47 protein-coding genes and 2 pseudogenes (2 of these 49 only partly in view) are annotated in these 57,671 nt (G+C 33.6%); 47 read left to right on the top strand and 2 right to left on the bottom strand.

Going from position 1 to position 57,671, the window contains the following annotated elements; all coding sequences use genetic code 11:
• The 36 genes and pseudogenes from ylqF to dpaB form a co-directional block, all read left to right on the top strand.
• Window positions 1-306 carry the final stretch of a ribosome biogenesis GTPase YlqF gene (gene ylqF, locus V5E38_RS05275; RefSeq protein WP_097975497.1) on the top strand. The gene continues 594 nt to the left of window position 1, outside the view, so only the last 306 of its 900 coding nucleotides appear in the window; the start codon falls outside the window, past its left edge; it ends in the stop codon at window positions 304-306.
• A gap of 72 nt (window positions 307-378) precedes the next feature.
• Complete coding sequence (rnhB, locus tag V5E38_RS05280) at window positions 379-1,143, top strand: ribonuclease HII (protein ID WP_499212450.1); 765 nt, start codon at window positions 379-381, stop codon at window positions 1,141-1,143.
• Between the two features lie 373 nt (window positions 1,144-1,516).
• The gene (sucC, locus tag V5E38_RS05285; RefSeq protein WP_098234358.1) at window positions 1,517-2,677 is read left to right on the top strand and encodes an ADP-forming succinate--CoA ligase subunit beta; all 1,161 of its coding nucleotides are present in this window, start codon (window positions 1,517-1,519) and stop codon (window positions 2,675-2,677) included.
• Between the two features lie 16 nt (window positions 2,678-2,693).
• Window positions 2,694-3,608, top strand: a complete 915-nt coding sequence (gene sucD, locus V5E38_RS05290; RefSeq protein WP_097975492.1) for a succinate--CoA ligase subunit alpha — start codon at window positions 2,694-2,696, stop codon at window positions 3,606-3,608.
• 59 nt (window positions 3,609-3,667) lie between these two features.
• Entirely contained in the window at window positions 3,668-4,531 is an 864-nt protein-coding gene (dprA, locus tag V5E38_RS05295) for a DNA-processing protein DprA (protein ID WP_499212451.1), read from the top strand.
• A gap of 258 nt (window positions 4,532-4,789) precedes the next feature.
• Window positions 4,790-6,865 carry a type I DNA topoisomerase gene (gene topA, locus V5E38_RS05300; protein ID WP_097975489.1) on the top strand — a complete coding sequence of 692 codons (2,076 nt, stop codon included), beginning with the start codon at window positions 4,790-4,792 and terminating at the stop codon, window positions 6,863-6,865.
• A gap of 204 nt (window positions 6,866-7,069) precedes the next feature.
• Complete coding sequence (gene trmFO, locus V5E38_RS05305; RefSeq protein ID WP_499212452.1) at window positions 7,070-8,374, top strand: methylenetetrahydrofolate--tRNA-(uracil(54)-C(5))-methyltransferase (FADH(2)-oxidizing) TrmFO; 1,305 nt, start codon at window positions 7,070-7,072, stop codon at window positions 8,372-8,374.
• Between the two features lie 64 nt (window positions 8,375-8,438).
• On the top strand, window positions 8,439-9,338 hold the full coding sequence (xerC, locus tag V5E38_RS05310) for a tyrosine recombinase XerC (RefSeq protein ID WP_499212453.1): 900 nt from the start codon (window positions 8,439-8,441) through the stop codon (window positions 9,336-9,338).
• Window positions 9,339-9,385: 47 nt separating this feature from the next.
• Window positions 9,386-9,931 (top strand): ATP-dependent protease subunit HslV, encoded by a 546-nt coding sequence (gene hslV, locus V5E38_RS05315; RefSeq protein WP_056470870.1) that lies wholly within the window; start codon window positions 9,386-9,388, stop codon window positions 9,929-9,931.
• Window positions 9,932-9,942: 11 nt separating this feature from the next.
• Complete coding sequence (gene hslU / locus V5E38_RS05320) at window positions 9,943-11,334, top strand: ATP-dependent protease ATPase subunit HslU (protein WP_499212454.1); 1,392 nt, start codon at window positions 9,943-9,945, stop codon at window positions 11,332-11,334.
• Between the two features lie 87 nt (window positions 11,335-11,421).
• A complete protein-coding gene (gene codY, locus V5E38_RS05325) occupies window positions 11,422-12,201 on the top strand; it encodes a GTP-sensing pleiotropic transcriptional regulator CodY (protein WP_056470865.1) in 780 nt (259 codons plus the stop codon).
• A gap of 1,177 nt (window positions 12,202-13,378) precedes the next feature.
• Window positions 13,379-14,149, top strand: a complete 771-nt coding sequence (locus tag V5E38_RS05330) for a FliA/WhiG family RNA polymerase sigma factor (protein ID WP_499212455.1) — start codon at window positions 13,379-13,381, stop codon at window positions 14,147-14,149.
• Window positions 14,150-14,724: 575 nt separating this feature from the next.
• Window positions 14,725-15,423: a 30S ribosomal protein S2 gene (gene rpsB / locus V5E38_RS05335; RefSeq protein ID WP_056470859.1), complete on the top strand. Its 699-nt coding sequence runs from the start codon at window positions 14,725-14,727 to the stop codon at window positions 15,421-15,423.
• Window positions 15,424-15,551: 128 nt separating this feature from the next.
• A complete protein-coding gene (gene tsf, locus V5E38_RS05340) occupies window positions 15,552-16,436 on the top strand; it encodes a translation elongation factor Ts (protein ID WP_056470857.1) in 885 nt (294 codons plus the stop codon).
• 90 nt (window positions 16,437-16,526) lie between these two features.
• Window positions 16,527-17,249 (top strand): UMP kinase, encoded by a 723-nt coding sequence (pyrH, locus tag V5E38_RS05345; protein WP_097975483.1) that lies wholly within the window; start codon window positions 16,527-16,529, stop codon window positions 17,247-17,249.
• A gap of 2 nt (window positions 17,250-17,251) precedes the next feature.
• A complete protein-coding gene (frr, locus tag V5E38_RS05350; protein ID WP_097975482.1) occupies window positions 17,252-17,809 on the top strand; it encodes a ribosome recycling factor in 558 nt (185 codons plus the stop codon).
• A gap of 188 nt (window positions 17,810-17,997) precedes the next feature.
• Entirely contained in the window at window positions 17,998-18,777 is a 780-nt protein-coding gene (uppS, locus tag V5E38_RS05355; RefSeq protein ID WP_097975480.1) for an undecaprenyl pyrophosphate synthase, read from the top strand.
• Between the two features lie 17 nt (window positions 18,778-18,794).
• A complete protein-coding gene (locus tag V5E38_RS05360; RefSeq protein WP_097975478.1) occupies window positions 18,795-19,583 on the top strand; it encodes a phosphatidate cytidylyltransferase in 789 nt (262 codons plus the stop codon).
• Between the two features lie 33 nt (window positions 19,584-19,616).
• Entirely contained in the window at window positions 19,617-20,768 is a 1,152-nt protein-coding gene (dxr, locus tag V5E38_RS05365; protein ID WP_499212456.1) for a 1-deoxy-D-xylulose-5-phosphate reductoisomerase, read from the top strand.
• Between the two features lie 13 nt (window positions 20,769-20,781).
• Window positions 20,782-22,038 (top strand): M50 family metallopeptidase, encoded by a 1,257-nt coding sequence (gene rseP / locus V5E38_RS05370; protein ID WP_499212457.1) that lies wholly within the window; start codon window positions 20,782-20,784, stop codon window positions 22,036-22,038.
• Between the two features lie 262 nt (window positions 22,039-22,300).
• Window positions 22,301-23,998 (top strand): proline--tRNA ligase, encoded by a 1,698-nt coding sequence (locus tag V5E38_RS05375; protein WP_499212458.1) that lies wholly within the window; start codon window positions 22,301-22,303, stop codon window positions 23,996-23,998.
• A 312-nt stretch (window positions 23,999-24,310) separates the two neighbouring features.
• Window positions 24,311-28,621, top strand: a complete 4,311-nt coding sequence (locus tag V5E38_RS05380; protein WP_499212459.1) for a PolC-type DNA polymerase III — start codon at window positions 24,311-24,313, stop codon at window positions 28,619-28,621.
• Window positions 28,622-28,865: 244 nt separating this feature from the next.
• Complete coding sequence (gene rimP / locus V5E38_RS05385; protein ID WP_097975469.1) at window positions 28,866-29,339, top strand: ribosome maturation factor RimP; 474 nt, start codon at window positions 28,866-28,868, stop codon at window positions 29,337-29,339.
• Window positions 29,340-29,355: 16 nt separating this feature from the next.
• A complete protein-coding gene (gene nusA, locus V5E38_RS05390; RefSeq protein ID WP_056470828.1) occupies window positions 29,356-30,480 on the top strand; it encodes a transcription termination factor NusA in 1,125 nt (374 codons plus the stop codon).
• 8 nt (window positions 30,481-30,488) lie between these two features.
• Window positions 30,489-30,758: an RNase P modulator RnpM gene (gene rnpM, locus V5E38_RS05395; RefSeq protein WP_056470825.1), complete on the top strand. Its 270-nt coding sequence runs from the start codon at window positions 30,489-30,491 to the stop codon at window positions 30,756-30,758.
• Window positions 30,755-31,054 (top strand): YlxQ family RNA-binding protein, encoded by a 300-nt coding sequence (locus tag V5E38_RS05400; RefSeq protein WP_097975467.1) that lies wholly within the window; start codon window positions 30,755-30,757, stop codon window positions 31,052-31,054. Before rnpM ends, V5E38_RS05400 begins: the two co-directional genes overlap by 4 nt.
• 23 nt (window positions 31,055-31,077) lie before the next feature.
• The gene (gene infB, locus V5E38_RS05405; RefSeq protein WP_499212460.1) at window positions 31,078-33,258 is read left to right on the top strand and encodes a translation initiation factor IF-2; all 2,181 of its coding nucleotides are present in this window, start codon (window positions 31,078-31,080) and stop codon (window positions 33,256-33,258) included.
• Window positions 33,259-33,547: 289 nt separating this feature from the next.
• Window positions 33,548-33,895: a 30S ribosome-binding factor RbfA gene (rbfA, locus tag V5E38_RS05410; protein ID WP_025568543.1), complete on the top strand. Its 348-nt coding sequence runs from the start codon at window positions 33,548-33,550 to the stop codon at window positions 33,893-33,895.
• 72 nt (window positions 33,896-33,967) lie between these two features.
• Entirely contained in the window at window positions 33,968-34,879 is a 912-nt protein-coding gene (gene truB / locus V5E38_RS05415; protein WP_499212461.1) for a tRNA pseudouridine synthase B, read from the top strand.
• Window positions 34,880-34,951: 72 nt separating this feature from the next.
• Complete coding sequence (ribF, locus tag V5E38_RS05420) at window positions 34,952-35,893, top strand: bifunctional riboflavin kinase/FAD synthetase (RefSeq protein ID WP_097975461.1); 942 nt, start codon at window positions 34,952-34,954, stop codon at window positions 35,891-35,893.
• A gap of 139 nt (window positions 35,894-36,032) precedes the next feature.
• Window positions 36,033-36,302: a 30S ribosomal protein S15 gene (gene rpsO, locus V5E38_RS05425; RefSeq protein ID WP_025568545.1), complete on the top strand. Its 270-nt coding sequence runs from the start codon at window positions 36,033-36,035 to the stop codon at window positions 36,300-36,302.
• A 231-nt stretch (window positions 36,303-36,533) separates the two neighbouring features.
• Window positions 36,534-38,648, top strand: coding sequence for a polyribonucleotide nucleotidyltransferase (gene pnp / locus V5E38_RS05430; RefSeq protein ID WP_499212462.1), 2,115 nt, complete (start codon window positions 36,534-36,536; stop codon window positions 38,646-38,648).
• Window positions 38,649-39,057: 409 nt separating this feature from the next.
• Window positions 39,058-40,038, top strand: a complete 981-nt coding sequence (locus tag V5E38_RS05435; protein WP_499212463.1) for a polysaccharide deacetylase family protein — start codon at window positions 39,058-39,060, stop codon at window positions 40,036-40,038.
• Window positions 40,039-40,139: 101 nt separating this feature from the next.
• Entirely contained in the window at window positions 40,140-41,381 is a 1,242-nt protein-coding gene (locus V5E38_RS05440) for a M16 family metallopeptidase (protein WP_097975455.1), read from the top strand.
• Between the two features lie 234 nt (window positions 41,382-41,615).
• Window positions 41,616-42,518, top strand: a complete 903-nt coding sequence (dpaA, locus tag V5E38_RS05445; RefSeq protein WP_097975454.1) for a dipicolinic acid synthetase subunit A — start codon at window positions 41,616-41,618, stop codon at window positions 42,516-42,518.
• A pseudogene (gene dpaB / locus V5E38_RS05450) lies at window positions 42,515-42,940 on the top strand (dipicolinate synthase subunit B); the annotation flags it as partial. The gene dpaA and the pseudogene dpaB, both read left to right, overlap by 4 nt.
• 35 nt (window positions 42,941-42,975) lie before the next feature.
• On the opposite strand, the gene V5E38_RS05455 reads toward dpaB, so the two are convergent.
• Window positions 42,976-44,472 carry a recombinase family protein gene (locus tag V5E38_RS05455; protein ID WP_499212464.1) on the bottom strand — a complete coding sequence of 499 codons (1,497 nt, stop codon included), beginning with the start codon at window positions 44,470-44,472 and terminating at the stop codon, window positions 42,976-42,978.
• 121 nt (window positions 44,473-44,593) lie between these two features.
• Here V5E38_RS05455 and V5E38_RS05460 point away from each other — a divergent pair, with 121 nt between their 5' ends.
• The 6 genes and pseudogenes from V5E38_RS05460 to dapA all read left to right on the top strand — a co-directional run bounded on the left by V5E38_RS05460 (window position 44,594) and on the right by dapA (window position 49,333).
• Window positions 44,594-44,770 carry a hypothetical protein gene (locus tag V5E38_RS05460; RefSeq protein WP_387324557.1) on the top strand — a complete coding sequence of 59 codons (177 nt, stop codon included), beginning with the start codon at window positions 44,594-44,596 and terminating at the stop codon, window positions 44,768-44,770.
• 303 nt (window positions 44,771-45,073) lie between these two features.
• Window positions 45,074-45,610: a hypothetical protein gene (locus V5E38_RS05465; protein ID WP_499212465.1), complete on the top strand. Its 537-nt coding sequence runs from the start codon at window positions 45,074-45,076 to the stop codon at window positions 45,608-45,610.
• Window positions 45,611-45,755: 145 nt separating this feature from the next.
• Window positions 45,756-45,938: pseudogene (spoVFB, locus tag V5E38_RS05470) on the top strand (dipicolinate synthase subunit B); the annotation flags it as partial.
• A 182-nt stretch (window positions 45,939-46,120) separates the two neighbouring features.
• Window positions 46,121-47,164 (top strand): aspartate-semialdehyde dehydrogenase, encoded by a 1,044-nt coding sequence (gene asd / locus V5E38_RS05475; protein ID WP_097975448.1) that lies wholly within the window; start codon window positions 46,121-46,123, stop codon window positions 47,162-47,164.
• Window positions 47,165-47,189: 25 nt separating this feature from the next.
• A complete protein-coding gene (dapG, locus tag V5E38_RS05480) occupies window positions 47,190-48,419 on the top strand; it encodes an aspartate kinase (RefSeq protein ID WP_499212466.1) in 1,230 nt (409 codons plus the stop codon).
• 20 nt (window positions 48,420-48,439) lie between these two features.
• Window positions 48,440-49,333: a 4-hydroxy-tetrahydrodipicolinate synthase family protein gene (dapA, locus tag V5E38_RS05485; RefSeq protein ID WP_499212467.1), complete on the top strand. Its 894-nt coding sequence runs from the start codon at window positions 48,440-48,442 to the stop codon at window positions 49,331-49,333.
• A 99-nt stretch (window positions 49,334-49,432) separates the two neighbouring features.
• On the opposite strand, the gene V5E38_RS05490 is transcribed toward dapA, so the two are convergent.
• Window positions 49,433-51,106 (bottom strand): multicopper oxidase family protein, encoded by a 1,674-nt coding sequence (locus V5E38_RS05490; protein WP_499212468.1) that lies wholly within the window; start codon window positions 51,104-51,106, stop codon window positions 49,433-49,435.
• A gap of 514 nt (window positions 51,107-51,620) precedes the next feature.
• Between V5E38_RS05490 and V5E38_RS05495 the strand changes: the two genes are divergently transcribed.
• From V5E38_RS05495 to V5E38_RS05515, 5 genes are all read left to right on the top strand, one after another.
• The gene (locus V5E38_RS05495; protein ID WP_499212469.1) at window positions 51,621-52,229 is read left to right on the top strand and encodes a hypothetical protein; all 609 of its coding nucleotides are present in this window, start codon (window positions 51,621-51,623) and stop codon (window positions 52,227-52,229) included.
• A 312-nt stretch (window positions 52,230-52,541) separates the two neighbouring features.
• Complete coding sequence (locus tag V5E38_RS05500) at window positions 52,542-54,212, top strand: ribonuclease J (protein WP_499212470.1); 1,671 nt, start codon at window positions 52,542-52,544, stop codon at window positions 54,210-54,212.
• 167 nt (window positions 54,213-54,379) lie between these two features.
• Entirely contained in the window at window positions 54,380-55,063 is a 684-nt protein-coding gene (locus V5E38_RS05505; protein WP_286131700.1) for a ClpP family protease, read from the top strand.
• Complete coding sequence (locus V5E38_RS05510) at window positions 55,060-55,272, top strand: YlzJ-like family protein (RefSeq protein WP_025568559.1); 213 nt, start codon at window positions 55,060-55,062, stop codon at window positions 55,270-55,272. Before V5E38_RS05505 ends, V5E38_RS05510 begins: the two co-directional genes overlap by 4 nt.
• 123 nt (window positions 55,273-55,395) lie before the next feature.
• Window positions 55,396-57,671: the 5' portion of a DNA translocase FtsK gene (locus V5E38_RS05515; RefSeq protein WP_499212471.1), read on the top strand. 115 nt of this gene lie beyond the right edge of the window; 2,276 of the gene's 2,391 nt are visible here — the first part of the coding sequence; its start codon is at window positions 55,396-55,398; the stop codon falls past the right edge of the window.

Below are 57,671 nucleotides of genomic sequence, written 5' to 3' on the forward strand. Positions count from 1 at the left end.
ATTATTAACCTACAAGAAGTAATGATTTATGCGATTAAATATTTAAGAGAGTTTTATCCAAATGTATTAAAAGAAAGATATGACATGAATGAGGAAGTTTTATTTTCTGAAGAAGTCGTTGATATTTTTGATCATATTGGTAAGAAACGTGGATTACTTATGTCAGGCGGAATTATAGATTATGATAAAACATCTGATTTATTTTTACGTGAGCTAAGAGCTGGGAAATTAGGAAGATTAACTTTCGAAAATCCATCAATGCTTGAGGTAACTGATGAAATATTAGAAGAAAGTGCGCAAGAATAAGCGTACTTTCTTCTTTTTTAATGAAATTTTAATGTCAAAACTTAAACGTATGTATAAAAGGAGTTCTAAAGTATGTCTCTGAAAATAGATGAAATAAAAAATATACTAAGTGAATTAACTGACCCAACGAATGAACTCTTAAAAGAATTTGAAAATGATCAAAGAATTGGTGTGCAAAAGCTAGTAGCTAAATGGTATAAAGAACAAGAAAAAAGAGATTTAGCTAGGGAGAAATTCCTTAAAATGATGGAATATGAACAAAATCTTTATAGCCAAAATATAAAGTTAATTGCAGGAGTAGATGAAGTTGGTAGAGGTCCATTAGCTGGTCCTGTTGTAGCAGCGGCAGTAATTTTAGCGGAAAATACTGAGCTAATTGGATTAGATGATTCCAAAAAATTATCGAAAGAAAAACGACAGTATTTCGTAAAGCGGATCAAGGAAGAAGCAATTTCTTATGGGGTTGGTATGGCCAGTTCAACAGAAATAGATGAAATCAATATTTATGAAGCGACTAAATTAGCGATGAGACGTGCGATCGAACAACTGACTCATTCACCTGAACATTTATTAATTGATGCAATGAAACTTCCGCTAGATATTTCTCAAACATCAATCATTAAAGGCGATGCAACAAGTATCAGTATAGCAGCTGCATCTGTACTTGCAAAAGAAACCAGAGATTCTTTAATGTGCGAACTTAGTTTAAAGCATCCAAATTATGGATTTGAAAAGCATATGGGATATGGAACAAAGGAACATTTAAAAGCGATCGACGAGCATGGAATTATTAATGAACATAGAAGATCCTTTGCACCAATCAAAGAAAAAGTTTGATTGTAAAAATAATTGGTAATTAGATTACATCAATATACTGAAGTGGTTTAAAATAGAATAGATTAACGACGTTTAAAATTACATAAAATTTTAAGTTTGTATTAAATTAGATGACTGAATCGAAATGATGTAAACCAAAATCAAAAATGATACTAACTGTCGTTAATTTATTTTTTAAAGGATAATGATACATTATTGGAAAAATAATATTGTAATATGATAAACTACATTAACTATTGTATATGAAAGGGTTTTCTATATAAAAACATAGAATATTAAATTCTTTTCTACTAAAGTATTTACAGTATATTCTGTAAGAGATACAATAGGGATGTGTTTTAATTTGTCTTGTTCTAAAAGGGGAGGATGGATCATGAATATCCATGAGTATCAAGGGAAAGAAATCCTACGAAGCTATGGCGTAAAAGTACCAAATGGTAAAGTTGCATTCACAGTTGAAGAAGCAGTAGAAGCAGCGAAAGAATTAGGTACAGCTGTATGCGTAGTAAAAGCTCAAATTCACGCTGGTGGCCGCGGTAAAGCGGGTGGCGTAAAAGTAGCGAAAAATTTAGATGAAGTAAATACATATGCTAGTGAAATTCTAGGTAAAGTATTAGTTACTCATCAAACTGGACCAGAAGGTAAGGAAGTAAAGCGCTTACTTATCGAAGAAGGCTGCGATATTAAAAAAGAATATTATGTTGGTTTAGTTTTAGACCGCGCTACTTCACAAGTTGTATTAATGGCTTCTGAAGAAGGTGGAACTGAAATTGAAGAAGTAGCTGAAAAAACACCTGAAAAAATCTTTAAAGAGTATATTGATCCAGCAGTAGGTCTACAAGGCTTCCAAGCTCGTCGTATTGCGTTCAATATCAACATTCCAAGCAACTTAGTAAACAAAGCTGTTAAGTTCATGATGGGCTTATATGCTGCGTTTATCGAAAAAGATTGCTCAATCGCTGAAATTAACCCATTAGTAGTTACAGGTGATGGAGAAGTAATGGCATTAGATGCAAAGTTAAACTTTGACTCAAATGCTTTATATCGTCATGCAGACATTTTAGCTTACCGTGACTTAGAAGAAGAAGATCCAAAAGAAATCGAAGCTTCTAAGTATGACTTAAACTATATTTCTTTATACGGAAATATCGGATGTATGGTTAATGGTGCTGGTCTAGCAATGGCTACAATGGATATCATTAAACACTACGGTGGAGATCCGGCTAACTTCCTTGATGTGGGGGGCGGTGCTACAGCTGAGAAAGTTACTGAAGCGTTTAAAATCATCCTTTCTGACCAAAATGTTAAAGGGATTTTCGTTAATATCTTCGGTGGCATCATGAAGTGTGATGTTATTGCTGAAGGTGTAATCGAAGCAACTAAACAAGTTGGTTTACACTTACCATTAGTAGTTCGTTTAGAAGGAACGAATGTTGAATTAGGTAAGAAGATTCTTAATGAGTCTGGCTTAAACATTGTTGCAGCAGATTCAATGGCTGATGGCGCTGAAAAAATCGTTGCACTTGTAGGCTAAGAGAGGGAGGATAAAAATGAGCGTATTCATTAATAAAGATACTAAAGTCATTGTACAAGGTATTACTGGTTCACAAGGCTTATTCCATACAACTCAAATGTTAGAGTATGGTACTAAAATCGTTGGTGGTGTAACTCCTGGTAAAGGTGGAACTGACATTGCTGGCGTACCTGTATTCAATACAGTTAAAGATGCAGTTGAAACTACTGGTGCTAATGCATCTGTAATCTATGTACCACCAGCATTTGCTGCTGATGCAATCATGGAAGCAGTTGATGCAGAATTAGATATCGCGATTTGTATTACAGAAGGTATTCCAGTACTTGATATGGTTAAAGTTAAAAAGTACATGGAAGGCAAAAAGACTAGATTAGTTGGTCCTAACTGCCCTGGTGTAATCACTCCAGATGAGTGTAAAATTGGTATCATGCCTGGTTACATTCATAAAAAAGGTCATGTAGGAATCGTATCACGTTCTGGTACATTAACTTATGAGGCTGTACATCAATTAACTCAAGCTGGTATTGGTCAATCTACAGCTGTAGGTATTGGTGGAGACCCTGTAAATGGAACAAACTTCATCGATGTATTAAAAGCATTCAATGAAGATCCAGAAACTTATGCAGTTATTATGATTGGTGAAATCGGCGGAACTGCAGAAGAAGAAGCTGCTGAGTGGGTACAAGCTAATATGGCGAAACCAGTAGTAGGATTCATTGGCGGTCAAACAGCTCCAGAAGGTAAACGTATGGGACATGCTGGTGCAATCATCGCAGGCGGTAAAGGTACTGCTAAAGAGAAAATGGCTACAATGGAAAGCTGTGGCATTAAAGTTGCACTTACTCCAGCAGTAATGGGCGAAACTTTAATTGGTGCATTAAAAGAGCGTGGCTTATATGAACAATGTAAGACACATGAAGCTTTAGTATAAGAATGATAAAACAAGTAGCCTCCGATAGGAGGCTACTTTCTTATAAAAAAGGAGGATGTATGGAAAAAATTCGACTAATTCATTTGCATCATTTTTTATTTGAAAACTATCAAGCAATCAAGAAGATTCTTCTCTATGATCCACATTTAGAAAACCTCTATCGATATTCACCTTCTACATTTAAAACTACATTTCAAATGACTTCGAAAGCCGCTGGAAAATTATATGATCAACTTCATTCAACGTCCATTTTTGATATTTTAAAGGAAAGCTATAAAAAAAATATTAAAATTATTACAATTTATGATGATGTATATCCAGAATTGTTAAGAGAAATATGTGACCCTCCGTTTGTTTTATATTTAAAAGGTAATCAAAATATCCTTAATAAACAATTTATGTTGAGTATAATTGGAGCTAGAAAACCAACTGCATTTGCGAAAATTATTTGTGATTCATTAATATTAGGTCTAATTAGAGAAAATTGTGTTATTGTTAGTGGAATGGCATCTGGATGTGATTCAATCGCACATAATTCAGCTATTTTTCACAACGGAACAACGATTGCAGTTGTCGGATGTGGGTTAGACTATATTTATCCGAAAGAAAACAGTAATTTATTTAATGAAATATCATTAAATCATTTAGTTATAAGCGAATATCCATATTATATTAGACCAGAAAAAAGATACTTTCCTAGAAGAAATAGAATTATAGCTGGTTTATCTAAAGGTTTAATCGTTTTAGAGGCTAAAGAGAAGAGCGGGACGATGATTACTGCAAATTTTGCAATTCAATATAATAGAGAGGTATTTGCAGTGCCAGGTCCGATTATAATGGAAGAATATAAAGGAAATCATCGATTAATTCAGGATGGAGCGAAATTAATTACATGTACAAATGATATTTTAGAGGAATTTTAGGAATATACTAAAAAATAAAAAAATATGTTTATATTACAAAATATTGACAATACTAATGCGACTTGTGTTATTTTATATCTAAATAAAATTTGACTAATGTATAGAATAAACTATACAATTTGAAATTGTATGAAGGAAAATCAAAAATATAAATTGAACTCTTCTTATTATGAATCTATTTGAGAATACATAAGAATAAAAGAATGAAATAAGGAATACAGAGAGTAATGAATAGGAAACTCTCGGGAGGCTTAAAAGATGGCAGAAAATTTAGTTATAGTGGAGTCCCCTTCAAAGGCTAAAACAATAGAAAAGTACTTAGGTAAAAAATTCAAAGTAATCGCATCAATGGGACATGTTCGAGATCTACCTAAAAGTCAGATGGGGATTGAAATAGAAAACGATTACAACCCGAAATACATAACAATCCGTGGAAAAGGTCCAGTTTTAAAGGATTTAAGATCTGCTGCGAAAAAAGCAAAAAAAATCTATCTAGCAGCCGATCCAGATCGTGAAGGTGAAGCAATAGCATGGCATATTGCAAATACACTCAATATCGATACATCATCGGATTGTCGTGTAGTGTTTAATGAAATTACAAAAGATGCTATTAAAGAGTCTTTTAAAAAACCTAGACCAATTAATATGAATTTAGTAGACGCTCAGCAAGCGAGACGTGTACTAGATCGTTTAGTAGGGTATAACATAAGCCCATTACTATGGAAGAAAGTGAAAAAGGGCTTAAGTGCTGGTCGAGTTCAATCGGTTGCTCTTAGACTGATCATCGAACGAGAAAAAGAGATTGAAATCTTCCAACCTGAAGAATATTGGACAATTAAAAGTAAAGCTTTAACAAAGAAAGAAACATTTGATACTTCTTTTTACGGAGTTAATGGTAAAAAATTGGAATTGAATTCTGAAACTGACGTAAAAAATGTTTTATCACAAATTAAAGGTGATCACTTTGAAGTTCAAAGTGTTACAAGAAAAGAACGTAAACGTAATCCAGCAACTGCTTTTACTACTTCCTTACTTCAGCAGGAAGCAGCTAGAAAATTAAATATGCGTGCAAAGAAAACGATGATGATTGCACAGCAATTATATGAAGGTATTTCCCTAGGTAGTGGAGGACAGGTCGGATTAATCACATATATGAGAACTGATTCGACTAGAATATCCGATGTTGCGGCTGAGGAAGCAAAATCTTATATAATTGAAACTTATGGTGCAGATTTTATTGCTACAAATAAAAAAAGTGAAAAAAAATCAGATAAAGTACAAGATGCACACGAAGCAATTAGACCAACGTCAACTTTACGTTCGCCTGATACAATTAAAGCACATGTTAGCCGTGATCAATATCGTCTTTATAAATTAATATGGGAACGATTTGTTGCTAGTCAGATGGCATCAGCAGTACTCGATACGGTTAAAGTTGACTTAATTAATAATGACGTAATATTTAGAGCTAATGGATCAGTAGTTAAATTCCCTGGTTTTATGAAGGTGTATATAGAAAGTAATGATGATGGCACAGAAGAAAAAGACCGTATCCTTCCACCGTTAGCTGAAGGTGAAAAAGTAAAATTAGAAGATATATTACCTGAACAACATTTTACGCAACCACCTCCACGTTACACGGAAGCTAGATTAGTAAAAACGCTTGAAGAGTTAGGAATAGGTCGACCATCAACATATGTACCAACTTTAGAAACGATTCAGAAACGTGGATATGTTTCATTAGATAATAAACGATTTGTACCTACTGAACTAGGTCAAATAGTATTTGATTTAGTCGTTGAGTTTTTCCCAGAAGTAATTAATATTGAGTTTACGGTTCAAATGGAAGGTGACCTTGATAAAATTGAAGACGGCAATGTGAACTGGATTCAAATCATCGATCAATTTTATAGAGGTTTTGAGAAACACTTAGAAATAGCTGAGAAAGAAATGCAAAAAGTTGAAATTAGAGATGAACCTGCTGGTGAAGACTGTGATTTATGTGGAAGCCCGATGGTATTTAAAATGGGCAGATACGGTAAGTTCATGGCGTGCTCGAACTTTCCAGATTGCAGAAATACAAAAGCAATTGTAAAGGATATTGGTGTCAAATGTCCTACATGTAAAGATGGGAATATAATTGAACGTAAATCGAAAAAGAATCGAATATTTTATGGATGCACGAATTATCCAGAATGTGAATTCTTATCATGGGATAAGCCAATTGCAAGACCTTGTCCGAAATGTGAAAACTTATTAGTTGAAAAGAAAATGAAAAAAGGTATTCAAGTTCAATGTGTATCATGTGACTACAAAGAGGATCAACAAGTGTGAGCAATTAATATACTCACCTGTAAAGTGCCAGCAAAAATCAGTCTGAAATTCATATTTCTTGAGACTTTGTCCAAATAAAAGTGTGAGCAATTAATTTGCTCACTTTTACTTTTCATATCAACTTTTAATTAAGAAATCTTTAAGAAAAAAATTATAAAATATTATTACGTAATTTTGATTGAATCAGCGTAGAAGGAGTTAACAATGAAAGAACAATTTATTAATGTAATTGGAGCAGGTTTAGCAGGAAGCGAGGCTGCTTATCAAATTGCAAAAAGAGGAATTAAAGTACATTTATATGAGATGAGACCGGTTAGACAAACACCTGCTCATCATACTGATAAGTTTGCTGAATTAGTTTGTAGTAATTCACTAAGAGCGAATACACTAACGAACGCTGTAGGTGTATTAAAAGAGGAAATGAGAAGATTAGATTCAGTTATTATTCGATCTGCTGATGAGTGTGCTGTACCAGCAGGTGGAGCGTTAGCTGTAGACAGACATGAATTTGCTAGCCGTGTAACTGAGTATGTAAAAAATCATCCAAATGTAACTGTGCATAACGAAGAAATGACTAAAATTCCTGAAGGACCAACAGTTATCGCAACAGGACCTTTAACATCACCTGAATTATCACAACAATTAAAAGAATTAACAGGTGAAGATTATTTCTATTTTTATGATGCAGCGGCTCCAATAGTAGAAAAAGAAAGTATTGATTTAAATAAAGTATATTTAAAATCAAGATATGATAAAGGTGAAGCAGCTTACTTAAACTGCCCAATGACAGAAGAGGAATTTGATCGTTTTTATGAAGCATTAACTACAGCAGAAACGGTTCCTTTAAAAGAGTTTGAAAAAGAAATTTTCTTTGAAGGCTGTATGCCAGTTGAAGTAATGGCTAAACGTGGAAAGCAAACATTATTATTTGGACCTATGAAACCAGTTGGCTTAGAGGATCCAAAGACTGGTAAGACGCCGTATGCAGTTGTCCAACTACGTCAGGATGACAGTGCTGGAACTTTATATAATATAGTAGGATTCCAAACGCATTTAAAATGGGGGCCTCAAAAAGAAGTTTTACAATTAATACCTGGCCTAGAGAATGCTGAAATTGTACGATATGGTGTAATGCATCGTAATACGTTTATAAATTCACCGAATCTATTAGAGGCAACATATCGTTTTAAAGGTCGTGAAGATTTATTCTTTGCAGGTCAAATGACTGGAGTGGAAGGTTATGTAGAATCTGCAGCATCTGGTTTAGTAGCAGGAATAAATGCAGCTAGATACGTAATGGAGAAAGAGTTAGTCGTATTCCCAGCAGAAACTGCAATTGGAAGTATGGCTAATTATATAACGACAACAAGTGCAAAACACTTCCAACCTATGAATGCTAATTTCGGTCTATTCCCTAAGCTTGAAGTCAAAATTAAAAGAAAACAAGAACGATATGAAGCATATGCAAACCGTGCATTAGAATCAATTATGAATTTTGTAGAATGTTAAGAAAATAAATTGCAAATAGCTACTTAATATGTTAGTATGTAGTGGCTTGTGAGGAGAAATTACCTTGAATATTAAAATATTGTGTCAATTATTCATTCAGTATTTACAATTAGAGAAAAACTCTTCACAATACACATTAAATAGTTATAAAAAAATTGTTGAACAATTTCTAGTTTTTATGGAGCAACAATCCATTATTTCATTTTCTTCAGTTAATTATTCTGATGTTCGTCTCTATTTAACAACTTTGCATGACAAACAGCTATCAAGACGTACAGTCTCAAAGCATATTTCTTGTTTAAGAAGTTTCTATCGTTTTCTTATGAGAGAAAATGAAGCAAAAGAGAATCCTTTTGTATTAGCGTCACTTCCTAAAAAAGAAACTATGATACCAAGATTTTTATACAAGGAAGAACTTGAAAAACTATTTAAGATTAGCGATCTAGATACGGAACTTGGACAAAGAAATCAAGCTATTTTAGAATTGCTATATGCTACCGGAATCCGAGTAAGCGAATGCTGTAATTTGAAATTAAAAGACATAGATTTTCAAATTGGGACTATTTTAGTAACTGGCAAAGGGAATAAACAGCGGTATATTCCCTTTGGCAGTTATGCAGAAAAAGCTCTTCATACATATATAGAAGATGGCCGAAATAGACTGATAGTAGCTAACAAGCAAATGAATGACGATCTTTTTTTGAATCACCGTGGTACAAAACTAACGGCAAGAGGTGTCCGTGGTATATTAGAAAAAATGATCAAAGATACTTCGTTGACTAATAAAATCTATCCACATATGTTAAGGCACACCTTTGCTACGCATATGCTTGATAACGGTGCTGATATTCGTAGTGTTCAAGAATTACTTGGACATGAGAATTTATCATCTACTCAAATCTATACACATGTAACGAAGGAAAGATTACAAAAAGTATACAATTTACATCATCCTAGAGCATAAATTCGCTCAATTTTAGAAATTAATCGACGTTTCTAAGGAGGATTCACATGTCCAATTTTCATGCTACAACGATTTTCGCAATCAGACACGATGGCAAAAGTGCCATGGCTGGTGATGGCCAAGTAACTTTTGGAAATGCAGTAGTAATGAAGCATACTGCAAGAAAAGTTAGAAAGCTTTTTAATGGAAAAGTTTTAGCTGGTTTTGCAGGGTCTGTTGCAGATGCATTTACTTTATTCGAACTTTTTGAGGGCAAGTTAGTTGAATATAATGGTAATATTCAACGAGCTGCTGTTGAATTAGCAAAAAAATGGAGAACAGATCGAGTATTACATAAACTTGAAGCATTGCTAATCGTAATGGATCATAATTCATTATTATTAATTTCTGGTACCGGTGAAGTAATTGAGCCTGACGATGGAATTCTTGCGATCGGTTCTGGAGGGAATTACGCCCTTGCAGCAGGCCGTGCGCTAAAGGAAAACGCAGGGGAAAATCTTTCAGCAAAACAAATTGCATATGCTAGTTTAAAAACTGCAAGTGATATTTGTGTGTATACGAACGGAAATATAATTTTAGAAGAATTAGAATAGGAGAGTGTATTATGAGTACTTCTTTCACGCCTCGTCAAATTGTTGAAAAACTTGATCAATATATTGTTGGACAGCAACAAGCGAAAAAAGCAGTAGCAATTGCACTCAGAAATCGATATCGTAGAAGTTTACTTGAAGAGTCATTCCGTGATGAAATTTCACCAAAAAATATTTTAATGATTGGTCCAACAGGTGTTGGTAAAACTGAAATTGCTAGAAGGATGGCAAAACTAGTTGGCGCGCCATTCATTAAAGTCGAAGCTACTAAATTTACAGAAGTTGGTTACGTAGGAAGAGATGTAGAATCAATGGTTCGCGATTTAGTCCAAACTTCTATTCGAATTGTAAAAGAAGAGCGTATGAATAAGGTGAAAGATCAAGCTGAAAAAAATGCGAATCAAAGATTAGTAAAACTTCTAGCACCAAGTATGAAAAAACAAGCTTCATTTAAAAACCCACTTGAGATGCTTTTTAATCAAGATTCACAAAACTCGAATGCTGAGCAAGATGAGAATGATACAGAATTAACATCTAAAAGAAGAAATATAGAATTTCAACTATTATCTGGAAAACTAGAAGAAGAACTTGTGTATGTTGAAGTAGAGCAACAACAAGCTCCGATGCTAGATTTTATGCAAGGAACTGGAATGGAACAAATGGGAATGAACTTCCAGGAGTCATTAGGTAGTCTATTTCCAAAGAAAACTAAAAAAAGAAAGCTTACTGTTAAAGAAGCTCGAAAGATTTTAACGAATGAAGAAGCTCAGAAATTAATCGATATGGATGAAGTAACTCAAGAAGCAGTTTATAGAGCTGAGCAACTAGGGATTATTTTCATTGATGAGATTGATAAGATTGCAAGTAAGCAAAACTCTACTCAAGATGTTTCGAGAGAGGGCGTACAAAGAGATATCTTACCAATCGTTGAGGGAAGTACGGTTGTGACAAAATATGGACCGGTTAAAACGGATCATATTCTATTTATTGCAGCTGGTGCATTTCATATTTCCAAACCATCAGATTTAATACCTGAATTACAAGGTCGCTTCCCGATTCGTGTAGAATTAGGGAAATTATCTGTTGAAGATTTTGTGGGTATTTTAGTTGAGCCTGATTTTTCAATTATTAAACAATATAAAGCTTTATTGTCTACAGAAGGTATACAAATCGAATTTTCTGACGATGCTATACGTAGAATAGCAGAAATAGCATTTGAAGTTAATCAGACTACTGACAACATAGGCGCAAGAAGATTGCATACTATTATGGAAAAGCTTCTTGAAGACCTATCGTTTGAGGCTTCTGAAATTCAAATGGGAACAATTATGATTACACCACAATATGTAAATGAAAAGCTCGCAAATATTGCAAAAGATAAAGATATAAGCCAATTCATTTTATGATTTAGCTAAAGAACAATTTTGAATTCAGCCATGAGATTGCTAGAAGTTCAAAGGAAACGTACAATTAAATAGGAGGCATTTAGAAAGATGCAATTATTAGAAAAAACAAGAAAGATTAATAAGTTATTACAACAATCTGCAGGGAAGCCAGTAAACTTTAAAGAAATGGCAGATACATTAGAAGAAGTTATTGAATCAAATGTATTTATTTTAAGTCGTAAAGGGAAATTATTAGGTTACGGTCTTCACCAAAAAATCGAAAATGAGCGTATGCAAAAAATGTTCAGTGATCGCCAATTCCCTGAAGAATATACACAAAACCTATTTAATATTAATGAAACATCATCAAATATAGACATCAACAGTGAGCACACTGCATTCCCAGTTGAAAATAAAGATTTATTTTCTGGCGGTTTAACAACTATTGTACCAATTATCGGTGGCGGTGAGCGATTAGGTACTCTTGTTCTAGCTCGAATTAATCATGATTTTGAAAATGATGATTTAATCTTAGCTGAATATGGCGCAACAGTAGTAGGTATGGAAATTCTACGTGAAAAAGCAGAAGAAATTGAAGAAGAAGCTAGAAGTAAAGCTGTTGTACAAATGGCTATTTCATCTCTTTCTTATAGTGAATTAGAAGCAATCGAACATATTTTTGAAGAATTAAATGGCTATGAAGGTTTATTAGTAGCAAGTAAAATTGCTGACCGTGTAGGAATTACAAGATCTGTTATCGTAAATGCACTACGTAAATTAGAAAGTGCTGGTGTTATCGAGTCAAGATCACTAGGAATGAAAGGTACTTATATTAAAGTACTAAATGACAAATTCTTATTAGAGTTAGAGAAATTAAAATCTAACTAATTAATAAGGTCACTTTTCAAAGAAGGCAAAAGATAATATTTTAGTTTAAACCTTTTCTCAATTAATAATTGGGAAAAGGTTTTTTTGTCTGTATTAAATTAAAAATGATTAGAATTTTAAAAATTTTTATATCAGAATAAAAATTTTTGTTAAATAGAGACTATTTTCCTTTTTTGTATAAATGAGATATAGACGAATTGGAAATTATGGTATGATTAAAAAATATTTACTTGATTATAGTGATAAAATATAAAAATTATTTTTGAGAGGGAATAAGATAATTGAATTGTAATGATGTTTTTTAGTTTTATATTGTTGGCTACTTTCAAATATATTGTTGTTTTTTAGTATATGTCAGTTATTTCCACTCCAGATACATACTCTCCTTAAGACGAAGATTAAGAACTACAATATCAAACAAGTAGGGAAAGTTTCTAGATCTAGCCTACTTGAATTAGTCTTAACCCTATTTTTAGACTACCTCGTTAGCTTTTAATAAATTTTTGTCATAAACAGTAATTACTAAACAACAATTATTCAAAAAACTACTTTTTTAATAGTATAAAATAAAAAAATTTGTACTCTTTAAATATGTTCTTTATTAAGTATAACGAAAATCAAGTCATCCTAAAGATTAATCTATTATTAAAAATAGAATTCTTGAATATATGTACAATTATTTTAAAAAAATGAAAAAAATAATATTTTTTATTGTGCTAAATAAAGTTTCACATTATTTTAAAGAATGAGTGAATACATTAAAGAGTTTTAATAATATAATTTTTAAAAGGGTAGAAAAGTGAACAACTGAGTTTTATCAAAACTTACTTTGAAAAAGCATTTTGAGACCTAGTATATAAAATTATACAATACGTGGTGCTTATATAAGGCGAAATGGAATGGATTGATTCGTACCGAGTATTGAATGAAATTAATAGATTCATATTTATTCCTATTTAGCCGTTTAATAATAGGGGAATTGAAAGGCTAAATAGGAATAAAAGAAGAAGAATTTGATGACTTGATTCTAGATATATTTTAATCTCCTTTTGATGAATTCACTCGACTCCTTGGGAAATCGACATGATATTACATATTTACCCAAATCACTTTTTAAAAATAAATTGTCAATCAAGTATTAAACATAATATGGTAATTCGCTGAGGTGAAAGACGTGTTGCAAGTTCAAAAAAATGTTTCACAAAGTTATTGGAAAATGTGGATTGAAGATCGTGATTTAGATGCCGGAGATGCGTTAATGCAGATTTATATGCCACTAGTTCACTATCAAGTAAATCGTATAGCTCAAAGATTACCTTCAAGTGTCAGCAGAGATGATTTACACAGCTTAGCGATGATGGGCTTATATGACGCACTAGAGAAATTTGACCCGAAAAGAGATTTGAAATTTGAAACATATGCTTCAATTAGAATAAGTGGTAATATATTGGATGGTCTTCGTAAAGAAGACTGGTTACCTAGATCAATTAGAGATAAAGCAAAAAAAATCGAATGTGCAATTGAAAAGTTAGAACCTGCTCTTGAACGAAAAGCTACACCTGAAGAAATAGCACTGTATACTGGTTATTCTTCGATGGAAGTTGTTAATGTCATAAATGATGTGTTTTTCTCTAATATGTTGTCTGTAGATGAACAAATCAAAGATGCTGGAGTTGGACAAGTTAATTTTATTCATACAATAAAAGATCATGAGACATTAACACCAGAAGAAATGCTACTGAAGGATGAACAAATAAGGCTACTTGCCAAGACGATTGTAACTGAATTAAATGAGAAAGAGCAGCTAGTTATAAGTTTGTATTATCATGAAGAATTAACATTTACTGAAATTGGAACAATTATTAATTTATCGATTTCTAGGGTTTCTCAGATCCATGCTAATTCTATTTTTAAATTAAGGAATCTTTTAAGTAAAAGTAATATATAGGAGCTTTGTAAACTCTACATTGAATTCATTTAGAAGTTTAAATGGCAATTCTATTAGAAATAATTAGTATAAATGATTTTTAAGATTATTTATATTTGAATAGTGGGAATCAGCCTCACATTCCTTACTTTATTGACATTTTCTTTTTTAACAATTTTATAGAAGAATACGATTAAGTTGAATAAATTAACAAAAATTCCCAATACTGATAAAGATTCAGTTATTTGGACAGGTGAATTCTTAATTTAAATACTTATTTTAATGCATTATGTGTTGATCATTTAGTATGGAAGAAAAGACCAAATTCGAATAATAGAAGTTCGATGTGCTAAAAAATAGACTTACTATGGATGAAAATGGTAGAAGGATTTATATAGAGAAAAGGAAAAACAACGATTGTTGAAACTTCGACAATAATTTCTCGTTTTCTCTTGATAATTAATGTTGTATATGCTATAGTAGTCCATGGTGTTAATACACACGCTTGCCGATTTTCTTATTGGTGCTACCCAGTTTGGGAGTGATAGGAGAAGAAGACGTGAGCGGAGGAAAAAGAACCATTAGGAGGAAATAAAATGTCAGTAATTTCTATGAAGCAATTATTAGAAGCTGGTGTTCACTTCGGTCACCAAACACGCCGTTGGAACCCAAAAATGAAACGTTACATCTTCACTGAGCGTAACGGTATCTACATCATCGACCTACAAAAAACAGTTAAAAAGGTTGAAGAGTGTTACAACGTAATGAAAGGTATCGCTGCTGAAGGTGGAAACATCCTTTTCGTTGGTACTAAAAAACAAGCTCAAGAAGCTATTAAAGATGAAGCAATCCGTTCTGGTATGTACTTCATTAACCAACGTTGGTTAGGTGGAACGTTAACAAACTTCCAAACAATCCAAAAACGTGTTAAACGTTTAAAAGATATCGAAAGAATGCAAGAAGATGGCACTTTTGAAGTGTTACCTAAGAAAGAAGTTATTCAACTTAAAAAAGAATTAGAACGTCTTGAAAAATTCTTAGGCGGAATCAAAGACATGAAGCAACTTCCTGATGCATTATTCGTAGTTGATCCTCGTAAAGAGCGTATCGCTGTTGCTGAAGCTCGTAAGTTAAACATTCCTATCATCGGTATTGTTGACACTAACTGTGATCCAGATGAAATCGATCACGTTATCCCAGCAAACGACGATGCTATTAGAGCTGTAAAACTTCTTACATCAAAAATGGCAGATGCGATTCTTGAAGCGAAACAAGGCGAAGAAACAACTGCTTAATGAGAAATTGAAAGGTGATAAGAGGTTTTAGCCTTTTATCACCTTTTTTAAAGGTTAAAATAATCGAAAGTTGTTTACCTTATAAAACGATTGAATAAAATAAGCTTACATATAGGAGATGAAATATTATGGCAATTACTGCACAAATGGTAAAAGAATTACGTGAAAAAACTGGCGCTGGTATGATGGATTGCAAAAAAGCATTAACTGAAACTGAAGGTAACATGGACAAAGCAATCGACTACCTTCGTGAAAAAGGGATCGCTAAAGCTGCTAAAAAAGGTGACCGTATCGCTGCTGAAGGTTTAACTTTCGTTGAAGTAGCTGGAAACGATGCAGTATTAATCGAAGTAAACTCTGAAACTGATTTCGTTGCTAAAAACGAAGGTTTCAAAGAATTAGGTTCTGTTCTTGCTAAACATATCGTTGCTAACAAACCTGCAACTGTTGAAGAAGCTTTAGCACAAACAATGGAAACTGGTGAAACTGTTGAAACATACATCAACCATGCAATTGCTAAAATCGGAGAAAAAATCTCTTTACGTCGTTTTGAATTAGTTTCTAAAACTGATGCTGATGCATTTGGTGCTTACTTACACAGTGGCGGCCGTATCGGTGTTCTTTCAGTAGTAGAAGGAACAACTAAAGAAGATGTTGCTAAAGACGTATCTATGCACATCGCTGCAATCAACCCTAAATATATCTCTCGTGATGCTGTTTCTCAAGAAGAAGTTGAGCATGAGCGTGGAATTTTAACTCAACAAGCATTAAATGAAGGTAAACCTGAAAACATCGTTGCTAAAATGGTAGAAGGACGTATTGGTAAATACTTCGAAGAAATCTGCTTATTAGATCAATCTTTCGTTAAAAACCCAGACGTTAAAGTAGGTCAATTCGTAAAAGCTGCTAACGGAACTGTTAAATCTTTCGTTCGTTATGAAGTTGGAGAAGGCTTAGAAAAACGTGAAGATAACTTTGCTGAAGAAGTAATGAATCAAGTTAAAGGTAACTAATTGTTACTTTGAATGAAAATAGGGGACACTATGTGTTCCCTATTTTTTAAAGAAATGTAAATACATAGATGTACGTAAATGGAGGGTATTATGAGTAAAGCAAAGTATAATCGCGTAGTATTAAAACTTAGTGGTGAGGCACTAGCTGGTGGGCAAGGATTTGGAATTAATCCATCAGTTATTAAATCAATTGCTGAACAAGTTAAAGAAATTGCAGAACTAGATGTTGAAGTTGCAGTAGTAGTAGGTGCTGGTAATATTTGGCGTGGTAAAACAGGTAGCGAAATGGGGATGGACCGAGCTACAGCTGACTACATGGGCATGTTAGGTACTGTAATGAACTCATTAGCACTTCAAGATAGTCTTGAAACACTTGGTGTACAATCTCGTGTACAATCATCAATTGAAATGCGTCAAGTTGCAGAACCATATATCCGTCGTAAAGCAATTCGTCATTTAGAGAAAAAACGTGTTGTAATTTTTGCTGCTGGTACAGGAAATCCTTATTTCTCAACTGATACTACTGCTGCATTACGTGCTGCTGAAATTGAAGCAGATGTTATTTTAATGGCAAAAAATAATGTAGACGGAGTATATACCGCTGACCCATCAATCGATAAAACTGCTGTAAAATACGAAACTCTTACATATTTAGACGTATTAAAAGAAGGTTTAGGTGTAATGGATTCAACTGCATCTTCTTTATGTATGGACAATGATATTCCATTAATTGTATTCTCAATTATGGAAGAAGGTAATATTAAACGTGCCGTACTTGGCGAAAATATTGGAACAATAGTAAAGGGGAAATAAAAATGTCTAATCAAATCATTTCTTTAGCAAAAGAAAAAATGACAAAAGCTGTTTCTGCTTTCTCTAGAGAATTAGCAACAGTACGTGCTGGTCGTGCGAACCCAGCTATTTTAGATAAAGTTTTAGTTGAATATTATGGTGCTCCAACACCAATCAACCAAATGGCAAATATTTCAGTACCAGAAGCAAGATTATTATTAATTACTCCTTACGATAAAACAGTCATTAATGATATGGATAAAGCGATTCAAAAAGCTGACTTAGGCTTAAACCCTTCAAATGATGGAACTGTAATCAGAATTAGTTTCCCACCATTAACAGAAGAGCGTCGTCGCGATTTAGTAAAAGTAGTTAAAAAATCTGCTGAAGACGCTAAAGTTGCTGTACGTAACATCCGCCGTGATGCAAATGATGATCTTAAAAAAGCAGAAAAAAATGGTGAAATTACTGAAGATGAATTACGTGGTCTTGTAGAAGACATTCAAAAACAAACAGATTCACACATCGAAAAAATCGATGGAATCACAAAAGATAAAGAAAAAGAGATAATGGAAGTTTAATACTGCATTGCAAGGTATATCTTACTAGCGCTTAGAAAAATAATGAATTTTTCACATTATGCTATTACATAATTTCATTATTGCATTATAATTAAATAAACTAAGCGCTTTGAGTAAAAAGACCCTCTGTTTAAGGGGGTTTTTTTACTCAATGCTTTAATTAGATATACTTAAACGGAGGATTAAAGATGTTTAAATTAATTTCTTTTTTTAAAAGAAATAAAGAAGAGAAAAATGTACCTCCAAGTTCGCAATTAAATGGGGTCGACGGAGTAATTCCTGAGCATGTTGCAATAATAATGGATGGTAATGGTAGATGGGCACAAAAGAGGAATCTACCAAGGGTTAAGGGACACTATGAGGGAATGAAAGTAGTTCGGAAAATTGCAAGAACTGCTAGTAAATTAGGTGTAAAGACTTTAACTTTATATGCTTTTTCAACTGAGAATTGGAAAAGACCTAAAACTGAAGTAGAATTCTTAATGAAGTTACCACAAGAATTTCTGGGGACATTTTTACCTGAATTAATTGAAGAAAATGTGCAGGTAAGATTAACTGGAAATAAAGAGCAATTACCAAGCTATACTACAGAAGCAGTATTAAGAGCAGTAGAGGAAACTAAAAATAATACGGGTATGGTATTAAATTTTGCCCTAAATTATGGTTCTAGAGACGAAATTATTTCTGCTGTTAAAAAGATTTCTTCAGATGTATTGGATAATAAAATAAATAAAGAAGAAATTAATGAAGACTTGTTTAATCGTTATTTAATGACTAGTGATTTTAAAGATCCAGATTTGTTAATTAGAACAAGTGGTGAATTAAGGATTAGTAATTTTATGCTTTGGCAAATTGCTTATTCTGAACTATATTTTACAGATGTATTATGGCCCGATTTTACCGAAGAGTGTTTAATAGATGCGGTTAAAGAATATCAAAATCGAGCAAGAAGATATGGTGGTATTTAAGAAAGCGGTGAACGAACTTGAAACAGCGTATTATAACAGGAGTTATAGCTGGAGCATTATTTTTAGGATTAGTAATATTTGGTAGATGGCCGTTTGGGTTACTTGTATTTGCACTTGGCACAATCGGTTATTTTGAATTGATTAGAATGAAAAAGTTTAATTTATTTAGTGCACAAACTGTACTTGGATTAATCTTAACTTGGGTAGCAATTACACCAAATGATTTATCAAATAGGCTTTTTCCTATAGAAATCGGTAAAACAGAAATTTCAATTGTACTAATCCTATTACTTTTATCATATACGGTAATTACAAAGAATACATTTACTTTTGAAGATGCTTCTTTTGTAGTATTAAGCAGTTTATATGTAGGATTCGGATTTCATTATATGTACGAGATGAGAAATATGGGAATTTCATACTTCTTCTTCCCATTATTCGTAATTTGGGCAACTGATTCAGGTGCATATTTTATTGGGAAAGCTACAGGTAAAACTAAACTTTGGCCTGATATTAGTCCCAATAAAACGATTGAAGGTTCGATAGGTGGAATTATTTGTGCTGTAGTAGTTGCAGTAATTTTATCGATTATGTTAACTTTAAATCATTCAATACTATATTTAGTACTAGTAGCTGTTCTTGTTTCGATTTTTGGTCAATTAGGTGATCTCGTACAATCTGCATATAAAAGATACTACGGTGTTAAAGACTCAGGAAATTTATTACCTGGTCATGGTGGGATTTTAGACAGATTTGATAGTATCATTTTCACATTACCGATCGTCTATTTACTATTTACGTTATAGTATTAGTTTTTGTATTTAAGGAGACATATGAAAATGAAGAAAATCAGCTTACTTGGAGCAACTGGTTCAATCGGTATACAAACACTCGATATTATTAGAAATCAATCAAATGATTTTGAATTAGTCGCGTGTTCAGCTGGGAGAAATATTGATGAATTATATAAGATTATTTTAGAATTTAAACCAAAACTAGTTTCAGTTGCTGGTAAAAAAGAAGTTGAAAAACTGACGAGCTTAGGGATCCCTTCGAAAACCAAAGTTTTATATGGTGATGAAGGTCTCATCGAAGTTGCCGTCCACGAAGAAAGTACAATACTTGTTAACGCTGTTGTTGGAAGTGTAGGTTTAATTCCAACTATGAAAGCAATCCAAAATGGTAAAACAATCGCACTTGCGAATAAAGAGACATTAGTAACAGCAGGTCATATTGTAATGGCTGAAGCAGAAAAATATGGTGTCTCCATTTTACCGGTAGATAGTGAGCATTCAGCAATCTATCAATGTTTAAATGGTGAAAACCCTAATGAAATACATAAATTAATCATCACAGCTTCAGGTGGTAGCTTTAGAGATAAAACAAGAAATCAATTAAAGGATGTTACAATTGAAGATGCGCTAAACCATCCAAATTGGTCAATGGGTGCAAAGATTACAATTGATTCAGCTACAATGATGAATAAAGGATTAGAAGTGATTGAAGCACATTGGCTATTTAATATGCCATATGAAAAAATTGATGTAGTACTTCATAGAGAAAGTGTTATTCACTCTATGATTGAATTCGATGACGGAAGTGTAATGGCACAATTAGGAACACCTGATATGAGAGTACCGATTGCCTATGCACTTAACTATCCTTCAAGAAAACCAATTAATAATCATAAGCCATTAGATTTAATTAAATTTGGGACACTTCATTTCCAAGAGATGGACTTTAACAGGTTTAAATGTTTGGATTATGCTTATCAAGCTGGAAAAGTTGGCGGTAGTTTACCTACAGTATTAAATGCAGCAAATGAGGAAGCGGTAGCTGCTTTTCTACAGAATAAAATATCATTCTTACAAATTGAGAATTTAATAGAAAACGCTCTTGAAAAACACAATGTAATTAGTAAACCTTCGTTAGAAGAAATTCGTAACATTGATGAACAAACAAGACAATTCGTTTCATCACTAATAAAGTAAGGGTGGTAATTAGATGAATACAGTTATAGCGTTTGTTGTAATTTTTGGCGCACTTGTATTTTTTCATGAACTAGGACATCTATATTTTGCAAAACGTGCTGGTATTTTATGTAGAGAATTTGCGATTGGATTTGGTCCAAAGGTTTTCTCATTTTATCGAAATGAAACTACATACACAATAAGATTATTACCTCTTGGTGGTTATGTTCGTTACGCTGGGGAAGATCCAGAAATGGTACAAGTAAAGCCTGGATCACATATCGGTTTACAATTTAACACGGTAGGAGAAGTTACTAAAATTGTAGTTGATCAGTTTGAGCGTTTCCAAGATCTTCGTTTTGTTGAAGTTGATTCAATAGATATAGAGCATAAGTTAGAAATCATTGGTATTGAAGAAGGAACTGAAGGCATATCAAAATTCACTGTAAATGAAAAAGCGTTCATTTATAGTGAAGGGCAAGGTCACCAGATTGCTCCGTATAACCGACAATTTAATAGTAAATCTGTAGGAAAAAGAGCGATTGCCATTTTTGCAGGCCCAATGATGAATTTTGTATTAGCTTTGGTCATCTTTATCTTATTAGGATTACTTCAAGGAACTCCAGTAAATGATGCTAAAATTGGTGAATTACTTCCAAAAGGTCCAGCACAAACTGCTGGCCTAAAAGAAGGTGACATTGTTTTATCTATTGATAATAAAGATGTTTCAAAATGGGTAGAAGTAGTAAAAATTGTTAGAGAAAGTCCAAGTAAAGAATTATTATTTAAAGTGAAAAGAGATAGCAAAGTTATTTCGATTCCAATCACTCCAAAATCAGAAGAAATCGATCATAAAGTTAATGGTTTAATCGGTGTATATGCACCTGTTGAAAAAAATGTTTTTTCTTCGGTTAAATATGGTATAACTGAAACAATTGGATGGACAAAAGAAATAGTATTAGCAGTTGGTCATTTAGTATCTGGTCAATTCTCAATCAATAATCTTTCTGGTCCAGTTGGTATTTATCAGGTTACAGATCAAGCTGCACAATCAGGTATTTTCTACTTAATGAAATGGGCAGCATTTTTAAGTATCAACCTTGGTATTATGAATTTACTACCATTACCAGCTCTTGATGGAGGAAGACTAACATTTTTTGCAATAGAAGCATTAAGAGGTCGACCAATAGATCGCCAAAAAGAAGGTGTCGTTCACTTTATTGGTTTTGCGCTTTTAATGTTATTAATGATCATCGTAACTTGGAACGATATTAAAAGATTTTTCTTATAAGAAGCTCTGTTTAATTTAATCGTGTAATTTCATGTATTTTGTTTAAAGAATCCGCGACTTACTTGCTTATAAAACGGGCTTAGTGACATATTGTTTGTCAATTAGCTCGTTTTAAGTGGGAGCGGATTCTTATCTTGCAAAGTGCTTTTTTTGAAATTGTTCGTTTGTATGGTTACATATAGCTTTTAAGACAATTATGAAATCTATTTAAAGTTGATTAAAAAAGAATATAAGAATAAAGAAAAATATGAGGTGAATCCTTTTGAAACAAAGTATCGTATATAGTCCAACTCTTCGTGAAGTACCATCAGATGCAGATATAAAAAGCCATCAATTATTATTAAGAGCTGGTTTTATTAGACAAAATGCATCTGGTATATATAGTTTCTTACCTTTAGGCAATAAAGTTCTTCAAAAAGTAGCAAATATCGTTCGAGAAGAAATGAATAATGCTGGTGCGATGGAAATGTTAATGCCATCAATGCAAGCGCAGGAATTATGGGAAGAATCAGGTCGTTGGGATAATTTTGGTCCAGAACTAATGCGTTTAAGAGATCGTCACGGTAGAGGATTTGCATTAGGAGCAACACATGAAGAAGTTGTTACTTCCATTGTTCGCGATGAATTAAAATCATATAAAAAATTACCGATTACACTTTACCAAGTACAATCAAAGTTCCGTGATGAAAAACGTCCTCGTTTTGGACTACTTCGTGGGCGTGAATTTTTAATGAAAGATGCATATTCTTTCCATGCATCACAAGAAAGCTTGGATGAAGTATATGATCGTTTATTTACGGCTTATAGCAACGTATTTACTCGTTGTGGATTAAATTTCAGAGCGGTTGTTGCTGATTCAGGAGCAATGGGTGGAAAAGATACGCATGAATTCATGGTGTTATCCGACATTGGTGAAGATACAATCGCATTTTCAAATGAATCTAGCTATGCAGCAAATATTGAAATGGCGCCAGTTGTGACGAATTACGAACCATCTGATGAAAAATTAGAAGAAGTTCAAAAAGTAGAAACGCCAAATCAAAAAACAATCGATGAAGTAATTGAATTCTTAAACTTACCGATTGAAAAAAGCATTAAATCAATTATTTTCAAAGCAGATGAAAGTTTTGTATTAGTGCTTGCTCGTGGTGACCACGAAATCAACGATATTAAATTAAAGAATTATCTAGGTGCACATTCAGTTGAGCTTGCTACTAAAGAAGAAGTAAAAGAACTAATGAACTGTGAAATCGGATCATTAGGTCCAATTGGAGTAAAATCTGATTTATTAGTATTAGCGGATAATGCAATTAAAGGTATTGTAAATGGTTGCTGTGGAGCAAATGAAGAAGGTTATCACTTCATTAACGTAACTGTAAATAGAGACTATGATGTGAAAGATTTCGTAGACTTAAGATTTATTCAAGAAGGTGACTTATCACCAGACGGTAAAGGAACTATTTCATTCGCAAAAGGTATTGAAGTAGGTCATGTATTTAAATTAGGTACAAAATATTCTGAGGCTATGAATGCAACATTCCTTGATGAAAATGGAAAATCGAATCCAATCATTATGGGATGCTATGGAATCGGAGTATCTCGTACATTAGCTGCAATTGTAGAGCAATATAATGACGAGAAAGGTATTGTATGGCCTAAAAACCTAGCTCCATTTGATGTACATGTCATTACTGTAAATACAAAGAATGAAGAGCAAGTAAATTTAGCAGACGATATTTATAAAACGTTAAAAGAGATTGGACAAGATGTATTATTAGATGACCGAAATGAACGCGTAGGTGTAAAATTTGCAGATGCTGATCTTTTCGGAATTCCTGTACGTGTAGTTGTTGGTAAAAAAGCTGCAGAAGGAATTGTAGAACTTAAAACTAGAGATGGACAAGTTAGTAAAGAAGTAAAAATTTCTAACCTTGTGAATGAAATAAATATGTTAAAATAAAATAAAAGTGGAAGCGACACCTTACGGGAATCGCACACAAATAAAAAGTACCTCTGACTTTTAGAGGTACTTTCGATGTGTAGACAAACTACTAAAAACTTGATTTTCAGACTGATTGCAAGCGCTTGTCTTTCGAGGCGCGAAGCCCGGTGAGGAGCGGAATTACCCTAGACGGTAATGAGCACCGCTCAACGGGCGAAGCAACGAAGAAAGCGAGCGTTTGTCAACAGTCTGAAAGTACCTCTGACTTTTAGAGGTACTTTCGATTTTTTACACATATACTGCAATTTATATAATAAGGTTGGTGAAAAAATGGGACAAACACGTCAGGAGCGATTTCAGCTATTATTAGATCAGCTTCAGTTTCCCGAAGATATGCGAGATCTATATTTTAAAAATGGGGAAATCGTAAATCTTGAAGTAAATAAAAGCGAAAAAAAATGGCAGTTTACTTTTAAAATAGATAATGTTTTACCTTTTGCAACATTTCAAGTATTTGTAACAAGTTTATTAAGAACTTTTAAACATATAGCAGATGTTTCCGTCGTTATTAATACTGAAAATCCAAAAATAGATCAACAAAAAGTAATTGATTATTGGTCATTTATGATTCAATCTGTTGAATCGAAATCCCCTATATTACAACATATTGAATCTGCTCTACCTTCAGTTGAAAATAATAAGGTAATGATCCATTTAAATAGTCTAATTGAAGAAAATGCTTTTACAAATCGATACGTTCCTCAATTGCAAGATTTATATCAAAAAGTAGGTTTTCCTAAGTTGTTTTTTGAGAATACGATAAAAGATAATGTTGAAGAAAAAACTGAGTTTCTTGAGAAAAAAGCTGAAGAAGATCGCAAGCGAGCGATGGAAGTACTTGTTGAATTAGAAAAGAAAGAGGCTGCTGAAGAAGCTGAAGGAGATGAGCCTCAGGGTCCTCTTGTTGTTGGATATTATATTAAGGAAACTGAAATTAATACGATCTCGTCAATCATCGAAGAAGAAAAACGAGTAGTTCTTCAAGGATATGTATTCGATTCTGAAATTCGTGAACTTAAGAGTGGCCGTGTCTTAATTACCTTTAAAATAACTGATTACACTAGCTCAATACTAGTCAAAATGTTCTCTAGAGATAAAGAAGATATCCCAATGTTAAATAAAATTAAAAAGGGTATGTGGGTAAAAGTTAGAGGATCAGTACAAAACGATACATTTGTTCGTGATTTAGTCATGATTGCAAATGATATAAATGAAATTACGCCAGATGAACGCAAGGATGAAGCTCCAGAAGGAGAGCGTAGAATTGAGTTACATGCTCATACACATATGAGCCAAATGGATTCAGTCGTTTCAGCAGGTGATTTAGTCAAACAAGCAGGTAAGTTTGGACATGAAGCAATTGCAATAACGGATCATGCAGTTGTTCAATCCTTCCCTGAAGCATTTGGAGCAGGGAAAAAACACGGAGTAAAAATACTATATGGCGTTGAAATAAATCTAGTAAATGATGGTGTACCAACAGCATATAATCCATCTCATGTTTCATTAGAGGAAGCAACCTATGTTGTATTTGACGTAGAGACAACAGGTCTTTCTGCTGTTTACGATACGATCATCGAGTTAGCTGCTGTAAAGATTCATAAAGGTGAAATCATTGACCGATTTGAACGATTTGCAAATCCCCATCATCCACTATCTGCAACTACGATTGAATTGACGGGAATTACTGACGATATGGTAAGAGATGCCCCAAATGTAGATGTTGTACTTCGTGAGTTTAAAGAGTGGATGGGTGACGATATTCTAGTAGCTCATAATGCTTCATTTGATATGGGATTTATACAAATGGGCTTTAAAAAATATGAAATTGGTATTACAAATAACGGTGTAATCGATACGCTTGAGTTAGCTAGAACATTATATCCAGATTTTAAAAACTTCCGATTAAATACACTTTGTAAAAAATTCGATATTAACTTAACACAGCATCATAGAGCGATTTACGATGCTGAGGCCACTGGCTTCTTACTCCTAAAAATGCTTAAAGATGCAGCAGAGCAGGATATGTATTATCATGACGAGCTAAATAATAACATGGGGAAAGGCGATGCTTATAAACGAGCAAGACCATCACATGCAACTCTATTAGCTACGAATGAAACTGGACTAAAAAACTTGTTTAAAATTGTTTCATATTCTCATATTCATTATCATCATCGAGTTGCAAGGGTTCCTAGATCATTATTAGTGAAACATCGCGAAGGAATATTAGTCGGGTCTGCATGTGATAAAGGTGAAGTTTTTGAGGCAAGTGTTCAAAAATCTCCTGAAGAAGCAGAAAAGCTAATGGAGTTTTATGATTATATCGAAGTAATGCCGCCAGAGACACTTTTACATTTAGTAGAATTAGAAATTGTTCGAAATGAACAACATTTAAGAGAAGTAATTTCAAAGCTTGTAAAAATGGCTGAGAAGGTAGAAAAAATTGTAGTTGGTACTGGTAATGTTCATCACTTACAAAAAGAAGACCAAATTTATCGAAAAATTTTAGTTGGTTCTCAGGGTGGAGCAAATCCATTAAATCGACATCGATTACCAGATGTTCATTTTAGAACAACCAATGAGATGCTTTCTTCATTCGCATTTTTAGGAGAAGAAAAAGCAAAAGAAATAGTCGTAACAAATACTCAAAAAATTTCTAGTTTGATTGAAGATATTAAACCAATTAAGGATGACTTATATACTCCAAAAATTGAAGGTGCTGAAGATGAAGTTCGCGATATGAGCTATCAAATGGCAAGATCTATTTACGGAGAGCAGTTACCAGAAATTGTAGAAGCCCGTCTTGAAAAAGAGTTAAAAAGTATTATTGGACATGGTTTTGCCGTAATTTACTTGATTTCGCATAAACTTGTAAAAAAATCTTTAGATGATGGGTATCTAGTAGGTTCAAGGGGATCTGTAGGTTCATCATTAGTTGCGACCATGACAGAAATAACTGAAGTAAATCCACTACCACCACATTACGTCTGTCCAAATTGTAAACACTCTGAGTTTTTCAATGATGGATCAGTAGGTTCTGGATTCGATTTACCGAACAAAGATTGTCCAGAATGTGGTACTGCATTTAAAAAAGATGGTCATGATATTCCGTTCGAAACCTTCCTTGGATTTAAAGGGGATAAGGTTCCTGATATCGATTTGAATTTCAGCGGTGAATATCAACCAACTGCTCACAATTATACAAAAGTACTTTTTGGTGAGGACTATGTCTATCGTGCAGGTACAATTGGTACTGTAGCTGACAAGACAGCATACGGTTATGTTAGAGGGTATGCAAATGATCATAATCTAAATTTACGTGGTGCTGAATATGATCGATTAGCTATGGGATGTACAGGAGTAAAAAGAACGACTGGACAACATCCAGGTGGTATTATCGTAGTTCCAGATTATATGGACATTTATGATTTTTCACCCATTCAGTTCCCAGCTGATGATGTAAAGTCTGAATGGAAAACGACACATTTTGATTTCCATTCAATTCATGATAATTTATTAAAACTAGATATTCTTGGACACGATGATCCTACTGTTATCCGTATGCTTCAAGACTTAAGTGGAATCGATCCAAAAACGATTCCAACCGATGACCCTGAAGTAATGAAAATATTTGCTGGACCAGAACCTTTAGGTGTTTCAGAGGAACAAATAGGCTGTAAGACAGGTACTTATGGAATTCCGGAATTTGGAACAAAATTCGTTCGTCAAATGTTAGAAGATACGAAGCCATCTACTTTCTCAGAACTAGTTCAAATTTCTGGTTTATCACATGGTACAGATGTATGGTTAGGAAATGCATCTGAATTAATTAACAGTGGAACTTGTACACTTTCTGAAGTAATTGGTTGTCGTGACGACATCATGGTTTATTTAATATATCAAGGATTAGAGCCTTCATTAGCATTTAAAATAATGGAATCAGTTCGTAAAGGTAAGGGCGTACCAGCAGAGTGGGAAGAAGAAATGAGAAAAAATAAAGTACCTGCTTGGTATATTGATTCATGTAAAAAAATTAAGTACATGTTCCCGAAGGCCCACGCGGCTGCATATGTTTTGATGGCAGTACGAATAGCATATTTCAAAGTTCACCATCCAATTCTTTATTATGCTGCATATTTTACAGTACGAGCAGAAGATTTCGATATCGAAGCAATGATTGCTGGTCCAAGTACGATTAAAGCTAAAATTGAAGAGATTGCGATAAAAGGTTTAGATGCATCAGTAAAAGAGCGAAGTTTAATGACTGTACTAGAGTTAGCATTAGAAATGTGCGAAAGAGGTTATTCATTTGAAAAAATGGATTTATATCGATCAAGTGCAGATGAATTTTTAGTAAATGGTAACAAATTGATTCCACCGTTTAATTCGATTCCTGGATTAGGGACGAATGCGGCTAAAAATATTGTTGCATCTAGAGAAGACGGAGAATTCCTTTCGAAAGAAGACTTACAACAAAGAAGTAAAATTTCAAAAACAGTATTAGAGTATTTAGATAAACAAGGCTGTTTACAAAACTTACCTGATCAAAACCAATTATCACTTTTCGATGGCTTTTAACAGTTTGCAAAACTTGGGAATTATGGTATAGTAGATACAGATGTAATTTAGCACGGGATTTTTCTTGAAGAGCAGGGGCAACCTGCTCTTTCTTATTACCCTTATGACCCAATTCATCTCTTACGTAGTGTGCAAACTTGAATTTTAAGTTACAATAATTGCGTAAATTGGAAATACTAAAGATAATTTCCCTGCTAAATAGCAGGGAATTTTCATCTTGTAATGTTTGGAAGGAGGATACTTCTTGAGTAAGAAGGTCACAGAGGTTGTATCAGAATTAGCACAACCAATAATTGAACAACTAGGATTAGAGTTAGTTGATGTAGAATACGTAAAAGAAGGAAAAGACTGGTTTCTTCGAGTATTTATAGATAGTGAGTCTGGAATTGATTTGGAGCAATGTGCTGCAGTAAGTGAAAGACTAAGTGAAGTCTTAGATGAAAAAGATCCAATTGAAAACCTATATTTTTTAGATGTTTCGTCACCAGGTGCTGAGCGTCCTTTAAAGAAAGAACAAGATTTTATAAAAGCAATTGGAAAACAAGTTTTCATTAAAACTTACGAACCAATCCTTGACGAAAAGAAATTTGAAGGGAAATTAATTTCCTATACTTCAGAGGAAGTTCAGTTAGAATTAACAATTAAAACAAGAAAAAAAATGATTACAATTCCAACACCAAAAATCGCAAGTGCAAGACTTGCTGTTACGTTTTTTTAAGTAGGGGGTACTTTTAATGAGTTCGGAGTTATTAACAGCATTAGAAATAATTGAAAGAGAAAAAGGAATTAGTAAAGATGTAGTAATTGAAGCAATTGAAGCAGCTTTAATTTCAGCATATAAACGTAATTTCAATCAAGCACAAAATGTTCGAGTTGATTTTAACCTACATAACGGTTCAATTCGTGTTTTTGCAAGAAAAGAAATTGTAAGCAATGTGTTTGATACACGTTTAGAAATTACAGTTGAAGAAGCACAACAACATAATCCAAACTTTATGGTAGGCGATATCATTGAATTAGAAGTAACACCTAAAGACTTTGGACGAGTTGCTGCAACTACTGCTAAACAAGTCGTAACACAAAGAGTACGTGAAGCAGAACGCGGTGTAATTTATTCAGAGTATATTGACCGCCAAGAAGATATGATGACAGGTACAGTTCAACGTATCGATTCACGCGCTATTTATGTTAACTTAGGAAAAATTGAAGCAGTTCTTCCTGTAACAGAACAAATTCCAACTGAGAAATACAGAATCCATGATCGCATTAAAGTATTTGTTACAAAAGTAGAAAAAACTTCAAAAGGTCCACAGATTTTTGTATCACGTACTCACCCTGGATTATTAAAGCGTTTATTTGAAACAGAAGTACCTGAAATTTATGATGGTGTTGTAGAAATTCGTTCAGTTGCACGTGAAGCAGGTGACCGTTCTAAGATTTCAGTATATACAAGCAACCCTGATTTAGATCCAGTAGGTGCATGTGTAGGTCAAAAAGGTCAACGTGTACAATCAATTGTTAATGAATTAAAAGGTGAAAAAATTGATATTGTACGTTGGTCATCAGATCCAGTTGAATTTGTTGCAAATGCATTAAGTCCATCGCAAGTTATTAGAGTTTTAGTAAATGAAGAAGAAAAAGCAACTACTGTAGTAGTACCAGATCACCAATTATCTCTTGCAATTGGAAAAAGAGGTCAAAATGCTAGATTAGCTGCGCGTTTAACAGGTTGGAAAATCGATATTAAATCACAGTCTGATGCAGATAAAATTGGTATTGACTATACATCACCAGCGCAAGAAGTAACAGTATCTAATGATGATTTCGATGCTTACGCTGACGACTTTAATGAGGAGTGAGTAAACTCATGAATCGAAAAATTCCTTTACGTAAGTGTGTTGTCACACAAGAAATGAAACCAAAAAAAGAATTAATTAGAATTGTGCGTTCTAAAGAAGGAGAAGTTTCCATTGATCCAAGTGGAAAAAAATCGGGTCGTGGAGCTTACTTAACTAAATCTGTTGAAGTTGTAAAACAAGCGCAGCAAAAAAACACTTTAGAACAGCAATTAAACGCTAAAATTGATGCTAGTTTATATGAAGAACTTTTAGCGTATATTGAAAAGGAAAAAGCATGACAAACAAAGGATTGTCTTTATTAGGACTTGCAGCTAGAGCTCGTAAAGTGGTTTCAGGCGAAGAGTTAGTTGTAAAAGAAGTCCAACAAAAAAGAGCAAAACTAGTTATTTTGTCAAAGGATGCTTCTGAGTTAACTGCGAAGAAAATAAAAGACAAAACAACTTTTTACAATACTCCACTTTGTTATGTTGAAAATCGCTTTGAATTAGGGCACGCTATTGGGAAAGACGCTCGAGTGGTCGTTGCAATTACTGATCAAGGATTTGCAACAAAACTTCAGACATTATTAAATTAATGGACTAATCTGGGGGTGAACGTATGACGAAAATTAGAATTTATGAGTATGCTAAAAAGCAAAATGTTTCAAGTAAGGAAATTATTGAAAGACTCAAGGATTTAAAAATCGAAGTAAAGAATCATATGGCCACAATTGCAGAGGATATTGTTGAAAAATTAAATAAGAGTTTTCAACCAAAGTCTGTAGAGATAAAACAACCCCAAAAAGCTGTGTCAAAATCTTCTTTTAAGGTAATTCCTGCATTTAATGTAGAAGCTAGTGAAGAACTTGATTACGAAGTAGACTATCAATTAGAAGATACGAAAGAAAAATCAAAAAAGAACAGTAATAAAAAGAAAAAGACTGACAGCCAAAAGCAAAGCAGTCAAAATGAAGATCGACAAACGACAGGGATAAAGAAAGGCACTCAAAATATGAATCATAAAAATAACTCAACCGAGAACACCTCAAATAAAATAATCTTCTCAGGTTCATTAAAAGTATCTGAGCTTGCAAAAAAATTAGGTAAAGAACCATCAGAATTAATTAAAAAATTATTTATGTTAGGCATTATGGCGACAATCAACCAAGACCTTGATAAAGACACCATCGAATTATTAGCAAGTGACTACGGAGTTGAAGTTGAAGAGGAAGTTATTGTTGATGAAAATGACTTCGAAAGCTTTATTGATGAAGCTGACGATGAAGCTAATCTACAAGAACGTCCACCAGTTGTAACGATTATGGGTCACGTTGACCACGGTAAAACAACTTTACTTGACTATATTCGTAAATCAAAGGTAACTGCTGGAGAAGCAGGTGGAATTACACAACATATCGGTGCTTACCAAGTAGAAATCGAAGGAAAGAAAATTACCTTCTTAGATACGCCTGGTCACGCCGCATTTACTACAATGCGTGCACGTGGAGCACAAGTTACAGATATTACAATTATCGTTGTAGCAGCTGATGACGGTGTTATGCCTCAAACAGTAGAAGCGATCAATCACGCAAAAGCAGCAGAAGTACCTATTATTATAGCTGTGAATAAAATGGATAAAGAATCTGCAAACCCAGATCGTGTAATGCAGGAATTAACTGAACACGGTATTGTATCAGAAGCATGGGGTGGAGACACAATCTTTGTTCCTATTTCAGCATTAAACGGTAACGGTGTTGATCAGTTACTTGAAATGATTCTGTTAGTTAGTGAAGTAGAAGAATATAAAGCTAACCCTTCACGTAAAGCACTAGGTACAGTAATTGAAGCTGAATTAGATAAAGGTAAAGGTGCAGTTGCAACTTTATTAGTTCAAAATGGTACATTAAAAGTTGGAGATCCAATTGTAGTTGGTACTTCATTTGGTCGTGTACGTGCAATGGTAAATGACTTAGGTCGTCGAATTAAAGAGGCTGGTCCATCAATGCCAGTTGAAATTACTGGTTTAAATGAAGTTCCTCAAGCAGGTGACCGTTTTATGGTATTTGCTGACGAGAAACGTGCGCGTCAAGTTGGTGAAGCACGTGCTTCACAAGCAGTTCTGCAACAACGTAGTGAAAGCTCAAAATTATCTCTTGAAGATTTATTTGCTCAAATTCAAGAAGGTAACGTAAAAGAAATCAATCTAATTGTTAAAGCAGACGTTCAAGGTTCTGTTGAGGCGATGGCTGCTTCATTACAAAAAATTGAAGTAGAAGGCGTAAAAGTTAAAATCATCCACACAGGCGCTGGTGCAATTACTGAATCAGATGTAATTTTAGCTTCTGCATCTAATGCAATTATTATTGGTTTCAACGTACGTCCTGATGTAAATGCAAAACGTACTGCAGATTTAGAAAATGTAGATATTCGATTACACCGTATTATTTACAAAGCAATTGAAGAAATTGAAGCTGCGATGAAAGGTATGTTAGACCCTGAGTTTGAAGAAAAAGTAATCGGTCAAGCAGAAGTTCGTCAAGTATTCAAAGTATCAAAAGTTGGTACAATTGCTGGATGTTATGTAACTGATGGAAAAATCACTCGTGACAGCGGTGTTCGTTTAATTCGTGACGGTATTGTTGTATTCGAAGGTCAATTAGACACATTAAAACGTTTCAAAGATGACGTTAAAGAAGTAGCGACAAACTACGAATGTGGTATCACGATCGAGAAATACAATGATATTAAAGAAGGCGACGTAATCGAAGCTTACGTAATGGAAGAAATTAAACGTAAATAACAATGAAAAGTGGAAGGCGTTTGCTAAAGCCCCGACAAGCATAAGAACAATAGCAGAAAAGGTTGGTTTTTAACCTTTACTGCTATTGGGCTTATGACCTCAAGGGACGACTCGCTGGAAAACTAGACATCATAAAAACTTCTTCTAGAAGATGATTTAAAACTGGAAATAAATAATGGACTTATCACAAATGAATAAGTTCAGCATAATAAATAATTATTTATACAATTAGTTAAACTAATTGTATGAAAGCACGAATTGTTTTGCTTTGTAAGATTGAGGTGAAAGTATGAAAGTAAGAGCACATCGTGTTGGGGAACAAATGAAGAAAGAACTTGGTGAGATTATTGGTAGAAAAATTAAAGATCCAAGAATCGGCTTCGTAACAGTTACTGATGTTCAAGTAACTGGTGACCTTCAACAAGCTAAAGTCTATATTTCAGTATTAGGTGACGACGAACAACGTCAAAATACATTAATTGGATTAGCGAAAGCAAAAGGATTTATTCGTTCTGAAATTGGTCAACGTATTCGTTTACGTAAGACACCAGAATTAATTTTTGAATTTGATGAATCAGTCGATTATGGTAATCGAATTGAGACATTGCTAACTCAAATTAATAAAGAGAATAACTGATAATGAATGGATAGGCGAGAGATTCGTCTATCCATTTTTCATCATGCTAAATAATAAACGATAGGTGATAAGATGAATGGTGTAATTGCACTAAATAAACCAGCGGGTCTTACCTCTCATGATTGCGTCTTTAAAATAAGAAAGATTTTAAAGACAAAAAAAGTCGGTCATACAGGAACCCTAGATCCAGAAGTAACGGGCGTCTTGCCGATCTGTGTAGGTGAAGCTACAAAGCTAATACCATATTTAACCGATGATCGGAAAAAATATATTGGTGAAATTACTTTAGGATTTTCTACAACAACTGAGGATGCTCATGGTGAAATTATTGAGCAAAAGAAGGTTGATCGAGCTATTACTCGTGAAGAAATTTTAAAAGTACTATATCAATTAACTGGAGAAATTAGTCAAACTCCACCTATGTACTCTGCTGTTAAAGTAAATGGCAAAAAGTTATATGAATACGCGAGGGCTGGAATCGAAGTAGAACGTCCAACTAGAACAGTTACAATATTTGAAATCATTTTACTTGATAATCGAGAAGTATTTGAAGGCGATACAATTTCTTTTAAATTTGAAGTTTTTTGTAGTAAAGGTACATATATTAGAACTTTAGCTGTTCAAATTGGTGAGCTTTTAGGATTCCCTGCTCATATGTCTTATTTAACTAGAACAAAAGCAGGTGCATTTACGATTAACGATTGTGTTACATTTGCTGAATTAGAAGAAAATGCTAATGATTTTACTTTAGATCGTGTAATGTTATCGATGGAGCAAGCTCTTAATGAGTATCCACGTCTAACTGTGACAGCTGAAGAAGAAGTAAGAGTATTTAATGGTGGATTTTTTCCGAATACGATGAACTGTAAAGAAGGGGAATATATTGCAGTCTACAACGAAAATAATCGAATTATTGCAATGTACACTCCAAACCCTAAAAATAATAATGTAATTAAACCGACAAGAGTATTTCATAACCAATAGAAAAAACTATATAAATTTTATTCATTGTTCTATAATGGGAAAAGAGACTTGATTATAGAAAAGGTGATAAATATGACAAAAATAATAAAAATCACCCATCCTCATTCAATAAAAAAAGAAGATTGTAAAGAAACGGTCTTAGCACTTGGCTTTTTTGATGGAGTACATAAAGGTCATCAACAAGTCATAAAAGCTGCTAAAGAAATTGCGGATGAAAAAGGATTATTATTATCAGTGATGACATTCAATCCACATCCATCTGCAATTCTTGGAAATCGTGATGATGCGATTTCTTATTTAACACCTTTGGAGCTAAAAGTGAAGTGGATGGAGAAACTTTGTGTAGACCAATTATTTGTTGTTGAATTTTCAGAGGAATTTGCGGCACTACTACCACAAGAATTTGTTGATCAATACATTATTGCTTTAAATGCAAAACATGTTGTTGCTGGATTTGATTTTTCATTTGGAAAATATGGTAAAGGGAATATGGAATCATTACCATTTCATTCTAGAGGTGAATTTACTCAATCAACAGTTTCAAAATTCGTTTTAGATGATGAGAAAGTAAGTTCAACACGAATTAGGGAAGCGATAAAAGCCGGTGAAATGGAAGAAGCTACCCACTTACTTGGCAGACAGTATCAAATTAAAGGGATCGTTGTAGATGGTGACAAACGTGGCCGAACAATTGGATTTCCAACAGCTAATATTTCTGTTTCCATTCCGTATGCATTACCATCAGTAGGTGTTTATGCTGTGAAATGTATTGTTAACGGTGAAATATATGAAGGTATGTGTAATATTGGATACAAACCAACTTTCTATCATGAGTTCCAAAAACAAACAATTGAAGTAAATATTTTTGAATTTAATGAAGATATATACGGAAAAGAAGTTGAAATTTTTTGGTATGCTAGAATACGTGATGAAAAGAAGTTTAATGGTATAAATGAGTTAATCGATCAATTACAAAAAGATCGTGAAACAGTAAAAAGTTATTTTCGCGAATAACTAATTTAGAATACTTGCTTTTATAATTAAAACAATGTAATATTATTAAAGTACTTGAAAAACCGTTGCTTGGCAAATCGATTCACCGACGACTGCTAGGTGATAGGTGTTCAACAATATTATTATGAGGTGAAAAAACATGGCATTAACTCAAGAACGTAAAAACGAAATTATCAGCACTTACAAAACTCATGCGAACGATACTGGTTCTCCAGAAGTTCAAATTGCAGTTTTAACTGAAAACATTAACTCTTTAAATGGGCACTTACGTACTCACAAAAAAGATCACCACTCTCGTCGTGGTTTATTAAAAATGGTTGGTAAGCGTCGTAACTTACTTAACTACTTACGTAACAAAGACATTACTCGTTACCGTGAATTAATTAACAAATTAGGTTTACGTCGTTAATTCGAGTATTAATTTGATACTTTAAGAAAAAGCGGGATTCTTCCCGCTTTTTCTTATACATATCGATTTAAAATTACTGATTAATTGAATTTTAAATTTATAAATATTTATTCTCTTTTTATCGTTAGTTGATTTCTTTACTAAACATAGGAGATAATAGAGAATATATGATTTTTTTACATAATTAGTTTAGACTTTGAATTGTAAATTAGAGAGGGGTATTTATACCATATGGAACAACAAAAGCACGTTTTTTCCACGGAGCTTGCAGGTAAAACTCTTACTGTAGAAGTAGGACAATTAGCAAAGCAAGCAAATGGAGCAGTTTTAGTAAGATACGAAGATACTGTCGTATTAGCAACAGCAACTGCATCAAAGGAACCTAAAAAAGTTAGCTTTTTCCCATTAACAGTAAACTACGAAGAGCGTTTATATGCAGTAGGTAAAATTCCTGGTGGATTTATTAAACGTGAAGGTAGACCAAGTGAAAAAGCAATATTAGCGAGTCGACTAATTGACCGCCCAATTCGACCATTATTTGCAGATGGATTCCGTAATGAAGTACAAGTAATCAGCATGGTAATGAGTGTTGATCAAGATTGTTCATCAGAAATGGCTGCTATGTTTGGTAGTTCACTAGCGCTATGCGTATCTGACATTCCTTTTAACGGACCTATTGCTGGAGTTGTAGTTGGTCGTATTAATGGCGAATTTATTATTAATCCAACAGTTGAGCAAGCTGAAAACAGTGACATTCATTTAACAGTTGCTGGAACGAAAGATGCAATTAACATGGTTGAAGCTGGAGCTAATGAAGTGCCAGAAGAAGTAATGCTTGAAGCAATTATGTTTGGTCATGAAGAAATTAAAAAATTAATTGTATTCCAAGAAGAAATTGTAGCTCAAATTGGAAAAGAAAAAATAGAAATTCAACTTCATGAACTTGATGCTGAATTAGAAAAACAAATTCGTGAAATTTGTGAAACAGAACTAAATGCAGCAATTCAAGTTCATGAAAAACATGCTCGTGAAGCTGCGATCAATGAAGTAAAAGAACGTGTTGTTCTTCAGTTTGAAGAAAATGAAGCAGACGAAGAGTCTATTGGTCAAGTTAAAGAAATTCTTTCAATGCTAGTAAAAGAAGAAGTCCGTCGTTTAATTACGGTTGAAAAAGTTCGTCCTGATGGAAGAAAATTAGATGAAATCCGTCCATTATCATCACAGGTTGGTTTACTACCTCGTACACATGGTTCTGGTTTATTCACTCGTGGACAAACTCAAGCATTAAGTATTTGTACACTAGGTGCTCTAGGTGATGTGCAAATTCTTGATGGATTAGGCATTGAAGAATCAAAACGTTTTATGCATCATTATAATTTCCCACAATTTAGTGTTGGTGAAACAGGACCAATTCGTGGACCAGGTCGCCGTGAAATTGGACATGGGGCATTAGGTGAAAGAGCACTTGAGCCAAGTATTCCAGATCAAAAAGATTTCCCATACACAATCCGCCTTGTATCAGAAGTACTTGAATCAAATGGTTCTACTTCACAAGCAAGTATTTGTGCAAGTACTCTAGCAATGATGGATGCTGGTGTACCAATCAAAGCACCAGTTGCTGGTATTGCAATGGGATTAATTAAATCTGGTGAACATTATTCTGTTCTTACAGACATTCAAGGTATGGAAGATCATTTAGGAGATATGGACTTTAAAGTAGCAGGAACAGCTAAAGGTGTAACTGCACTTCAAATGGACATTAAAATAGAAGGTTTATCAGAACAAATTTTAAAAGAAGCATTAGAACAAGCAAAAATTGGTCGTATGCAAATTCTTGATTCGATGCTTGCTACAATAAGCGAACCAAGAACAGCTTTATCTGAGTTTGCTCCAAAAATCTTAATGATGACAATTAACCCAGATAAAATTAAAGATGTTATTGGACCAGGTGGAAAACAAATCAATAAAATTATTGAAGAAACTGGCGTAAAAATTGACATCGAACAAGATGGAACAGTATTTATTTCATCTGTGGACCAACCTATGAATGAACGTGCAAAACAAATTATCGAAGACCTTGTTCGAGAAGTAGAAGTTGGTCAATTATACATGGGTAAAGTAAAACGAATTGAAAAATTCGGCGCATTCGTAGAAATCTTTGCAGGTAAAGATGGATTAGTCCATATTTCTGAACTTGCAGAAGAACGCATTGCAAAAGTTGAAGACGTAGTTTCACTTGGAGACGAAATCCTAGTAAAAGTAACTGAAATCGACAAACAAGGACGAGTAAACTTATCTCGTAAAGCTGTATTAAAAGAACAAAAAGAAAAAGCTGAGCAACAGTGAAATGTGGAGCAAGCTCGACCAGCTCTGAAAGGAATATCTCCATTCATCTGAAGAAGTGGCGATTTTTCCACTTCGAAGATTAATGGAATATTACCGAAGAGCTAGCTTGCGGAACTAGACATCAAGAAAAGCGGAAGGCGTTCGCCTTCCTAACAAATAAAAACAACAGGCACATAGAATGAGCCTGTTGTTTTTTTATTTTTTTACTTCCACATTCCTTCTTAATCCTCTCTTTTTAATTTTCCAGAATTTCATGTGTGCCTAAAATTTTTTTGGTTACAATAAGAAAAGTAGAACTAGAAATTACCAGATAAATTAGTTATTACTAATTTAGTCGTACATAAGTAGAAAGCTTGTTCTATTTTTTAAAAAAATATCATATTCCTTCTAGTAGGAGGGCGTTTAGGAAATGAGTAGAAGTCGGTTAAAAGTCTTTGCATTCGTTATGGCATTATTTCTAGCAATTTTAGCAGTTAGAAATCAATATACGAATCAATACGTGAGGAACTTAACTTTAAAATCGTCATTTGTAACAGCAAAAACAAATGGGTTATTGGATGAAATCAAAACAAAAGCGCCAACTTTCGAGATAGCTCCAAAAGATGCCTATGTGGACTCAGTTTGGAAAGCAATACCCGGCTATAACGGTTTAACAGTTGATGTTAATGCGTCATATAAGAAAATGAAGGCAAAAGGTAAGTTTGATGAGAATAAACTAGTATTTAAAGAAGTTTCTCCAAAAGTTCATTTAAAGGATTTACCACCATCACCAGTGTATAAAGGGAATCCTGAAAAACCAATGGTAGCATTTACAATCAATGTTGCATGGGGAAATGAATATATTCCGGAAATGTTAGAAGTATTAAAGAAGCACAATGCAAATGCAACTTTCTTTCTTGAGGGGAGATGGGTAAAAAATAATCCAACTGTCGCTCAACTAATCACTGCTGCAGATCAAGAAGTTGGGAACCATTCTTATACACATCCCGATATGGCAAGATTAGGTAGTCAGCAAATAAGAAATGAAATAACTCAAACAAATTCAGTCATACTAGCTACAACTGATGAAAAAGTTGTATGGTTTGCTCCTCCAAGCGGTAGTTATCGTGACGAGGTAGTTAAAATCGCTTCAAGTTTAGGCTTAAAAACAATTATGTGGACAGCAGATACGATTGATTGGCAGAAACCGCCAAGAGAAGTCATTATTAATCGTGTTATGAAAAAAGTAGACAATGGTACAATCGTTCTTATGCATCCAACGAAACCGACAGCTGAGGCACTTGATGAACTAATCACAAAAATAGAGGCATCAGGTCGAAAAGTTGTAAATATTTCAACTTTATTAGATGAAAAACGGTACGATACAATTAAAAAAGTTGAAAACAAATGACAATTACTTTCAGCTTTGTTAAGATGATTGTAAAATATAGTTAAATTTTTCAATCTTATTACAAAAGTGTAAATAGATGGTGTATACATAGGAGGCATTACATGATTGTACGACATACTTGTAAAAATGGAGTTAGAGTAGTAATTGAAAATATTTCAACTGTCCGTTCAGTTGCACTTGGAGTCTGGATTAAAACAGGTTCAAGCAATGAAACGTCAGAACTGAATGGTGTTTCACATTTTCTTGAGCATATGTTCTTTAAAGGTACTAAAACACGTAATGCGAAAGAAATCGCTGAAAGTTTCGATTCAATTGGTGGACAAGTAAATGCATTTACTTCAAAAGAATATACTTGTTATTACGCTAAAGTGTTAGATACTCATGCGGATTACGCGTTAGAAGTGTTAGGAGATATGTTTTTTAATTCAACTTTTGATGAAGGTGAATTAGAAAAAGAAAAAAATGTAGTACTTGAAGAAATCAAAATGTATGATGATACACCAGATGATTTAGTTCATGATTTATTAGGTAAAGTTATGTACGAAACTCATCCATTAGGTTATCCAATTTTAGGTACAGAAGAAACTTTAAAAACTTTTAATGGCGATACTTTACGTCAGTACATGAAGGATTTTTACACTCCGGATCAAGTAGTTATTTCAATTGCAGGTAATATCGATGAATCCTTTATTAAACGTGTTGAAGATTTATTTGGAAATTATGAGGGGAAAAAGAAAGATATAAACTTTGGAATCCCAACAATCCATTATGGACAAATTGCTCGCAAAAAAGAAACAGAGCAAGCACATCTTTGTGTTGGCTATAGAGGTCTTGAACTTGGACATAGCGATTTATATCCATTAATTGCCTTAAATAATATACTTGGTGGTAGTATGAGTAGTCGTTTATTCCAAGATGTTCGTGAGCAAAAAGGACTTGCATATTCAGTTTTCTCATATCACTCTGCATACCATGATAGCGGTACAGTTGCAATTTATGCAGGTACTGGAAAAAGCCAACTAAATCAATTATTTGAAACAATCCAAGAAACTTTAAAAGTATTAAATGCAGATGGAATAACAGAAAAAGAATTAAATAATTGTAAAGAGCAATTAAAAGGTAATTTAATGTTAGGATTAGAAAGTACAAATAGCAGAATGAGCCGAAATGGAAAAAATGAATTAATGCTAGGCAATCACCGTACTTTAGATGAAGTAATTCAACTAATAGATGATGTAACAATTGATAAAGTAAATGATATTGCGAAGTTTGTATTTACTGACGACTATGCAGTTTCATTAGTAAGTCCTGATGGAGTAATTCCAACAAATATTAAACAATAAGTTGATCAATTAGGGGGTCCCTTATAGGGTCCTCTTTTTTATTTTACAAATGACAGAGCATAGAAATACTCAGATTTAAACAGTTTTTCATTACTGCTCCTTAATTTTAGAAAGAATCTTCACCAATGCAATGGAAGATTCATAAGATATTTAGGAGAAAGATGTTAGGCGGTAGTCCTGCTTACAGAGATTAATTTCCATTTACCATAGTGAAGTAAAGAAGGTGAATGCTGCATGTTAACTGGCTTGCATATTGCTGTTATTGGTGGGGACGCCAGACAGCTGGAAGTTATTCGGAAGTTAACAGAGTTAGACGCAAAGGTAACATTAATAGGCTTTGAACAATTAGATAGTGGATTTACCAGTGCATCAAAAGAATTAATGGCAGATGCAAATTTTGAAGATTTAGATGCAATCCTTCTACCTGTACCAGGTACGAATATTGAAGGAGTTGTCGATACAATTTTTTCAAATGAGAAAGTTGTGCTGACAAAAGAAATTTTAGATAGTACTCCTTCGCATTGTACGATTTACTCTGGAATAAGTAACTCTTACTTAGATAGTATAGTTACGGCTTCAAATCGAAAGTTAGTAAAATTATTTGAACGAGACGATGTAGCTATTTATAATAGTATTCCAACTGTTGAAGGTACGATCATGATGGTTATTCAACATACGGAATATACAATTCATAATTCGAAAGTAGCCGTGTTAGGTTTAGGCCGTACAGGAATGAGTGTCGCAAGGACTTTTCATAATTTGGGTGCAAAAGTAAAAGTAGGGGCTCGTAAATCAGAACATATTGCTAGAATTGTTGAAATGGGCTTAGAAGCTTTTGAATTTAAGAATATTGAAGAGGCCTTAAAGGATGTAGATGTTGTAATTAATACTGTTCCAGTTCAAATCGTGACAGCAAGTGTCATTTCAAAATTACAACCTCATTCATTAATCATTGATTTAGCTTCTAAACCTGGAGGAACTGATTTTCGTTATGCTGAAAAAAGAGGTATTAAGGCATTACTAGCACCAGGTTTACCAGGAATCGTTGCTCCTAAAACAGCAGGGCAAATAATTGGAAACGTACTAACACAGCTATTAAAGGTAGATTTAGATAAAAGGAAGGAGCAACAAAAATGACGTTGAAAGGTAAGAAAATTGGATTTGGTATTACAGGATCACATTGTACTTATGAAGAGGTAGTACCACAAATTCAAAAGTTAGTCGATGATGGAGCTGACGTATACCCTGTTGTTACATTTACTGTAAAAAGCACAACAACTCGATTTGGTGTAGGAGAAGACTGGATCGAAAAAATAGAAGAAATTACAGGGCGTAAAACAGTTGATTCAATTGTAGGAGCAGAACCATTTGGTCCAAAAGTACAATTAGATTGTATGGTAATTGCACCGTTAACAGGAAATTCAATGAGTAAGTTTGCTAATGCTCAAACTGATAGCCCCGTATTAATGGCGGCAAAGGCAACATTAAGAAATGGAAAACCTGTTGTTTTAGGTATTTCCACAAACGATGCTTTAGGTTTAAATGGAACTAATTTAATGTGACTTAGATGGTAATACCAAATCAGTTAACACGGTCACCTGGGGAGCTTTGGGTAAAGTATAAGTGTAAAATCATCTAGTTTTTGATGTGGCTCTTTTTGATACTCAACTTTAAATAAAACTGATTTTAGAAGACGATTTTTAAGTTCTATATCAGTTGTTTTGTAATATAAATCTAACACTTTTTCAAAGGTTGGGATAAATTGTTCGTTTAGCAACTCTCTATTGTGATATTTAGCTAATTCATCCAAAATTAATGTCTTACTATTTGAAAGTTTTTTTAGTCGATTAGAGACGATTTCAGAACGTTCATTGTAAATTGATTCATCATAAACACCACGTTCTAGTAAATTAAATAAATTATTTTTTTGTTTTACTACTTCATCTAATTCATTTTCAATTTGTTTAAGAGCCTGTTTTTTTAAATTAATTACTTCAAAATCTTCCTCGTCGGGTTGATTCGTAAAACTTATTTTGTATTCTTTTAACCAAATTTCTAACCCTTGTAAGAGTTTTTCTTCAATTAAATGAGTATAGGAAGAGCGAGTATTACAACGGTTATTTGTACACACAATTTGTCTAGGCTTACCCTTTGGATAACGCTGCTGTAATTTTGATCCACATTTACTACAAAACATTATTCCAGCTAGCTGATTACTTAATTTACTATTATAAGGAGCATGGTATCGGCTATTTAAAATATCTTGTGCTGAGTTGTATATATCAAGGTCAATGATTGCTTCATGTTTTCCATCAACAATTAACCAGTCAGATTTTGGTTTTCTTATACCTTTACTTGATTTTTTATTCCAAGTCACCTTACCGCTATAAATAGGATTTTTTATCATCTCCAAAATGGAATGGTAACTCCACCTTTTTCCAGTATAGGAAAGGATATTCAATTGATTTAAACGGTTGGCAATTTCATTTGCACCGATCAAATCCTTCGTATACCATTCAAAAATACTTTTTACTACCTTTGCCTGATTGCTATTAATACGTAAAGAGCGGAATTCCTTCGTTTCATAAATCTCATATCCATAAGGTGCAAAGGTTCCTAAATAATTTCCTCTTTGGACAGATAATACTCGACCTCGTTGAAGTCTACGTGTAATTATTTTTAATTCTTTTCGCGCCATAAATGCCTCAAATTCACTGTATTCTTCATCAAATTCATCATGAAGGTCATAGGTCTTTCTCGGTGTAATTATTTTAGTTCTAGATGATTTAAACGTTTCTAAAATAATACCCTGCTCCTTCATATTACCGCGTCCAAGACGGTCCATATCCATTACTAACACGCCATCATATTTAAATTCTTCAACTTCTTGTAAAAGTTTTAACATTTCCGGCCGATAAACAAGCGATTCACCAGATGCAATTTCCTGTCGGATACAAATGATATTTAAATTCTGTTCCTTAGCGAATTTTAAAAGCTGCTCCTTATGCTTTGATAAGGTCTCACCTTCACCTCTAGCTTCTGCATCTAAATCTGCTCGACTTTTACGCAAGTACAATGCAACTCGTTCCATTTAATCACCTCATAGACTATATATATGTCTAATTAAGGAATTAATTAATTTTTGAATCAATCGACAACAAAAGATTGGTTAGTCCGTCATAAAACTAAACATACAATGAATTATGGGGGTGGTGATACTGAGTAAACAAACAGAATTTACTGCTACCTATCAATTTGGAAAAACAAAAGTGAATATAATTGCGCCAAATGATGTGACAGAAGAAAATAGAAAGAAAATTATTGAAGAAATCCATACAATTGGCCGGAAGATTGTTAAAGAAGAATTGTATAAGAAAGATGATCAGTAGGATGAACTTATTAGTAAGCACCTAAAAAGGGGGTGCTTTTTTTATTTGTTATCTTGGTCAAAGCAGTATTAACTATTTTTCCAAAAGTCTATATTGCTTGAGAAACAATATTTTTGTACTTATACAACGGTAAAAAACTAAATATGCAATCAATTTAACTGCAGATATAATAGTGACCATGATCAAGATGGTTCATGTATTTCAGAAAAATTCTGAGACAGATTACTCAAAAATCTGTCATTTTTTTTACATTACGATCGTAATTATAGTGATAGTGATTCTAAATATTCATCATAGAGAGGAATGTTGGTTATTATCGAATATCATTTAAAAAAACAATATATTTCAAAGGAAAAATTGATCGAACGTAAACTTGCTGAACATTTAATATTAAATGTAAGAATAAAAGATGTCATAGAACTAGCTTATAATAACTGGGCCTTAGATTATGCTAAAGGTGTAGTTGCTTTTAATCTTACAAATGGTGAATTAATAGGTTATTCACTTAAAGGTGCAAATAATAGAACTAGAAACGACCATGAGATTATTATTTTTGAACTAGATGCAAATGTAGACGTGGAAGATGTTACTGTTTTAATGGGGAATATTGGTGTTCGAGCTGTACGGACATTTTTTGAAATCGACGATGAAACTTTTTCAAACAATATGGTATTTTGGACTGAAACTTATTTACGGTTTCATAATTTGACGATTAAATCAATTAGAGATCGGTTTTTAAAGGTACTATATACTGATTATAAACAAACATTTTATAATACTTGCATTAAAAAACAACTTGATTCTGTTTACGCTAAATATATCGTTCATTACAATCATTAGGGTGAGATCTTAAAAATTATTTTACAAGCTTAATTTTTTGTTTCAATCCCCTTTTAAATCCTTTACTCGGCTCCTTTTAAAGTCAATTTTTTACTGTCCCAAACCAATGATATTCCTTTTAGATCGGTATTATCCTCTAAGTCATAATTTAATGCGTTTAATGAGTACAAAAAATATCTATTTTATTCCCTTTGGTCAGGATGATCCAATTAAAAAACCGAATTCATTAGTGGCAAGAATGGATTCATTGCTTGATACAGTGAAATCTTCTATTGAAGGAAAACAACTTCAACCTGTTTTAGTTGAAAAATATCGCGATCTCCAATAAATATTTTAGAAAAAATAGGACTGAATTATTTTTTCTATGTTAGAATGAAGAAAATTGAGTATGTGTCATTGGATACATACTCGTTACTATGAAATCAATTATTCAAGCGAAAACCTTTGAATATAAACTTCATTTGACGTAAACTATTTAATAAAAGTGAAAACAGGGATGGTGCAAAAAAAGTGGGGAATAAACAAAGTTATGTAGTAGCTGTAGTAGGTGCAACTGGAGCAGTTGGACAACAAATGATTGCAACATTAGAGAAAAGAAATTTTCCAGTAAAAGAAATTAAATATTTATCTTCAAAACGTTCTGCAGGAACAAAATTAACATATAAAGGTGAAGAAGTAATCGTACAAGAAGCTACTCCTGAAGCTTTTGAAGGTGTTGATATTGCTTTATTTAGTGCGGGTGGCTCAGTATCAAAAGATCTAGCTCCTGAAGCAGTTAAAAGAGGGGCAGTAGTAGTAGATAACACTAGTGCATTTAGAATGGCTGAAGATGTGCCTTTAGTTGTACCTGAAGTAAATGACAAAGATTTATTTAATCATAAAGGTATTATTGCAAATCCTAACTGTTCAACAATCCAAATGGTTGTTGCCCTAGAACCAATTCGTCAAACAATTGGTTTAAATAAAGTAGTAGTTTCAACTTACCAAGCCGTTTCTGGTGCTGGAGTTACAGCAATTGAAGCATTAAAGGAACAAGCGCAAGCATTCTTAAATGGTGAAGAAGCGACTCCATCAGTATTACCAGTAAAAAGTGGTGAGAAACATTATCAAATTGCTTTTAACGCAATTCCACAAATCGATGTATTTACTGAGAATGGATATACTTATGAAGAAATGAAAATGATTAATGAAACGAAAAAAATCATGCATTTACCTGAATTACAAATTAGCGCAACTTGTGTAAGGCTTCCTGTAATTTCTGGTCACTCAGAGTCTGTTTATATTGAAGTTGATAAGGAAGTTTCGGTAGCTGAACTTAAATCACTTTTAAGTGATGCACCTGGAATCGTTTTACAAGATGATCCAGAACAACAACTATATCCAATGCCATTTTACAGTATTGGAAGTAATGAAGTATTTGTAGGACGTATCCGTAAAGACCTAGATAATCCATTTGGATTCCATTTATGGATCGTTTCAGATAATCTATTAAAAGGTGCTGCTTGGAATTCAGTGCAAATTGCTGAAAGATTAATTGAGTTAAGCATCATTTAGTGAAAACGGCTAGAGAGGTGCAAAAATGAAAATATTAGTCCAAAAATTTGGAGGGACTTCAGTACGTGACGAAAATGGAAGAAAGCACGCACTTAAGCATATAAAAGAAGCATTAGAAAAAGGATATAAATTAGTAGTAGTTGTTTCTGCTATGGGACGAAAAGGTGAACCATATGCAACAGATACACTATTAAATCTAGTTGGCGCAAAAAAAAGTCAGGTAACACAAAGAGAACTTGATTTATTAATGTCATGTGGTGAAACGATTTCATCAATTGTTTTTTCAAATTTATTGAATGAAAACGGTATTCATGCCATGGCAATGACAGGTGCAACTGCAGGTTTCCGAACAAATGATGAATTTGGAAATGCAAAAATTCTTGATATGAAATGCGGCCGTCTAATTAAAGAGCTAGAAAACTATGATGTAGTAGTAGTAGCAGGATTCCAAGGATCAACATCTAATGGTGATATCACAACATTAGGTAGAGGTGGAAGTGATACTTCTGCTTCTGCACTAGGGGTTGCTGTTGGCGCAGAAACTATTGAAATCTTTACTGACGTTGAAGGCGTAATGACAGCAGATCCAAGGATTGTAAAAGAAGCAAGACCTTTATCAGTTGTTACTTATGCGGAAATTTGTAATATGGCATATCAAGGAGCGAAAGTAATTCATCCTAGAGCTGTAGAAATCGCGATGCAAGGGAAGGTACCTATTCGAATTCGATCAACTTATTCAAATAGTTTAGGTACACTAGTAACATCGAATCCTACACAACGAATTATTGGTGAGAATATTCAAGATCGTTTAATTACAGGAATCGCACATGTACCGGATGTTACGCAAATTAGAGTAACTTCAAAGGAACATACTTTTGATTTACATTCTCAAGTATTTAAAGCAATGGCAAATAAAGGAATAAGTGTAGACTTTATTAATATCTCACCTAATGGTGTAGTATACACTGTAAGTGATGAAGTTGCTTCAAAAGCGATTGATGTATTAAAAGGTATTGGCTATGAGCCTTCATACACTACAGGATGTGCAAAAGTATCAATAGTTGGAGCGGCAATTGCAGGAGTACCTGGCGTAACTTCAAAAATTGTAACTGCATTAGCTGAAAAAGGGATTCAAATTTTACAATCAGCTGACAGTCATACAACAATTTGGGTACTTGTCAAAAATGAAGATATGGTCGAAGCAGTTACTGCACTTCATGATGCATTTGAACTTAGTTCAGTTAAAGTGGATTAATTTTTGATCGGAGTGGAACAATGAGTAGATTTGGTAAAATTTCAACAGCGATGGTAACACCTTTTGATTCAAAAGGAAATATTGATTTCGCAAAAACAACAAAACTTGTGAACTACTTAATTGAGAATGGTACGGATTCAATCGTAGTTTGTGGAACAACTGGAGAATCTCCAACGTTAACTTCTGAAGAAAAGTTAGCATTAATTAGCCATGTTGTTTCAGCTGCAGACAGAAGAGTACCTGTAATCGCGGGTACAGGAAGTAATAATACTCGTGAAACAGTTGAATTAACGAAAAAGGTTTCTGCTTTAGGTGTAGATGCAATAATGGTAGTTGTACCTTATTATAATAAACCGAACCAAGAAGGATTATATCAACACTTTAAAGCGGCAGCTGAAAGTACTGAACTGCCTGTAATGTTATATAATGTACCAGGTAGAACAGTAGCTAGCCTTTCTGTAGATACAGTTGTAAGATTAGCAGAAATCCCGAATGTAGTTGCAATTAAAGATGCGACTGGTAACTTAAGCATCATGACAGAAATTATTGACCGTACTCCTGAAGATTTTGAATTATATTGTGGTGACGACGGCCTAACACTTCCTGCATTTGCAATTGGTTCAAAGGGAACTGTTTCAGTTGCATCACACGTATTAGGAAATGAAATGCAGCAATTAGCTGAAAGCTTCTTTACAGGAGATATGGCTAAAGCACAATTCTTACACCGTAAACTATTACCATTATTTGAAGGATTCTTCATGGCTCCAAGTCCAGGTCCAATCAAAACAGCTTTACAAATGAAAGGTTTAGATGTTGGTGGAGTTCGTTTACCGCTTGTACCACTTTCAGAAGCTGAACGCACAACGATCGGTATATTAATAAATAAATTAGACGAAGCATTACAAAGTAATTAATAACAAAACCACTTACAATTAATCCGATTAATTTGGATGGCGTAAGTGGTTGTTTTTTTAATGTATGGACTAAATCCTCAAAAAAAAAACAGAATTCTCCTATTGAATCACAATAAATGGTCTCATCATTTCATAGTCCTCGTGCTCCAACATATGACAGTGCCAAACATATAATCCTGTGAATGGCCCAAACCTCATGATTATTCTAGTTACTTGATTTGGATTAGCTTGAACAGTGTCCTTCCATCCACATTCTTGTGGCTTTGGTGGAGTCGGTGGATCTGTGTACTGAATGATTCTTTCCTTTTTATACTTTTCTACATCAAAGTTTCTACGATCTAAGATTTGGAAATCAATTAAGTGGAGATGTATAGGATGAGCATCTGGCGTTATGTTAATTAAATACCATATTTCGGTCGTTCCCAATTTCGGATTTTCTGTAATGGGGGCATCCCAATGTTTATTATCCAATAACATAATTTCTCGTCCATACTGATCCATCTTGTGATCTAATGTTAAGTATCGCTGCATTGAAGCAGACTGTTCATATATTTTTGGAATAGTCACCATATTAGCTGGTATCATACTCGTATCCACGTTTGACAATGGCAATGTAACTAGAAATTGCATCACAGTTCCCGTATTTTCATCAACAGGTCTTCCAGATGGAAATGGGGTAGGAGCATCATTCTGCATAATAATCTTCTTACCCTCAAGATTCGTAAAATCGATAATTACTTCTGCTCGTTCTGCTGGTGATAACATGAGCTCATTGATTCCAATCGGATGCTGCATGAATCCACCCTCAGTTGCGATTTGATACATAAGTTGACCAGAATCAAGCTTAATTCGAAAAAAGCGTGAATTGGAACCGTTTAATAACCTAAATCGATATTTTCTTGGTTCCACGTTTAAATAAGGATGAACTTTACCATTCACGATTACTGTATCACCAACAAATTCTGGGATAATAGACGTTTGTAGTTCTTTGATTGGTTGATCTGGCTGTTCTGGATAATAAAGTGAACCATCTTGTTTAAAACTTTTATCTTGTATCAATAGCGGCACATCATATCTCCCATTCGGTAAATTTAATGAACTTTCCTTCTGATCACTAATTAGATAGAATCCTGCTAAACCAGCATAAATATTAAGCCTTGTAATACCAAGTGCATGATCATGGTACCAAAGCGTAGATGCACAATCGCAATTATCATATCGATATACTTGCTTTCTAAAATAACGACCAACTTGTTTATAATCTTTTGTAAACCAAGCTTCAGGATAGCCATCGCTTTCAGGTTCAACACAAGCACCATGTACATGTACAACTGTCCTTACTTGAGGGACATCTTTGTGAGCACCATGAACAGTATAATCTATCGGAAACAGGTGTTTGTCTGGGAGAGCATTGATCCATTTAATAAACACGATTTCACCTTGCTCTACTTTAATTGTAGGTCCAGGATAGCTTCCTTCGTACCCCCAAACAGTTGAGTCATTTAACTCACTATGGAGCGATTGCTTAAACTCCGTCATCGTTACTTCATAATAAGTATAAAAATGATCTTTCCAGCATGGGGTTAAAACGGGTGGGATGGGTAATTCGTCTACGAATTTAGTAAGATTTAATTTTTTTGATCGATTATCCTTATAGATCCATTGGTTACTATAGATGGAATTAAATTGATCTTCACCGTTATTAATGGGAGGATTGGTACGTTGTTTGAATAGGTTGTTTAAAGTATGGGACTCACTTTCATTAAAATTCATTCGCATCCTCCTTTTCTAAATTATTCATATTCCTGTATTAACTAAAAATTGACCATTCTATAAGTAAAAACCTTTAGACTAATGGAATTATTTTCGATCTGGTAGGAAGAGCTTTATGAGTTCTTTTTACAGTGGTAGTTAATTGAACCGAATACATAAGTATTAAACTTTAACAACATCATTTAATTATATGGAAAATAATGTAATTTTTTAAAATAGGTAGATACATATTCAAATTAACTTTGTCTACATATATTGCTTGTACAGGCCATTTTTAAAACCTTATTTCTACCAATGTAGATGTATTAATTATCGCTTCATTACGGACAAGTTTAATGGGACAAATGTCAAACCATCTTCTGAGTGTACGTTTAATTTTATTCTAATGCTCACAAAGAAGTCCGCACTTTTCACATCAATTAAATTCCTAATCTACAGTTTGCTTTAGTAATAAATGTTTTAAATATTAAAATTTTTATTAGCCTTAATTATAGGAAAAGAAAGAGGAATATAGATGTCAACAACATATGATCCAAGAAGAAAGGGTATACCTTTTTATAAAGTTATTAACAAAAGTAGTAGTTCAAATGATACTAATATTGAAGTTAGTACAAATAACAATCATTCAACTGATCTTACTACTAATGTCAGTTCAGATATAAGTAATGCAACTGATAGCAATGCTAATGTTAGCAATTTTGACGCAAACAGTTCTGCTAATAGCGCCTTCAATGGTATAAGTATTAATGGAAATATCATGACAAATTGCGAAATTACAAATTGTAAACTTACAAATTGTAATATTACAAATTGCATGATTACAAATAGTATAATATCGAATTGCACTATAATGAATAGTACTATTTCGAATAGCAGTATCACTGATAGTAGTATAATTGATGGTAAGATAGCTGATGACAGTTCGATTGATTCGATTGATATTAGCTCTAATGATAGCAATCCAAGTGATAGTAATTCTACTGATAACGTTTCAATTGATATCAATTCAAATGACAGTAACACAGCCGAAAGTATTGTAATTGATAATAGTTCAATTGATAGCATTACAATTAAACAAAGTAAAGACGGTTTTATGATCAATATAGACAAAACCGATACTTAGACAAGTATCGGTTTTTCCATATTTCCAATTTGGTTCAACATTAGAACAAGGAAAGTTTTTTATAAACAGGAATTCAAAATTGTAGAACGTAAAAAATAATGAAAACATTTATTACTGTAGTGGAAATCAGGTACCATTCATTTTATTAACTATCATTTTGTTAAAAATTAATTAAAAATACATACCCAAAGTAATTCGTTTTTCCTATTTAAGGAAGAATGTATCTTGTTTTACCTGTTCGGACTAGGATATAATGTTTGTAAGATTTTGAACGGTCTGTCAATTTAAAGAACTAACTAGGAGGAACAAGTTGTGGTGAAGGAAATGAAGGAACAAGTAAAAGTTTTTGCCCTTGGTGGGGTAGGAGAAATCGGAAAAAACATGTATGTAGTCGAAGTTAGTGATTTGATTTACGTATTAGATGCAGGTTTAAAATTTCCTGACCAAGAAATGTACGGAATAGATCATGTCATACCTGATGTAAGTTATTTAGAGAAGAACGCACATAAAGTTGTAGGTGTTTTTATAACACATGGGCATGAAGATCATATTGGTGCGATTCCATATATTATGAATAAGCTTCCACAAGTAAAGTTTTACACGAATAAATTAGCTTATTTATTTATAAGAGAAAAATTAAGTGAAAAGGGTATTAAAAACCTTGAGCAATTTGAACTATATGACGAAACTACTTTATTAACATTTGAAAATAGTTCAATTAGCTTTTTTAGGACTACTCACAGTATTCCTGATTCATTTGGATTTTGTGTAAATACACCACAAGGTGCTGTCGTTTTTACTGGAGATTTCAAGTTTGATCAATCGAAAAGTCCTTATCCAGGAGCTGATTTAGGTAAATTAGCATTAATAGGAGATAAAGGAGTCTTATGTTTGCTATCTGATAGTACAAACGCAGAAAGACAAGGGTTTTCGGGGTCTGAGAAGAAAGTATCAGAAGAAATTAAAAAAGAAATCATGAATGCCAAAGGAAGAGTTTTAGTAGCTTGCTTTTCCTCAAATATATATCGAATCCAACAGGTTATTAATGCAAGTGTAGCTTCTGGTAGAAAACTAGCAGTAGTCGGAAGTAGTATGATGAAATCGATTGAAATAGCGAAGGAATTAGATTATTTATCGATTCCTGATGATTTAATGATTTCAGTTGTGGATACAGATAATTATAAAGAAAGAGATATTGTCATCCTTACAACCGGTACTCAAGGAGAACCGATGGCAGCCCTTTCAAAAATAGCTAAAGGTACGCATAAACAAGTTTCAATCCGAAAAGGTGATACTGTACTAATGGCGGCAACACCTATTCCAGGAAATGAAATGTTAGTTTCATCTTCTGTTAATCTATTATTTAGAGCTGGCGCAAATGTTATTTATGGTTATAAAAAGGTACATGTATCTGGCCATGGCTATGAAGAAGAATTAAAATTAATGCTTGAATTAATGAAGCCAAAATATTTCATACCAGTTCATGGTGAATATCGAATGCAAAAAGCACATTCACATATTGCAGAAGAAGTAGGGATGGCAAAAGAAGATATTTTTATTATTGAAAAAGGGGACATCGTTTCGTTTAAAAATGGTCAAGCTTCTCGTACTGAGAGAGTAGAAGTTGGCAACGTTTTAATTGACGGAATTGGTGTCGGTGATGTTGGAAATATCGTATTACGTGATCGTAAGCTACTTTCTCAAGATGGAATACTAATCGTTGTCGTAACGTTTAACAAGCAAAAGAAAGCAATCATTTCTGGTCCGGAAATTATAACTCGTGGCTTTGTATATGTTCGTGAGTCCGAAAAATTAATAACTAGAGCAACTGAAATTGTAAAAGACATTACAGAAAAAATGTTACAGAACGATCAAATTGAATGGACATTATTAAAAAATTCAATTAGAGATGGATTAAGCGCTTTCTTATATGAAGAAACAAAAAGAAGACCAATGATTCTTCCGATATTAATGGAAGTATAATTTTAAAAACTAGGTACTTCTTAATCCAAGATGGGTATGATTTCCTTATTATTTTCACATACTAACTTGTATGAAAAATGATAGGGGGAACCGTTTTGACAAATTCAAATAATGAAACACCTATTCCAAACGAAGATGCACCTCCAAAGCCAAATGATCAAAAGGATATGAGCATTGTTGAAAAAATTCAGCAATTAGGACAAACAAATGTTCCAGCAAGCAATGATTCAAAAATTCATTGTCTAACGATAATTGGACAAATTGAAGGGCATGTAGCATTACCACCTCAAAACAAGACAACGAAATATGAACATTTAATCCCGCAATTAGTTGCAATTGAACAAAATCCTAAGATTGAAGGATTATTAATTGTTCTAAATACTGTCGGTGGAGACGTGGAAGCTGGTCTTGCGATATCAGAAATGATAGCAACATTAACGAAACCTACTGTATCAATCGTTTTAGGTGGTGGACATAGTATCGGAGTACCAATTGCAGTGAGTACTGACTTTTCATTTATCGCGGAAACGGCAACAATGACGATCCATCCAATTCGTCTAACTGGCTTAGTAATTGGTGTACCTCAAACGTTTGAATATCTTGATAAAATGCAAGAAAGGGTAACTCGTTTTGTTACGAAGCACTCGAATATTACGGAAGAACGTTTCAAGGAATTAATGTTTACAAAAGGTAATTTAACAAGAGATATCGGCTCAAATGTAGTCGGTGGAGATGCAGTAAAATATGGACTAATTGATGATGTAGGTGGGATTGGGCAAGCACTAAGTAAGTTGCAGGAATTAATTGACGAACGAAAAGAAAAGTCTAATAAAGAGGAGAATGAATTTTGATTCTTTATACAATAATGCCAATTGAATCGATTTTTCCTGTTGATCAACAAGAATACACATCGCAGCAGTTTTTGGAATACAATGGTGTTCCAATGTTGGTTGATAGTGTTGGGGGTACAGCTTTTGAAATTAAAAGAATTGTAAGTACCGATCCGCAGCATTTTATGCAATATACACCTGGTCAAAGAATTTTAGTTCTTCCAACTTGAGGTAATTATTAACAATACATGGTAAACATATGTTCTGATATGTTATAATAAATTCAATTTAAGAAAGCAGCCAAAAGGCTGCTTTCTTTGGCGAATCTGCAAATTTTGATGGGGGTGAATTACATGGCAAAGCAGAAGCAGCAAAAGTCAAAAGCTCGAAAATCAGTAACTGGCAATGGTTCAATATGGTATGAAATTAGTGGATTAATATTTTTAGCACTATCAATCGTAACAATATTAAAGCTTGGTATTGTAGGTAAAGCCTTTGTATTATTCTTGAGATTCTTCTTTGGGGAATGGTACATGCTTAGTTTTCTTTTTATCATCGGTTTATCTGCATATAGCATAATTTATCGAAAAAGACCTCCATTTGTTTCGAGTATTACGATTGGTGGATTGTTAATCTTCTTTAGTATATTGATGTTTAGTCATGTTACTCTATTTGATTTATTAGCAAAAAATAATCAATTTCACGATCAATCTGTCATAAAAAGTACGCTAGATTTATTTTTAATTGAAGCCAAAGGCAAAATTAGTACGGTGGATCTTGGTGGAGGTATGATTGGAGCGATACTTTTTGCAGTTTTATATTTCTTATTTGACCGAACCGGTGCGATTCTATTCGGAATCATTGCAATTGTTGCGGGAGTTTTATTTATTACTGGTAAGCCACTTGGTGGTTATATCTATCAATATATAATGCCAAAAGTAAGAAATTTAATTTCAGATACTTGGAAGGATTTTACAAATTTCTGGAAGCGTGGTCGTGATCAAAAAACGACTAGTAGACGAGCTGAGGCTAAGCAAAAGAGAAAATCAAAGAAAGATTCATATGAAGACAATGATCATGAAGAAGAAGTGTCTGCTGGTAATAGTTTAAATTACCAAGTTAAAAATTCATATGAAGATGAGAACATCGAGCCGAAAAAAGAAATTCAAATCGAGTATTCTCCTACATATCAGCCACCTAAGGAGCCAGAATTGATCATCGCAAATAATTCAAATCAAATCCAGGCTCATTTTGCAGAGGAAGACGATCAGTCTATCGAATTGCCAGTTGCAGAAGTAGGTATTGATGATAAAGTAGATTACGTATTGCCATCAATGGATTTATTGGCCTACCCAAAGGGTGCTAAAAAACGTGAAAATGAATCCAAACTAAAGGAAAATGCGGACAAGCTTGAAAGAACATTTCAAAGTTTTGGTGTAAAGGCTACAGTCACAAAAGTACATCATGGACCTGCAGTAACAAAATATGAAGTATACCCTGAAGCAGGCGTAAAAGTTAGTCGTATTGTTAATCTTAGTGATGATTTAGCACTTGCACTTGCAGCCAAAGACATTCGAATTGAAGCTCCGATTCCAGGTAAATCTGCTGTAGGAATTGAAGTCCCTAATACGAGTATAACGACTGTATTACTTAGAGAAGTTCTCGAAGCAAAAAATCCGAAATTACAAAATCCATTAGCTGTATCGTTAGGTAAAGATATTGCTGGTGATGCTGTATTTGCAGAGCTTAATAAAATGCCGCACTTACTAGTAGCCGGGGCAACAGGTAGTGGAAAAAGTGTATGTATAAATGGAATCATTGTTAGTATCCTAATGAATGCTAAACCATCTGAAGTAAAACTAATGCTAATTGATCCGAAGATGGTTGAATTAAATGTTTATAATGGTATTCCTCATTTGCTAACTCCGGTTGTAACAAACCCTAAAAAGGCTTCACAAGCGTTACGAAAAGTTGTTAGTGAAATGGAAAGAAGATATGAGCTTTTTTCTCATTCAGGTACTAGAAATATCGAAGGATATAACGAATTAACGAAACAAAATAATACGATGACTGATTCGAAACAACCTTTATTACCATTTATCGTCGTGATTGTTGATGAGTTAGCTGACTTAATGATGGTAGCTTCGAGTGACGTGGAAGATTCAATCACTAGATTAGCTCAAATGGCTCGTGCAGCGGGTATCCACTTAATTATTGCTACACAACGACCGTCCGTTGACGTTATCACGGGTGTCATTAAAGCAAATATACCTTCTCGAATTGCTTTTAGTGTTTCTTCTCAAACAGATTCTCGTACAATTCTTGATACTGGTGGAGCAGAAAAACTATTAGGAAGAGGAGATATGTTATATCAACCAATCGGTGCATCTAAACCAATTCGAGTACAAGGAGCATTTTTATCTGATGATGAAGTTGAAAGAGTAGTCGAGTTTTCAATCTCTCAACAAAAGGCTCAATACCAAGAAGAAATGATGGTAAAAGAGGAAAAAGATGGGAAATCTGAAGTGAATGATGATCTTTATAATGAAGCTGTTGAGTTAGTAACAAATATGCAATCAGCCTCGGTATCACTACTACAAAGAAGGTTTAGAATTGGTTATACAAGAGC

The sequence above is a fragment of the Rossellomorea sp. GAMAL-10_SWC genome (genome assembly GCF_049568075.1).
Classification (GTDB): domain Bacteria; phylum Bacillota; class Bacilli; order Bacillales; family Bacillaceae_G; genus Gottfriedia.

Coding starts and splice junctions, on each gene's coding strand:
- sucD (WP_097975492.1), top strand. CDS start 2,694: ATGAGCGTATTCATTAATAAAGATACTAAAGTCATTGTACAAGGTATT.
- tsf (WP_056470857.1), top strand. CDS start 15,552: ATGGCAATTACTGCACAAATGGTAAAAGAATTACGTGAAAAAACTGGC.
- V5E38_RS05455 (WP_499212464.1), bottom strand. CDS start 44,472: ATGGAACGAGTTGCATTGTACTTGCGTAAAAGTCGAGCAGATTTAGAT.
- topA (WP_097975489.1), top strand. CDS start 4,790: ATGGCAGAAAATTTAGTTATAGTGGAGTCCCCTTCAAAGGCTAAAACA.
- V5E38_RS05505 (WP_286131700.1), top strand. CDS start 54,380: ATGAGCATTGTTGAAAAAATTCAGCAATTAGGACAAACAAATGTTCCA.
- hslU (WP_499212454.1), top strand. CDS start 9,943: ATGAGTACTTCTTTCACGCCTCGTCAAATTGTTGAAAAACTTGATCAA.
- V5E38_RS05440 (WP_097975455.1), top strand. CDS start 40,140: ATGATTGTACGACATACTTGTAAAAATGGAGTTAGAGTAGTAATTGAA.
- pyrH (WP_097975483.1), top strand. CDS start 16,527: ATGAGTAAAGCAAAGTATAATCGCGTAGTATTAAAACTTAGTGGTGAG.
- V5E38_RS05490 (WP_499212468.1), bottom strand. CDS start 51,106: ATGAATTTTAATGAAAGTGAGTCCCATACTTTAAACAACCTATTCAAA.
- infB (WP_499212460.1), top strand. CDS start 31,078: ATGACGAAAATTAGAATTTATGAGTATGCTAAAAAGCAAAATGTTTCA.
- frr (WP_097975482.1), top strand. CDS start 17,252: ATGTCTAATCAAATCATTTCTTTAGCAAAAGAAAAAATGACAAAAGCT.
- rnhB (WP_499212450.1), top strand. CDS start 379: ATGTCTCTGAAAATAGATGAAATAAAAAATATACTAAGTGAATTAACT.
- trmFO (WP_499212452.1), top strand. CDS start 7,070: ATGAAAGAACAATTTATTAATGTAATTGGAGCAGGTTTAGCAGGAAGC.
- ribF (WP_097975461.1), top strand. CDS start 34,952: ATGACAAAAATAATAAAAATCACCCATCCTCATTCAATAAAAAAAGAA.
- pnp (WP_499212462.1), top strand. CDS start 36,534: ATGGAACAACAAAAGCACGTTTTTTCCACGGAGCTTGCAGGTAAAACT.
- truB (WP_499212461.1), top strand. CDS start 33,968: ATGAATGGTGTAATTGCACTAAATAAACCAGCGGGTCTTACCTCTCAT.
- rpsB (WP_056470859.1), top strand. CDS start 14,725: ATGTCAGTAATTTCTATGAAGCAATTATTAGAAGCTGGTGTTCACTTC.
- dprA (WP_499212451.1), top strand. CDS start 3,668: ATGGAAAAAATTCGACTAATTCATTTGCATCATTTTTTATTTGAAAAC.
- codY (WP_056470865.1), top strand. CDS start 11,422: ATGCAATTATTAGAAAAAACAAGAAAGATTAATAAGTTATTACAACAA.
- dapG (WP_499212466.1), top strand. CDS start 47,190: ATGAAAATATTAGTCCAAAAATTTGGAGGGACTTCAGTACGTGACGAA.
- rpsO (WP_025568545.1), top strand. CDS start 36,033: ATGGCATTAACTCAAGAACGTAAAAACGAAATTATCAGCACTTACAAA.
- sucC (WP_098234358.1), top strand. CDS start 1,517: ATGAATATCCATGAGTATCAAGGGAAAGAAATCCTACGAAGCTATGGC.
- rseP (WP_499212457.1), top strand. CDS start 20,782: ATGAATACAGTTATAGCGTTTGTTGTAATTTTTGGCGCACTTGTATTT.
- V5E38_RS05435 (WP_499212463.1), top strand. CDS start 39,058: ATGAGTAGAAGTCGGTTAAAAGTCTTTGCATTCGTTATGGCATTATTT.
- V5E38_RS05400 (WP_097975467.1), top strand. CDS start 30,755: ATGACAAACAAAGGATTGTCTTTATTAGGACTTGCAGCTAGAGCTCGT.
- rbfA (WP_025568543.1), top strand. CDS start 33,548: ATGAAAGTAAGAGCACATCGTGTTGGGGAACAAATGAAGAAAGAACTT.
- rnpM (WP_056470825.1), top strand. CDS start 30,489: ATGAATCGAAAAATTCCTTTACGTAAGTGTGTTGTCACACAAGAAATG.
- uppS (WP_097975480.1), top strand. CDS start 17,998: ATGTTTAAATTAATTTCTTTTTTTAAAAGAAATAAAGAAGAGAAAAAT.
- dpaA (WP_097975454.1), top strand. CDS start 41,616: ATGTTAACTGGCTTGCATATTGCTGTTATTGGTGGGGACGCCAGACAG.
- V5E38_RS05465 (WP_499212465.1), top strand. CDS start 45,074: ATGTTGGTTATTATCGAATATCATTTAAAAAAACAATATATTTCAAAG.
- dxr (WP_499212456.1), top strand. CDS start 19,617: ATGAAGAAAATCAGCTTACTTGGAGCAACTGGTTCAATCGGTATACAA.
- dapA (WP_499212467.1), top strand. CDS start 48,440: ATGAGTAGATTTGGTAAAATTTCAACAGCGATGGTAACACCTTTTGAT.
- hslV (WP_056470870.1), top strand. CDS start 9,386: ATGTCCAATTTTCATGCTACAACGATTTTCGCAATCAGACACGATGGC.
- V5E38_RS05495 (WP_499212469.1), top strand. CDS start 51,621: ATGTCAACAACATATGATCCAAGAAGAAAGGGTATACCTTTTTATAAA.
- V5E38_RS05380 (WP_499212459.1), top strand. CDS start 24,311: ATGGGACAAACACGTCAGGAGCGATTTCAGCTATTATTAGATCAGCTT.
- nusA (WP_056470828.1), top strand. CDS start 29,356: ATGAGTTCGGAGTTATTAACAGCATTAGAAATAATTGAAAGAGAAAAA.